At 38.1% G+C, this 48,452-nt stretch carries 41 protein-coding genes and 1 tRNA gene; 16 read left to right on the top strand and 26 right to left on the bottom strand.

Annotation, left to right across the window (positions count from 1 at the left end; all coding sequences use genetic code 11):
• Positions 1–529 precede the first annotated feature (529 nt).
• Entirely contained in the window at positions 530–823 is a 294-nt protein-coding gene (locus HY063_13680) for a hypothetical protein (GenBank protein MBI3502836.1), read from the top strand.
• Positions 771–2,333 (top strand): recombinase family protein, encoded by a 1,563-nt coding sequence (locus HY063_13675; protein ID MBI3502835.1) that lies wholly within the window; start codon positions 771–773, stop codon positions 2,331–2,333. The genes HY063_13680 and HY063_13675 overlap by 53 nt, the downstream gene beginning before the upstream one ends.
• Here the strand turns inward: HY063_13675 and HY063_13670 are convergent.
• A tRNA-Lys gene (locus HY063_13670) sits at positions 2,287–2,359 on the bottom strand. The genes HY063_13675 and HY063_13670 overlap by 47 nt on opposite strands.
• A 101-nt stretch (positions 2,360–2,460) precedes the next feature.
• Between HY063_13670 and HY063_13665 the strand changes: the two genes are divergently transcribed.
• Complete coding sequence (locus HY063_13665; protein ID MBI3502834.1) at positions 2,461–2,970, top strand: AAA family ATPase; 510 nt, start codon at positions 2,461–2,463, stop codon at positions 2,968–2,970.
• A gap of 5 nt (positions 2,971–2,975) precedes the next feature.
• On the opposite strand, the gene HY063_13660 is transcribed toward HY063_13665, so the two are convergent.
• The 9 genes from HY063_13660 to HY063_13620 all read right to left on the bottom strand — a co-directional run bounded on the left by HY063_13660 (position 2,976) and on the right by HY063_13620 (position 17,066).
• The gene (locus HY063_13660) at positions 2,976–4,355 is read right to left on the bottom strand and encodes an undecaprenyl-phosphate glucose phosphotransferase (GenBank protein ID MBI3502833.1); all 1,380 of its coding nucleotides are present in this window, start codon (positions 4,353–4,355) and stop codon (positions 2,976–2,978) included.
• A gap of 49 nt (positions 4,356–4,404) precedes the next feature.
• Positions 4,405–5,685 (bottom strand): O-antigen ligase family protein, encoded by a 1,281-nt coding sequence (locus HY063_13655; protein MBI3502832.1) that lies wholly within the window; start codon positions 5,683–5,685, stop codon positions 4,405–4,407.
• Entirely contained in the window at positions 5,682–6,785 is a 1,104-nt protein-coding gene (locus HY063_13650) for a glycosyltransferase family 4 protein (protein ID MBI3502831.1), read from the bottom strand. The genes HY063_13655 and HY063_13650 overlap by 4 nt, the downstream gene beginning before the upstream one ends.
• Positions 6,786–6,820: 35 nt before the next feature.
• Positions 6,821–10,246, bottom strand: a complete 3,426-nt coding sequence (locus tag HY063_13645) for a PKD domain-containing protein (protein MBI3502830.1) — start codon at positions 10,244–10,246, stop codon at positions 6,821–6,823.
• Between the two features lie 184 nt (positions 10,247–10,430).
• Positions 10,431–11,153 carry a glycosyltransferase family 4 protein gene (locus HY063_13640; GenBank protein MBI3502829.1) on the bottom strand — a complete coding sequence of 241 codons (723 nt, stop codon included), beginning with the start codon at positions 11,151–11,153 and terminating at the stop codon, positions 10,431–10,433.
• Positions 11,154–11,532: 379 nt separating this feature from the next.
• Positions 11,533–12,867 carry a hypothetical protein gene (locus tag HY063_13635; GenBank protein MBI3502828.1) on the bottom strand — a complete coding sequence of 445 codons (1,335 nt, stop codon included), beginning with the start codon at positions 12,865–12,867 and terminating at the stop codon, positions 11,533–11,535.
• Positions 12,864–14,723: an asparagine synthase (glutamine-hydrolyzing) gene (asnB, locus tag HY063_13630; protein ID MBI3502827.1), complete on the bottom strand. Its 1,860-nt coding sequence runs from the start codon at positions 14,721–14,723 to the stop codon at positions 12,864–12,866. Before asnB ends, HY063_13635 begins: the two co-directional genes overlap by 4 nt.
• Positions 14,723–15,547 (bottom strand): methyltransferase domain-containing protein, encoded by an 825-nt coding sequence (locus HY063_13625; GenBank protein ID MBI3502826.1) that lies wholly within the window; start codon positions 15,545–15,547, stop codon positions 14,723–14,725. Before HY063_13625 ends, asnB begins: the two co-directional genes overlap by 1 nt.
• The gene (locus tag HY063_13620) at positions 15,534–17,066 is read right to left on the bottom strand and encodes a hypothetical protein (protein ID MBI3502825.1); all 1,533 of its coding nucleotides are present in this window, start codon (positions 17,064–17,066) and stop codon (positions 15,534–15,536) included. The genes HY063_13625 and HY063_13620 overlap by 14 nt, the downstream gene beginning before the upstream one ends.
• 92 nt (positions 17,067–17,158) lie before the next feature.
• Here HY063_13620 and HY063_13615 point away from each other — a divergent pair, with 92 nt between their 5' ends.
• The 3 genes from HY063_13615 to HY063_13605 all read left to right on the top strand — a co-directional run bounded on the left by HY063_13615 (position 17,159) and on the right by HY063_13605 (position 20,983).
• A complete protein-coding gene (locus HY063_13615; protein ID MBI3502824.1) occupies positions 17,159–18,034 on the top strand; it encodes a hypothetical protein in 876 nt (291 codons plus the stop codon).
• 74 nt (positions 18,035–18,108) lie between these two features.
• Complete coding sequence (locus HY063_13610; protein MBI3502823.1) at positions 18,109–19,698, top strand: hypothetical protein; 1,590 nt, start codon at positions 18,109–18,111, stop codon at positions 19,696–19,698.
• A gap of 16 nt (positions 19,699–19,714) precedes the next feature.
• Complete coding sequence (locus HY063_13605) at positions 19,715–20,983, top strand: hypothetical protein (GenBank protein ID MBI3502822.1); 1,269 nt, start codon at positions 19,715–19,717, stop codon at positions 20,981–20,983.
• Here HY063_13605 and HY063_13600 read toward each other — a convergent pair.
• The 5 genes from HY063_13600 to rsfS form a co-directional block, all read right to left on the bottom strand.
• Positions 20,970–21,809: a phosphatidate cytidylyltransferase gene (locus HY063_13600; GenBank protein ID MBI3502821.1), complete on the bottom strand. Its 840-nt coding sequence runs from the start codon at positions 21,807–21,809 to the stop codon at positions 20,970–20,972. The two genes, HY063_13605 and HY063_13600, sit on opposite strands and share 14 nt — an antisense overlap.
• Before the next feature lie 36 nt (positions 21,810–21,845).
• Complete coding sequence (locus tag HY063_13595; protein MBI3502820.1) at positions 21,846–22,064, bottom strand: DUF2007 domain-containing protein; 219 nt, start codon at positions 22,062–22,064, stop codon at positions 21,846–21,848.
• A gap of 84 nt (positions 22,065–22,148) precedes the next feature.
• A complete protein-coding gene (locus tag HY063_13590; GenBank protein MBI3502819.1) occupies positions 22,149–22,787 on the bottom strand; it encodes an LUD domain-containing protein in 639 nt (212 codons plus the stop codon).
• The gene (gene hflB, locus HY063_13585) at positions 22,787–24,922 is read right to left on the bottom strand and encodes an ATP-dependent zinc metalloprotease FtsH (protein ID MBI3502818.1); all 2,136 of its coding nucleotides are present in this window, start codon (positions 24,920–24,922) and stop codon (positions 22,787–22,789) included. The genes HY063_13590 and hflB overlap by 1 nt, the downstream gene beginning before the upstream one ends.
• A 26-nt stretch (positions 24,923–24,948) precedes the next feature.
• The gene (rsfS, locus tag HY063_13580; GenBank protein MBI3502817.1) at positions 24,949–25,446 is read right to left on the bottom strand and encodes a ribosome silencing factor; all 498 of its coding nucleotides are present in this window, start codon (positions 25,444–25,446) and stop codon (positions 24,949–24,951) included.
• Positions 25,447–25,520: 74 nt separating this feature from the next.
• On the opposite strand from rsfS, the gene HY063_13575 reads away from it, so the two are divergent.
• A complete protein-coding gene (locus HY063_13575) occupies positions 25,521–26,303 on the top strand; it encodes a biotin--[acetyl-CoA-carboxylase] ligase (protein MBI3502816.1) in 783 nt (260 codons plus the stop codon).
• Positions 26,304–26,339: 36 nt separating this feature from the next.
• On the opposite strand, the gene HY063_13570 is transcribed toward HY063_13575, so the two are convergent.
• Both HY063_13570 and HY063_13565 read right to left on the bottom strand, forming a co-directional pair.
• On the bottom strand, positions 26,340–26,732 hold the full coding sequence (locus tag HY063_13570) for an SRPBCC family protein (protein ID MBI3502815.1): 393 nt from the start codon (positions 26,730–26,732) through the stop codon (positions 26,340–26,342).
• A gap of 110 nt (positions 26,733–26,842) precedes the next feature.
• Positions 26,843–27,520 carry an orotate phosphoribosyltransferase gene (locus HY063_13565; protein MBI3502814.1) on the bottom strand — a complete coding sequence of 226 codons (678 nt, stop codon included), beginning with the start codon at positions 27,518–27,520 and terminating at the stop codon, positions 26,843–26,845.
• A 22-nt stretch (positions 27,521–27,542) separates the two neighbouring features.
• Between HY063_13565 and HY063_13560 the strand changes: the two genes are divergently transcribed.
• Positions 27,543–28,151 (top strand): NUDIX domain-containing protein, encoded by a 609-nt coding sequence (locus tag HY063_13560; protein ID MBI3502813.1) that lies wholly within the window; start codon positions 27,543–27,545, stop codon positions 28,149–28,151.
• Here HY063_13560 and HY063_13555 read toward each other — a convergent pair.
• Genes HY063_13555 through HY063_13540 form a run of 4 tightly spaced genes read right to left on the bottom strand, consistent with a single transcriptional unit; the run spans position 28,126 to position 31,378 of the window.
• A complete protein-coding gene (locus tag HY063_13555; protein MBI3502812.1) occupies positions 28,126–29,523 on the bottom strand; it encodes a TlpA family protein disulfide reductase in 1,398 nt (465 codons plus the stop codon). The two genes, HY063_13560 and HY063_13555, sit on opposite strands and share 26 nt — an antisense overlap.
• Positions 29,524–29,530: 7 nt before the next feature.
• On the bottom strand, positions 29,531–29,998 hold the full coding sequence (gene coaD, locus HY063_13550; GenBank protein ID MBI3502811.1) for a pantetheine-phosphate adenylyltransferase: 468 nt from the start codon (positions 29,996–29,998) through the stop codon (positions 29,531–29,533).
• A 46-nt stretch (positions 29,999–30,044) separates the two neighbouring features.
• Entirely contained in the window at positions 30,045–30,575 is a 531-nt protein-coding gene (gene rsmD / locus HY063_13545; GenBank protein MBI3502810.1) for a 16S rRNA (guanine(966)-N(2))-methyltransferase RsmD, read from the bottom strand.
• A complete protein-coding gene (locus HY063_13540; protein MBI3502809.1) occupies positions 30,566–31,378 on the bottom strand; it encodes a DUF3822 family protein in 813 nt (270 codons plus the stop codon). The genes rsmD and HY063_13540 overlap by 10 nt, the downstream gene beginning before the upstream one ends.
• 105 nt (positions 31,379–31,483) lie before the next feature.
• Here HY063_13540 and HY063_13535 point away from each other — a divergent pair, with 105 nt between their 5' ends.
• On the top strand, positions 31,484–32,044 hold the full coding sequence (locus tag HY063_13535; protein MBI3502808.1) for a 1-acyl-sn-glycerol-3-phosphate acyltransferase: 561 nt from the start codon (positions 31,484–31,486) through the stop codon (positions 32,042–32,044).
• Between the two features lie 75 nt (positions 32,045–32,119).
• Here the strand turns inward: HY063_13535 and HY063_13530 are convergent, their stop codons facing one another.
• The 4 genes from HY063_13530 to HY063_13515 all read right to left on the bottom strand — a co-directional run bounded on the left by HY063_13530 (position 32,120) and on the right by HY063_13515 (position 39,059).
• Positions 32,120–33,346 carry an isocitrate dehydrogenase (NADP(+)) gene (locus tag HY063_13530; GenBank protein MBI3502807.1) on the bottom strand — a complete coding sequence of 409 codons (1,227 nt, stop codon included), beginning with the start codon at positions 33,344–33,346 and terminating at the stop codon, positions 32,120–32,122.
• Between the two features lie 25 nt (positions 33,347–33,371).
• Entirely contained in the window at positions 33,372–34,061 is a 690-nt protein-coding gene (locus HY063_13525; GenBank protein ID MBI3502806.1) for a gamma-glutamyl-gamma-aminobutyrate hydrolase family protein, read from the bottom strand.
• A 298-nt stretch (positions 34,062–34,359) separates the two neighbouring features.
• A complete protein-coding gene (locus HY063_13520; protein MBI3502805.1) occupies positions 34,360–37,290 on the bottom strand; it encodes an insulinase family protein in 2,931 nt (976 codons plus the stop codon).
• 38 nt (positions 37,291–37,328) lie between these two features.
• A complete protein-coding gene (locus HY063_13515; protein MBI3502804.1) occupies positions 37,329–39,059 on the bottom strand; it encodes a DNA polymerase III subunit gamma/tau in 1,731 nt (576 codons plus the stop codon).
• Positions 39,060–39,159: 100 nt separating this feature from the next.
• Between HY063_13515 and HY063_13510 the strand changes: the two genes are divergently transcribed.
• The 4 genes from HY063_13510 (at position 39,160) to HY063_13495 (ending at position 42,546) form a co-directional block, all read left to right on the top strand.
• Positions 39,160–40,140, top strand: coding sequence for a bifunctional phosphoglucose/phosphomannose isomerase (locus tag HY063_13510; protein ID MBI3502803.1), 981 nt, complete (start codon positions 39,160–39,162; stop codon positions 40,138–40,140).
• 45 nt (positions 40,141–40,185) lie between these two features.
• Entirely contained in the window at positions 40,186–40,545 is a 360-nt protein-coding gene (locus HY063_13505) for a four helix bundle protein (GenBank protein ID MBI3502802.1), read from the top strand.
• A 15-nt stretch (positions 40,546–40,560) separates the two neighbouring features.
• Positions 40,561–41,283: a lipoyl(octanoyl) transferase LipB gene (lipB, locus tag HY063_13500; protein ID MBI3502801.1), complete on the top strand. Its 723-nt coding sequence runs from the start codon at positions 40,561–40,563 to the stop codon at positions 41,281–41,283.
• An 81-nt stretch (positions 41,284–41,364) separates the two neighbouring features.
• A complete protein-coding gene (locus tag HY063_13495; protein ID MBI3502800.1) occupies positions 41,365–42,546 on the top strand; it encodes a serine hydrolase in 1,182 nt (393 codons plus the stop codon).
• 29 nt (positions 42,547–42,575) lie between these two features.
• Here the strand turns inward: HY063_13495 and HY063_13490 are convergent, their stop codons facing one another.
• Positions 42,576–44,078, bottom strand: coding sequence for a hypothetical protein (locus HY063_13490; protein MBI3502799.1), 1,503 nt, complete (start codon positions 44,076–44,078; stop codon positions 42,576–42,578).
• A 226-nt stretch (positions 44,079–44,304) separates the two neighbouring features.
• On the opposite strand from HY063_13490, the gene HY063_13485 reads away from it, so the two are divergent.
• The 3 genes from HY063_13485 to HY063_13475 all read left to right on the top strand — a co-directional run bounded on the left by HY063_13485 (position 44,305) and on the right by HY063_13475 (position 48,241).
• Positions 44,305–45,081, top strand: coding sequence for a hypothetical protein (locus tag HY063_13485; protein ID MBI3502798.1), 777 nt, complete (start codon positions 44,305–44,307; stop codon positions 45,079–45,081).
• 80 nt (positions 45,082–45,161) lie between these two features.
• Positions 45,162–45,476 carry a hypothetical protein gene (locus HY063_13480; GenBank protein ID MBI3502797.1) on the top strand — a complete coding sequence of 105 codons (315 nt, stop codon included), beginning with the start codon at positions 45,162–45,164 and terminating at the stop codon, positions 45,474–45,476.
• Positions 45,477–45,550: 74 nt separating this feature from the next.
• Positions 45,551–48,241, top strand: a complete 2,691-nt coding sequence (locus tag HY063_13475) for a tail fiber domain-containing protein (GenBank protein ID MBI3502796.1) — start codon at positions 45,551–45,553, stop codon at positions 48,239–48,241.
• Positions 48,242–48,452: the final 211 nt, after the last annotated feature.

Here is a 48,452-nt window from a genome sequence, read left to right as displayed (position 1 = left end):
TTCCATTTCATTGACTGCTTGCCGCATGATGTATTCCGGCTTAATGGTGGAAAAAATTCTACTTGTGGCACTTGTTATTTTTTTTTGATTTTCCATACAGTTTCTATTTTATAAACTGTATAGCTATTTTAGGGAAAGACAGTCGCCCCGTAATCGCCCCGAAGTCATCCCGTAATCTTCCCGATTCCATTCTTGCTAAAAATACATTTTACGATTAACTGAAATTTAGTCGGAATGTTTAATACTAAGTCAGAATGTTTTCGGTCAACGCAAACGAACTCAGATTAAGTCCAACCCATCATTTTTCCTATCTCTATTTTTGCTCCGTGATTTTGGAATGAATGGTTTTCAGAGGGAGAATCAAAAAAATTTACCACCCTTTCTGTATGCAACTTTTCTTTCAGATTTCCAAATCATTTTAGATAATTTTCATAGGGAAAAATACCTCTGAAAGAGCGATTGTTCATCCAAATAAGAACCTTATGTTCCCGCAAAATTTGGCAGGGAATGAGAGCGAAAAATCAGAGTTGTGAAAGCAATAAAAGACACCAGAGAAATTCTTGCCGAAACTGAAGATGGAAAAATCACAGTTGGAGAAAAATTATCATTGGAGCAAAGCAAAAAAATTCTCAACAGGAATGGGAACAACTACACCGATGAACAAATTATTATCATCCGTGATTTCATTTACACGATGGCAACGATTCAATATTTATTCATTACCGAACAATACATCAAAAACAAATCACTAACTAAAAACCAAAATCAAAATGAGAAAGAATGCATACCTCTACATCAGAGTGAGCACAGACGAGCAAGCTGACAAAGGATACAGTTTGGCTCATCAGCAGGAACGACTCACAAACTATTGCGCACTGCAAAACATTAAAGTGATTGCAATCTTCAGGGAAGACCATTCGGCAAAAACTTTTGACCGCCCCGAGTTCACCAAACTTCTCGCAACCCTGAAAAAGAAAAAAGGAATGGTTGATTTACTAATCTTTACTAAATGGGACAGGTTCTCCCGCAATGCTGGCGATGCGTATGGAATGATTAATCAGTTGAATCGTCTTGGAGTGGAACCGCAAGCGATTGAACAACCACTTGACTTAAACATTCCTGAAAATAAAATTATGCTGGCATTTTACCTTGCCGCTCCTGAAGTGGAGAATGACCGCAGAGCGTTAAATGTAATAGTTGGAATGCGCAGGGCAATGAAAGAAGGAAGATGTATGGCAATGGCTCCCAAAGGATATAAAAATATCACGAACGCAGAAAACAGAAAAGTGATTGTGCCGAGCGATGATGCAAAAATTGTGAAATGGTGTTTTGAGGAAATTGAAAAAGGGTGTCACACTGTGGTTGATATTTTTCGGATGGCGAAAGAAAAGGGATTCAAATGCAGCATAAATAATTTTTGGAATATGCTTCGCAATCCTATTTACTGCGGATTGATTTACATTCCTCCCTATAAAGATGAAGGAGAAAAAACCGTGAAAGGAATTCACGAACCGCTCATTTCAGAAAACACTTTTTATCGGGTTCAGGATTTTCTGGACGGAAGAAAACGAAATGTCCCGACAAAAAACACCCGAAGAGAGGAATTGCCCCTTCGGGGTTTTTTATTTTGCAGCAAGTGCGGAAAGAAACTTAGCGGAAGCGCATCAACCGGTGGAAGCGGAATTAAACACTTTTATTATCACTGCAAACCGGGTTGCCCTGAAAGAATAAAAGCGCCCGAAGCAAATATGGTTTTTTTAGGATGGTTGGAGCAAATAAAATTCAATGAAGTATCAGTGGATTATTTGCAGGTGGCGGTGGAGCAAATTTTCAAAGAGAACCAATTGGACAAATCGTTAAGGTCAAAAAGAATTAAAGTTGAAATTGAAAAACTCCGCACCCGCTTAAACAATGCACAAGTGTTGATGCTTGATGGAGAAATGAAAATGGATGAGTACCGAGAAATAAAAATTAAAACCGAACCGGAAATTGAACGAATGGAAAGGGAATATATGCAACTTCCTGTCGTTGATTCTGATTATGAAGTTAACATTGAGTTTGGCTTAAACACCTTTCAACACCTGACTGATTATTGGAAGTTAGGGGATGTAACCACCAAACAAGCCCTTGTCGGTTCGTTGTTTCCTGAAAAGTTGTATTTTTCAGAAATGAAATGTCGAACGGAAAAAATGAACGAAGCATTGGAGCACATCTGCCCACAAATCAAAGAGTTGTGTGTAAATAAAAATGGGACTGAGGCGTGTTTTTCGCCTCAATCCCATAAGGTGATCCCGCTGGGATTTGAACCCAGGACCCCTACATTAAAAGTGTAATGCTCTACCGGCTGAGCTACGGGATCAAAATTTATCTTTCAAAAAACGAAATTACGCAACTATATTTCGAGGGGCGCAAAGATATAAGCATTTTGGAATTAGGGAAAAACTAATTTTGCTGTTCGACATGAAAATTTTTCTCATAGGATACATGGGCAGCGGCAAGAGTACGGTTGGTAAAAAACTTTCCTGTAAATTAAACCTCGACTTTATTGATTTTGACAATTACATTGAAAACCAAACGGGCAAAACCATTTCCGAAATTTTTGAAAAAGACGGAGAAGAAAAATTCCGTTCTATGGAGCATGAATACCTAAAAGAAATTTTCAAAAAAGAGAATGCAGTTACCTCTCTTGGAGGAGGAACTCCTTGTTTCAATAATACTATTGAACTGATAAACAGAAACGGAATTTCCATTTACATCGAAATGACAGTCGATGCGCTTGTGCAGCGATTGATTAAAGCAAGAAAAAAACGTCCGCTCATCGAGGGAATGAATGAAGTGGATTTGAAATTTTTCATTGAAGCAAATTTAGAAAAACGTCTTCCCTTTTATAAGCAGGCAAAATATACAGTCGAAGCAAAAAATAAAAATTCAGATGAACTTGCAGATGAAATAAAAAAAATAGTTGCGTAATTTTTTTATACGGCTTTTTTGTCACCACGAAAAATATTCAGAATAGTCAGAAAGATTATGCGAATGTCAAGGAAAAATGACCAGTTCTCTATATAATATAAATCCGTTTTAATTCTTCGCTTCATCAAATTCGTTTCTTTAGTTTCTCCGCGCAAGCCCACCGCCTGTGAAAGCCCGGTAATTCCCGGCTTGATAAAATGCCTCAGCATATATTTTTCTATGAGTTGCGAATATTCTTCCGTATGTTTCAGCATGTGCGGGCGCGGTCCAACTATTGACATATCTCCAATAAAAACATTGATGAACTGCGGAAGTTCATCGAGATTAAATTTACGCAGCAATTTTCCCGCACTTGTTATTCGCGGGTCATCTGAAGATGCCTGCATGCTATGCGCATCTTCATTCACATGCATTGAGCGAAGTTTCAGGCACCAGAACTCGCGGTTGTTCAGGCCGGTTCTTTTTTGTTTGAAAAAGATTGGACCTTTTGAATCGAGTTTAATCACGATTGCAAGAATTGGAAGAAGCCACGAGAGCAACACCGTGCAAACGAGAAAAGAAAAAATAATATCAAATGTGCGCTTGAAAAATTTATTGAAGCCATCATCAAGCGGAATATTCCGGACAGAAATTACCGGAAGAAAATCATACAAGTCGAGTTTGAATTTCCGGTAAGGAAATTCCATCAGTCCGGGAATCATTTTCACGCGCATAAAATTATTGTCGGCAAATTCAGTGATAGCATAAACTTGTTCTGAAGACAAGCGCGGGAGTATGCAATAAATTTCATCCACTTCATTTTCCACAGTAAATTTTTCCATCTCTTTCAGGTTTCCTTTTACGCGCAGATGATTCACCTCATCGTCAAACATTCCCATGAATTTATATCCATGCTCAGGGTGCGAAACAAAAAAATCATGCAGGTCGTGCGCAGTATCATTGAAACCGGCAATCACCACTTTGCGGTAATTGTAGCCGCTCTTGCGGTAAAGCCGAAGAAGAATGTACGTAGAAAATCTCCACACGCTTATTCCTGCAGTAATAAACGCAAATGATACAAGAATCTGATGGCGTGAATAAGATAGAATGGTTGCAAGCCCGTTGAATGCAATAATAAGTATAAAATAAAAAAATATATGTCGGAAAAGATTTAACGCGATGCTCAGAAATCCTGTTACACGGTACAAATTATATACATCAAGAAAATAAACTGTTCCAACCCATGCAATGTTGTAGAACAAAATTAATCCAAGATAATGTTGCCCGAAAAAATTTTCAAACCTTCCGAACGTAAAGTAATAGGAGAATAAGAATGAAAGATTGATGACCAGAACATCACCTATAAAATGAATCGGCTTAATAAATCTGGAATACAATCCGGGCATAATGAAATACAAATATCAGATTTTTGTTGAAAGAAAAATATTTGCGCTATTATTTGTCTTTAAAAAAATGGAAAGCAAACAGTGAATTAAAAAATGAATAAAATACTACTCCATGCTGGCGGCAAAGTATTGATTCAGTAAAACAGAATGCAGTAATTAAAAAAATAAAAAAGAAGTATATAATATTTTTTCTTTTGAGCGATAAATAAAAAGATGCAAGTAAATTAAGTAATAAAATTCCTAATCCGATTACGCCTAAGCCAAGCCATGTTTGCAGAAATTGATTATGTGAATTATACTGCGGAACATAACCTTCCATAAAATTATTTTCAAGATATGTTTTCATTAATTCATCTTCATCATCTCCTGTTCCAGTTCCCAAAATCCATGTTTTTTTTCCTGTTTTAATTGTAAAAAACCATTTCGCAAAACGCATTTGAATATCATCAAGTTTTCCCGAAAGATTTTTATTTGTTTCGGGATTATTATTAAAAGAATAGGAAGAAGTAAATATTTCCGAAAAGCGTTCGTGAATTGTTGGGATAAAAATAATGGAGGAGATAAAAATCGCAATCATAACTGATGTGATAGAAATGCCTAAAAATATTTTTTTGTTTTTTAAAAAAAAATATAAAATATAGAATGCAGAAATTAAAAAAAAGGAAATGGTCATTGTTCGCGAAGAGAGAAGAAAAAGAAAAACAATTAAATATGCCAGCCAGATAAAATGTAAAATATTTTTTCTAGAAAAATAATCATGGAGTTTCAGAATATTTTTTAAAACTACAAATGCCGAAAAAGAAATGAAAGCCGAAAAATAAATCGGATGAATAAAGATTTCCGACAGGCCTTCATAAAAAAAATAATGCGTAGCATAGTTGCTCACAGGATTTATTTCATAAAAATTTCCAGATGACATTGCTCGGTAAAATGCATAGGCAAGGCATATGAGTGAAACAATTGTACAGGAGCAAGCAAAATAGTTTAATATTTTTTTTATTTCATCAAAGGAAATTTTTTTTGAAGTTCCGATGATAATTGGGAAAATCAGCAAACTCAATTTTTTTTCTAATTCAAATTTTCCATGTTCAATGTTTGAAGTCCAGAGCATGCCAATTACATGAAAAAAATATAAGCTGATGAAAAGATAAAAGAGCGGGCTGGTAATGTTGCCAAGTTTTTCTTTTAAACCATCTTTAAGAATCCAATATATAAAAAGTATAATAATGGAAATACTATTCAGCTTTAGTGAAAAAGGGAGAGAGACAATGCTTAAAGCAAGGCAGTAAAAAAAAAATTTGTCTTTATTTTTTCTGAATGCTTCAATCATGATTCTATATTAAGAACTTTCTGATTGATATGATGTATTTGCTCAACAATATTTAGCCAGTGGTGTTTCTGAAGCAGCCCTTCATAATTTTCTAAATTATCATTTAGCAGTTTGTTATTTATTCTTTGAGAAAGTTCGCTAACATCATTTGGATTAAAATACGTTTCTTCCTGAAAAGAAAAATCAAGATGAGCTGGAATTTTACTTGCAAGTATTTTGCAGTTAAAACTCAAAGCTTCAAGAAGTACATTGGGAGTTCCCTCTGAAAAGGACGGAATAACAAACAAAGAACAGTTTGCAAAAAGACAATTTAATTTTTCACGATAAAGTTTGCCGGTAAAAAGAATTCTTTTATCTGAATATTTATTTTTTAATTCTACAAAGTAATTATCATTATGTGCAGCGCCACCTGCAATTATTAAGCTTGTTTCTTTAGGATTTAAAAGAAAAAAAGAATTAATTAATGTTTCAATATTTTTTTCGGGAGTAATTCTTCCGGCAAACAGAATAAATTTTTCTTTGATATTAGGAAAATATTCTTGAAGCAATCCATTATATTTTTCTCTGCTATTTTTTTCAACTCCGTTTGGAATAAGCGTTATGTTATTTTTTCTTCCTTTGGCTTGCAGATGTTTAAGGTATGTTTTATTGTTAGTAATAATATAATCTGTCAATAAAAATTGGTGCTCAGAATTTTTTAATATTATTTTTCCAAATACATTCCATTTTTCATGTAAATAATCTTGCGAATTATACCTTGCAATAATTTTTAGTCCGAATAATTTCAAAAAGAAAATAAAAGTTCCTGAAGCGATACTGTGAATATGAATTAAATCCGGGCGTTTGAAAATGCAATAAATAGTGGATAAAAAATTATATAGCGGCCTTTCAAAAATTTTAGATGATGGAGTAGGAATATGAATAAACTTTATTCCATTCCATTCTTTATGGCTGGCATAGCGTTTAATAGAAAAAACCTGAATGCAGTATCCTTTTTCAATGAGATGAGGATATAATTTTTCCGAAAAACTTTCTATTCCTCCTTGCACATTGGGAAAACCTCTGGGTCCGATAACAACTAACCTTATCTTTTTATTCACGGAAAAAATTATTAAAAGAAAAAATCAGAATGCAGTTATTTAAGTTTTTGAAATTTTGTTTCCCACTGCTTTTCTGCTGTACGAATGTACAAATGATAAATTCCCTGAGAAGAATTTTCAATATGAATTTCTTTTTTCAATTCTCCATCATGAATCTGTTCAAAATATACCAGTTGGCCAACCGAATTATAAATCCGAAGAATTCCCGAAGCCATTTCATCATACAGTTTTAGAGTGAAATAGTTGCTAACTGGATTTGGGGAAATTTCAAAGTCATTAGTATGAGTCAATGATGGGGCAGAAGTAACAGATAAGAAAACATTTATAGTATCGGCAAAATTGCTCGCGCAGTCCGAATCAGAACTTACAGTGAGCACAATTGAATAAGTGCCCGAAGATGCATAAAGATGAGAAGGATTTTGTTGATTGCTTGTGTCACCGTCTCCAAAGTTCCAAAGCCATGAAATTATATTTCCTCCGTTACTTGTTGAGTTGTCGAAAAAGCAAACCCAATCAGCGGAACAGTTCATTTGAGTTGTGAAATATGTAGAAGGAGGAGAAGAAACCTGAACAGGATTTTGAAAAGCATTATTGAAACCGTAATTGGTTGTAACATTCAAAGTAGTAAGATAATTTCCCGAAGGGTCATACGTATGAATTGGATTCTGTATGAAACTTGTTTTTCCATCGCCAAAATTCCAATTCCAAGAAACAATGGTGTCGTCCGGTGCATGAAGTATTGAAGAGTCGAAAAATGAAACTTGTGAAGTGCATTTTCCATTGCTGTGAGCAAAAGAAACTTTAAGAGGAATTAGGACTGAGAAAGAATCATTTTTTATTTCCTGACTATGGAATCTATCCATTGCAGAAATTACAATCATTGAATTTCCGGTATCGGAAAAAGCTGGTGCTCCGGATAAAAGAATTTTATTGTCCGAAATATTTGTTTGCATCCATGCGGGCGTATTAGAAATCGAAATAGAAATCAGCGAATCTCCATAAGGCAAATCTAAATCTGAAATTAAAATAGAATCTTTGAAAGGCATTCCGGCAATTGCCATAGGAGTAATGTTGCTAATGTTGGGCGAGGAATTTTTATATGCTGAAGGCAAATAAAAGATAATTGTTTGTGATTGATTAGTTGTTGTTGAAATAAACTTCTCTGAAATTTTTCCCTTTGAGGAATCTGCCAATATGCCAAATGAAATAGATGAATCTGCAAAACCCGAAGCACTATTTCCAGAAGATGAAATCCACCAAGGGGCATAAAGAATTGTGGTTATAAAATCATCTTGATGATTTACGATTGAATATGTTGAAGGATTAACTCTAAAATAATTTAATGAAACAGGAGTATTAGTAAGCAAATACAATTTTTCCGGAAAGACAGAATCAATTTTTATTTGCGAATGTGGATAAGGCAATTCCAAAACATCTGAAGGAGAGCTTTGTTCGTCAGTTTGCGAAACAGCAATTATGCGATAGAATAATTTATTGTCGGCATTCAAGGGCAATGAGTAAAAAGTTGAAAAAGTTTTTCCAATTAAGGTAGAACTATCCGGAGAAAAACCAAGCCATTCATTGCTTCCATGAATTTCGTAATAGGCAGGATTTTCTCCTGTGTTTGGCTGCCAGGAAATTAATATGCTGTCCTTCGTTATAGTTGATGCAACATTTAAAGGAGGCATCACACCATGAGGAACAAAAGACCAAACCGGACTCCAATTCCCCCACGCTCCGCGATTGTCTTTTGCCCGAACTCTCCAGTAATATTTTGTACCATCGTTCAGCAAACCGAATTGGGGAATATTGAAAGAAGGATTAACATTGATACTATCCGTTTCACTAATATATGTTTCAAAAGTTGGGGACAAGGGAAATTTCATATCTGAACGGTCGCTCAACTGAAATTCATAATTTACAATTGCATCTCCATCCTGGTCAGAAGGTTTAGTCCAGGAAAAAGTAAATTTCAAATTATTAACAGAAGAAGTATCTTGCGGAAATAATGGTGAATTAATCTGATCTGGCGGAGTGTTTAAAGTGGATTCTTTCCAGCGAATTTCAATATTCAAATCTCTGCCATTTGAATTAGTATCTGAATATTCTATTTGATTTGAACCAAGTTTTAACTGAGGAAGGAAAAATTTGCTAACCTGAAACTGTGAACGAATTTCAAGCGAATCTATTCGAAGAGATTGAATGGAATCTTGCGAGGAAAGTAAAAATTTGAGATAATAGTTGTAAAGTGCATTGGAATTACTTCCATCAATAAAGGAAGATAAATTAAAAGTTTGGTTAAATTTTCCTGTCAGATTAACATGTGTTACTTCTTTCCAAAGTGAAGAATCTTTTGAGAAAAAAATATTAATACTGTCATTGCTATTGTAGCGTTCAAATTTTCCGGCAATTTCTCCATTGACAATTACAAAAGGAGAAGTTACCTTTATTACTATGATTCCTGGCGTTGAAACAGTTTCTAAGTAAATTCCTCCTTCGTTAGAGGAATCGACACTAAGATTAGAATAATAATCTACCAACTCAGAAAGAGGTGCATTATAAAAATTTGTTTTGAAATAAAATTCTCCATTAGCTGCAACAGAATTTTTCGCACTGTTTGTTTGAGGATTATTATTCAGCAATAAAGTGCTGATTGCATCTTGATGAGAGGAAAGTGAATAAGGAGAATTGTAAATAATTTTTTGAGTATTGGAAATAAAATTATCGTTGTGTATTTGCAAAGGCATTGTCCAGTCATAGAGTATTGATTCTCCCGGGCGTAAATTAAAATCTAATTTGTGATAGGAATTTTCCGCCATATAACCAAAATAATAAGCCGAATCGTTTTTATAATATAAACTAGCCACGTAATTATTTATGTCTGGTTTAAAATTATTTTCTATTCCATAATGCTTGGTTCTGCGAATAAGAGTTCTATCACTAAAAATTTCTTTTGAGTTGGCAAGAGTAGTATTATCATTTTTCAGGTAAAAGGTTTCTATATCGCTATCAATATACTCATAGCGGCTTCCAAAGTTTAATTCCGAAACATAGTGCAACCCCTGAGGCGCATAACCTTTATAGGGGAAGGCACTATAAGTTTGAGCAAGAAAACACATTGAATAATTTGTGTTGTAACATAACCCGTATCCATATACTCCCAAAAGCTTTACAGGATCACTGATATTGTCAGTCATGTCAGGACCTAAGTCATGTACTCGGTTATCCCTGAAAAATTTCCAGAGAGAAAGGGCTTTATCTTTTTCTGTAACTGCTCCAGCAAAACATTCATTGCGCATATCGTCAATAGTAAACCATCTTTTGCGGTTATTGAACACTAATCTTGGAGTATATATTTTTTTATTTCCATTGTTTGTCATTTTTATTTGAAGCATCGGCTCAAAAACTTTCGTATAAGGATTTCTTGTCAGAGTATTTTCTCCATCAAGAAAACCATTCATGTTAAATGAAAAATTTGCAGAAGGTGTGATAAGCTGAATATTTGTATCACGAATAATTTCCTGGGCAGAATTTTGAATACAAATGCAAAAAAACAATAAAAAAAGTAAAAAATGGGAAATGTTTTTCATAAGGGATCCAGAATCTGCACTTGCGCTATCCTTACGCAGTTTTTGGAAAAAGGTTTCAGAATGTTATCCTCTTTTCGCTAAGAATTTGAAACTCTTTATCAAAACACGTATAGGCAGAGTACATTTTTAAGGCATAATCGTATTGGTGAGAAAAATGATTTTGAGTAGCAAAGATAAGTTTATTACATAAATCGATTGGGTTTTTGGTTTCGAAAAGAAAATATTCTGAGTTGCTTTCTTTTAATACATGGTTATTCCCGGGAACATTTGATGCAATGCACTTGCATCTGGAAGCCATTGCTTCCACAAGAGCTTTAGGATGGCCTTCCATATTTATTGTGGGTAAAACAAAAATCTCAGATTCGCTGAAAATTTTTGCCACTTTATTATTAGAAAGAGCACCGGTAAAAAAAATATTTTTATTGCTTATTGTTGACTGTTTTAATCTTTTTTCTTCTTCACCAATTCCAAGAATCAATAGTTTGTAATCATCTTTTATTTTAGAAAACCTTTTAAAGGCATTAATTAAAATATCTATCCCTTTTGACCAGTGCAATCTTCCGGCAAATACAATTTGTTTTTTCTTTTCAGCAGAGGGTTTGAAAATTTCTGTATTGACATAATTTGGAATTATAGTAATATTTTTTTTCCCGTATCTCGTTTTTGCAATGTCTGCCAGCCATTGAGTGGTGCAAATAAGATGGTCGGCAGAATTAATTACCCATCTTTGTACAAAGGCAGAAACGAGTGGCTTTATTCCCTTATAATCTTTTTTCATTCCGTATGTCCAGTCAAACTGGTAGCTGATTATAAAATATTTTTTTGAAATGCATTTTAATAAGGGAATTACGGGAACATTCACACCAATAATTCTCACTACACAATTATGTTTTCTCCACTTGAAAGAACTGAGTAGTAAAAAAAAATAATATAAAATATGCCGAATGCCAAATACGGAAGAAGTTATTTCCCGCTTTTTATGAAGCACACCTTCAGGCATTATTGATTGAAAATTTTTTGAATCGCAGGTGTAATAGTAAACTAAAAACTTTTTTGCATATTGCTTTAAAGTAAATTCCTGCCGGGACCAAATTCCTTTACTAAGATGTTCCTGAATAGGGGAGTCGGTGGATTGAATAAGAATCAGAATTGGCCTCTCAATGCTCATAAACTATTCTTGTGGTTGAAAGATTTTCATTGTACAAAATTGAAAATATAAAAACGATATATGTGAAAGTAATAATAGGATATTCCCAGAAATTCAAATAAAACAAATTTGTAAAATAGAATAATGTAACGTAAAGAACAAATTTCTTCAAGTTTAAAAATTCATTACTATAATGTTTGATTTTATTATTTCTGTAAATAAAATAAAAAAGCAGAATGAAAATAAAAATTCCAGCCAGGCCAAGTTCAACCGATACAGAAATTATTGTTGTTTGTGGCGAAGCAAAATTTCCATATTGCTCTCTTGTTTTTCTCCAATTGGCATAAATGGGGGAAATATATTTTTTAAAAAGTTCGCTTTTGAAATAGGGAAGTTCAATGGGAAATTCATTTACTCGTTCATCGGGCATGCGCATAACGGAACTACGACTGGTGAAAGTAGCCGGTCCTGAACCGAGCAGCCAATTTGTTTGACTGTAAAGTTCACCGCTAAAAAGATTTTTATAAATCTTGACTTTTGATAAATATGGATTTTTTTCTATCTCGGTTTTTTGAAGTTTAACAACAGCATCTTCCAGCCGTTCATATACATACGTTTTGGAAACAAAAAAAATTATGCAAATAGAAATTAAAATAAAAAGGACTATTCTGAAAAAATTTACATAACGTAAAAGATATTCATTGAAAAAAATAAATCCGATTATTATTATCATGAATCCAAGATTTGCAGTTGATTCAGGAATAAGCAACACAACAAGAAAATATAATATTTCTGCAAACGAAGAAAAATTTTTAGTGAAAGAAATTTTTCCTTGTTTTGATAAAATAATTATCCGGACTATTTCATACAAAAGTACAACACAAATATGAAAGGCAACCCAATTAGCGTCACCCACTGTGCCTTTGGCCGGGTCGCCTACAATAAATTTATGATTTTGAATTGCAGAAATAATCAGTAAGAAAGATTGAAAATAAACCAACCATTTATAAAATTTATACGCATTGAAAAAATCTATTCTCTCTGCGCATGAAATAATGATCCACATTAATATGATTGGCGGCAGATATGAAAAAATCCAGAATAAAAACGTATAACCATCGGCACTTTCATTAATGTAATTATAGATATAAGAAATAAAAGCAACTAAAATAAGCAGGACAGGAATAAAAAGAAAAATATTTTTTTTAATTACAGGTTGTTGCGTAAAAAGAAAAATCAGAATGAAAATAAACAAAGCAGAATATTGAATAATGAAACTACCCTGAAAGAGCGAAAGAATTAATAAATAAATTCCAATGTGAAGGAAAGAAAATTTCAGTTTCATGATTTTTCAATCCATTTCTTATAAATAAAAAGCATCCACAACAAATTTCCTAAATCTTCTTTACCGCTTGCATTTTGGGAAACTAATTCTTTTATAAGAGAAGAAGATAATCCAAAATCGGAATTATAAAGCGACTGAAGTTTTTGTTCAAATGCTTTATCCTTGAACCATTCACGGAGAGGAATACTGAATCCTCGCTTGGGTGCGCGAAGAAGAGAAGAGGGGAGTTGCTTTCCGATTGTATTTCTTAAAACACTTTTTCTTTCATAGCCGTTCATTTTTACATCGCGGTGAACATGCATCATAAATTCAATCAAGCGATAATCTAAAAAAGGAACACGTGTTTCAAGAGAGTAAGCCATGCTCATGCGGTCAACTTTCGTAAGAAAATCATCGGGCAGCAAAACTTTAAACTGAAAATACATTAATTGATAGAAAGGATTTTTTACAGGATATTTTTCAAAAAGATTGTGAATAAAATCAGAAAGCTTAATCTGTTTTTCAGAATGCTGAATTAATTTTTCTGCCAATTCAGGTTTGCACCATGATTTTGCCATAAGGCGTTCATCAAAAGTTTTATTTGAAAATGATAGTGCCTTTGAAATGCGATTCAACTTATACCGGATGTTTCCGGAAAAAAAATTGCTCAGCACAGAAACTGCACCGGGCATGGCTCTTCGTATGATGTGTGGCAAATGTTGATATTGCTCTGCAAATTTCTCTACTCTGTTTGATTCGTACCCGGATAATACTTCATCGCCACCATCGCCTGTCAAGACCATTTTAACTTTTTGTGCTGCAATTTTTGAAACGTATCCTGTAGGAATTGCGGAAGAATCTCCAAAGGGTTCATCAAACCGGCTGATGATTTTTTTTAACTCATCATCGAACACTTCGGGCTCAACAGCAAACTCTTCATGATTGGTTTTAAATTTTTCAGCAACTTCCTTTGCAAGATTTCTTTCGTCAAAAGATTTTTCCTTGAAACCAATTGTAAATGTGCGGACAGGCGAACTTGTCAATTTACTCATAAGCGCAACTACGCTTGCAGAGTCAAGCCCTCCGCTGAGAAAAGCGCCATAAGGAACATCGCTTCGCATCCTTATTTGCACAGAATCATTGAGGAGAGTTGAATAGGTTTCATAAACATTTTTTTTATCCGAAATCATTTTGCGCTCGTCAATCATAGGCATATCCCAGTATTTTTTTTCTGTAATAGAATTATTTGAAACAACAAGGTAATGTCCGGCTTGTAACTTAAAAATATTTTTATAAAAAGTATATGGTGCCGGAATGTAACCAAGACTTAAATAAAGTTCTGTCAACTCAAGATTAGGAGTTGCAGGACATCCATACATTAAAAGTGATTTTATTTCAGAACCAAAAATGAATGAATTATCGAAAGTTGAATAGTAAAGAGGTTTTTCTCCCAAACGGTCACGTGATAAAAAAAGTTGTTTCTTTTTATTATCCCAAAGCGAAAAAGCCCACATGCCATTTAGTTTATTCTGGCAGTCAAATCCCCACTGCTCGTATGCGCGAATAATTACTTCAGTATCTGAATTTGTTTTGAACTTATGACTTAACTTTTTTAATTCATCTCGAAGTTCAATGTAGTTGTAAATTTCCCCGTTAAAAATTATTGTAATGCTTTTCTCATTGTTGAACATAGGTTGGTCTCCGGTAGATAAATCAATAATGGAAAGACGTCTGTGTGCAAGACCAATATTTTGCGAGCAATAATAATTTTCTCCATCAGGTCCTCGATGCGCAATGGAATCAGACATGCGTTTAAGTAATGACTTGTCTGCATTTCTGCTTTCATCGAAATGAAATATACCTGCAATGCCGCACATTATAATACTCGTTTAAATACAAACTGATTGCATCCCAAACCTTTTGTTATAATCATATTTGTTGTGATGAATCCTTTTTCTTCAAAATATTTTTTTAGTGTTTCTGGCTTTGCAACTTCAAAAGGTAATCCTCCAAGCCAGTCAATCCAATCATGATATACAGACATCCCCCTGTTTTTTTTATAGACATTAAAATATTTTATAGGATTTCCATATTTTAATAAACCAATAACGGAAAATTTTATAGTGTAATAGGGGATAAATACTGAAAGCACAAATGTTCTTCCCAAGAATCCTGAACAGTAAGTTCGCTTTATAAGTTTCCAAAACCGGGAAATAATTCCTTGGTCATTATAAATTGCAATGCAAAGAAGACCGCCTTTCTTTACTTTGCTTAAAATATTTTCAAATGACAATTTCATATTTCCAGTATGATGCAATACACCCCAAGAGTAAACAATATCAAACTGTGGAATTGTTTTTAAATAATTAGTATCTAGTACAGAACCTAATTCTATTTTCCAATTTAAATCTTCAGGAAATTTTTTTTTTTTCATTTCCAATGTACATTGAACAGATAATTCATCATAATCAAATGAATGGATAAAAGAAGAACCAAGTTTTTTAGCAGCTAAACTAAATAATCCATTACCAGAGCCAACATCTAAAAATGTTTTATCTTTTAAATTTTCAAGCATTAATAATTTTTGAAGCGATGATAAGGACTCATTTACTCGTTCCTCATTAACTATTTGTAAAAATTCTGACCAGTTTTTTCCAAATGAAAACCTTTTTCCTTGTTGAATCTCTTCACTTGCTCTCATGTCTGATTTTTTTTCTTAAAAATTTTATAGTGTATTTTGCAATATCATCATTTACTTTTAAAAAATAATTTATCAAAAGCAGCAATATAAAATATATACTTACGCCACTAATTAAATTTAATAAAGAAGAAATAAAAAATAAATTTTTTAGCCAATAAATAAACCACCCGATTAACCCATTTAGAACAATAAGTTCTACTATATAAGCAAATATTTCTATGTATCTAATGAAAGGAAAAACAAAATTCATCCACGCGTAATAAGAAAGAATACTGAATGTATACACTGCAAGAAATGCAAACGGAAAACCGGCCACTCCAAAATATTTTATTCCAATAATTGTTAGGATGATGATAAGTAAATTTAGCAGGAGTTGGTTGTAAAATGCCTCTTTTAATTTTTGCCCTGCCATAAATAATCGGGCAACCACAGTATTAACTCCGTATAATGGCAATAAAAATCCAAACAGTTTAAAGACTTTTGACGACAATTCCGCAGATTCTGCGCTGAAAGCGCCATGACGAAAAAGAAGCGAAATAATTTCATCGCTGAATAAAAACATAATTGCGCTGAAGGGCGTGCAAACGAACAAAAGAAATTTAACAGAGGAAAGAAATATTTTATTTAAAGAATCGTAGTCGTGCTTTGCATAAAGTTCATTAAATTTTATTCCAAGTACTGATGAAAATTGAACCGTTCCCTGGTTGGGCGCTTCTGCAGTTTTTTGTCCAAAGTTTACTGAAGCAATAACTCCAGCACCAAATCCGCTCAAAGCATAAATGGGAAGTATGCTTGACAACAAAGACAAAGCATTTCCACCTTGCGCAAAGAAAATATTATTAATAATTCTTTTCTCAAGTTTTTGGAGCTTAAAAGAAAAACTCCATTGAAGTTTTTTTCTCATCAGGTAAATCAGCAAAAAGAGATTGAGAGAGTAGGAAATCAACAGGCCGATGTATAAACTTGTTACGTTAAATAAATTGTGAAACAAAAGTAGAAAAAGTATTGCAAAAATATTATTTACAGAGGAAACTATTGTGGGCACAGTAAAATATTTATAAGACGCCATGATGTTTCCTAAAAATCCGGTAAGAATAATTAACGTGAGAAGCGGTATGGAAAAAAGAAGCATTTGGTTGTTTTGTGTTAAAACAGTTAAATCAAATTTTGACAGAAGTAAAAATATTTTTACCGGCTCAAGAAAAAAAACTACACTTAACAATGTTCCTAATAAAAGATAGAAATAAAAAAATAAATTCAGGAATTTCATTGACTCATTTTTCCCCTTTTGTTCCGAAAGGCGCATGGATTCGGGAATAAGCACAGAAGAATCAAGTGTATTTATAAAATAGGCAATTAGAGTGATGAACGAAATAGAATAGAAATATACATCGGTTTTTGATTGAGCTCCAAAATAATAAGCAACCATAATTCCCTGTAAGAAAAATAAAAATTTGGAAATAAAATTACCTATTGAAGAATAAATAATTCCTTTCCTGTATGATTCCGTTCTTAGCATATTAAAAATAATCCTGAAGAAAAACCCGTAGAATTTGCGAAACAAATTTACTATTAAAGTAACTTGAATAAAAAATAGTAAGTTTGCCCTCTGTGAGCCAATCATCTGACGAAATAAATCTTTTCACAGCGGCAAAGATTTTTTTTTCTTTCCTGAAAAAATCCATATCCGGTTTTTTCCTTTTTTCTTTCAGAAATCTTCTGATGCTGTTTATTTTTCTTTTGATAGGAATGGCTGGCGGCTTTGCTTTCTTCAAACTGAAAAAGCCCGTGTATGCTGCTGATATTATTCTCAGTTCAAACTATCTTCCCAATGATATGTGCGCGCAGATGGTAAATGATTTGGAAGAATACGTGGACGATGATATGCCCATAGTGCTTGCGCAGCGGCTCGGCATCAGCGCGGAGGCAGCAGATAAAATTGTAAAAATCCGTTTTAGTAATTTTGATGAGAAGTTGGCGGAGCGTTACAAGAATAAAGACACGGTTGTTCTCGGACTGCCTTTCAGAATAGAAGTTTTTGTAAAAGATTTTAAACTGTTTGATTCGCTGAAGCCCGTTCTTCTGAATTACTTTGAAAAAAATCCTGCTGCCATGTTTGAAAAAAACATTCGCCAGCAAACACTTGCTTCGGTGAATTCAAAAATTGAACGGCAGTTGGTGGAACTTGACACGCTGAAAAAAGTTATCGCCAATCATCTTGTTCCGCGCGGAACTCCTGCCGGTTTTGTTTTCGGGCAGCCGCTTGACCCGCTCAGTTCTTACCGCGAGGTGCTTACCTTATATAAGGAAGAATTAGAGAACAACAACCTGCTGCTTCGCGGAGAAAAAGCCATTCGCATAATCCGCGATTTTGAAGTGCGCCATAAACCTTACAGCCCCAAAGTTTCGTGGTCGCTGCTCATTGGCGGGCTGGCGGGAATTATTCTCGGCTATGGTTTTATCCTCCTAAGAAAAAATAAGGTATAAATTTTTTTCTGGAATCTATAAAGTTTTTCTTTCTCGCTATTTGTTCTACCTTTGGGCTGCTAAAATTTTCAGTCATGTTTCTGCATAGAAAAAAGTTTTATTTCTTACTTCTTACCTCTTACCTGTTACTTGTTTTTTCGTCCTGCCGCAAAGGCACGCCTTCGTGGGATGCTGATTTTGTGCTGCCGCTCATCAACTCTTCGCTCACCATTGATAATATTATTCCCGAGACGCTGCTGCACACCAAGCCCGATAACTCGCTTGAGTTGGTTTACAACACAAAACTTTATTCGTACAGCACCGTTACCATTCCTGACACTACGGTAGATACGGTTTATTTTTCTCCCACCATTTTGGTGGTGTATCCCTGCACGCAAATTATTCCGCCCAACCCCAATGACAATTATTTTGATGCCGGCTCGGTTCAACTTTCTGAATTAATTATTCATTCGGGCAAACTGCAAATAGCGCTGGAGAATAAAACACGGAAAATGCTGGATGTGGAATACCTGATTCCGAAAGCGAAGGATAAAAGCGGAATTGCTTTCGATAAAGTGATAACTGTTCCGGCAAAATCCGGAACAACTCCGGGAAAGATTACTTCCGTTTTTGATTTGAGTGGCTACAACTTTGACCTGCGCGGGCAGAGCGGAACAAAATACAATTCCATGGTTACGGAAACCAGCGTGAAAGTGAATTGCAGTGATGCGGGGAAGGACACGATTTTCCCAGGCGATAACATAAAAGTATCAAGCGGTTTCATAGGCATGGTGCCCGAATACGCCAAAGGATATTTCGGAAGTTCGGTTACAACAATTACTGACAGCACAAGTTTTTCTTTATTCAAACACATTATTGATGGAACGCTCAAACTTCAGGACATTGATATTGACTTCAACATTGAAAACAATGTGGGCGTAGATGCGCGGCTCACCATTAATAATCTTTCTTCGGTGAACTCGCGCACAAAAACCACTGTGGCGCTTCAGCATTCTATCATCAACTCGCCCATTAATGTTACCCGCGCACTCGACAATAACGGAACGGTTACCGCCTCGAACTATACATACGCCATCACGCCTTCCAATTCAAACATACTTCCGTTTGTAAACAACATGCCCGATGAACTCAGTTATAAAATGCAGTTGGAAATTAATCCGCTCGGAAATAATTCGGGCAGCAATGATTTTATTTACCGCAATAAGTTAATCAAAACGGAAATGAACATGACCATTCCGCTTTCGCTCATTGCCAATAATCTTACGATGGCAGACACGGTGAATTTTAATCTGGGAAAAGAAGCAGGCAATGTGAATCATGGAAATCTTTATCTCTATGCCGACAATGGTTTTCCTTTTTCCGCAGAAGCGCAGTTATATTTGCTGAATGATAAAATGCAAATTGTTGATTCGCTCATCAGCGCGCCAAATGTTATTCTTGCTCCTTCGCTCGATGCAAATTACATCTGCATCGGCAAAAAGAAAACCAAACTTACCATTCCTGTTGACGAAAACAAAATGGCGCTGCTGCAGTCCACAAAAAAAATGTATTTGAAAATAAAATTTAACACCAGCGGACAACCCAACTATGTAAAAATTTATTCCTTCTATGCCATGAACGTGAAATTAGTGGGCGATTTTAATTATACATTCGGGAAAAAATAAATCATCGAAAACCGAAATGGCACGAAAAATACGAAGTAACATTTTTTTAATTTTTCTTTTCGCCAACTGCCAACTGCCGACTGCCAATTGTTTTTCTCAGGATTCGATTCCTGTGGTAAAAAAATCCGAACAGTCGCTCGAATTTATTTTCGATGGCTATGTCAACTCCAATGCCATTACGAATGAATTTATCAAGTCATATTACACCGGGAAATTTCTCACCAATGAAATCAAGAGCCAGGTTTCCGATAATTTAAGTTTTGAAAACCGCCTCGGTGGCGAAATGAAAACCGGATTCACGTACACTTTTCATTCTCTCGAAGGAAAAAATAAGCCGGCATTTTCATTTTCTTTTTTCGACAGGAAATATCTCAGTGCAAGTTTCTCCAGGGACTTGTTCGATGTGATTTTTTACGGCAACAAAATATTTGAAGGCGATACTGCCAAACTCTGGAACTCCCGCGTAAATTCTTTACACTATCAGCAGTTTCGTTTCGGCTGGAAATGGGATGGCGATGCAGCGCACGGCTCGTATGGTTTTGCTTTTTCCCTTTTGAGCGGTGACCAGAATTTATTTATTGACGGAAACACGCAGGGGCTTTTCACTGCCGATGACGGCACTTACCTCACCCTTCCGCTGCGAATGGATGTTTACCAGAGCGACACGGCAAAGACAAAATTTTTTTCCCAGAACGGTATGGGTTTGTCCACCGATTTTTTCTATGAACTTCCTTACACCTTCATGCGAAAGCCCGGACGAATAACTTTTGCGGTAAACGATTTGGGTTTCATCCGATGGAACAACAACTCGCTTCATTACGCGGTGGATTCATTTTATTATTTCAGCGGCTTAACGGTGAAAGACCTTGTGCATCTGGACAGCAACGCGTTTTCATCTTCCAACACCAATCATCTCATGAACCGCAATGCAAAAATTCAGAGGGGATTTTATTCAAGATATATTCCCGCCACGCTCGACATTCACACAAAAACTTCTTACGGAAAAACTTTTGCGGTGGAAAAAGGATTCAAATATTATTTCAACACTTCCGCGTATCCGTATTTCTATTTAAAGTTTCATTTCAATTTCGGACGAAAACAAAATTTTCATGTCGCTTACATTACGGGCTATGGCGGCTTTGGAAAATTTCATGCAGGGTTGGAAACTTATTTCGACTTAGGTAAAAAATATTCCGTTCATCTTGCCGATAATTATCTTTTTTCGGGAATTGCGCAAACCTCCTATGGAATGGGCGCGTATGCAAAACTTGTCAGGAAGTTTTAGTGAACATCTCAATATAAGTTACCACAAAAGGCGCAGAGAGAAACACTCCGTCAAACCTGTCGAGAATTCCTCCGTGCCCGGGCAAAATGTTTCCGGAATCTTTCACGCCTAAACTCCGCTTGAACATGCTTTCCACCAAATCTCCCAGCGTTCCAAAAACGGAAACCATAAATCCGATAATCATCCAATCCATCAAATAAAATTCGGTGAACCATGTGGAAAGTAAATATGCAATTCCCTGCGTACAGAGAATTCCGCCAATGGTTCCTTCCCATGTTTTCTTCGGAGAGATCCTCTCAAACAATTTTCTTTTTCCGATGGCTCTGCCAACGAGGTAAGCAAACGTATCGTTCGCCCAGAGGAGAAAAAAATACCCGAGAACGGGATGCGGTTTGAATTCCCATGAAGAAAATATTCCGCCTGACGAAGAAATAAGTATCAGCAATCCGAAGGGAAGAACAATATAAAATATTCCGCACACTGCGAAAGAAATATTTGCAAAAGGATTTTCGGACTGGCGGAATAATTCAACTGCAAAAAGCAAAAAGAAAATCCCCAGCGCAGCAATTGATGACCATGAAATATATTCATCGCGCAATTTTCCCAGTGAAACAAAAAAAAGCATGACTGAAATTCCGAGAAGGATGCCAAGAATTTTTGGCGGATGAATATTTTTTACTTCTGCCAGCGAATAAAATTCCCACAATCCTAAAAAAATGATTAGAAAAAATAAACCGGCAAGCGACCAGTAATTCCACCAGATGCAGCCAATCATTACCGCCACAAACACGGCACCTGTAATAGTTCTTGTCCAGAAATTATTCATGATTACCAATTACGAATCTTTTACGAATGTAACGAATTATGAATTTGAGCCCTCACCTTCAGAGCTGGTTTGGGAGAGGCAGAACTTTGCTTTCACCACATCATCGCGGTTCACATACACTTCGTACTCGCCAAACTTGTAAAAAGAATCCTGCTTGCTCACCACCACGCTGTTAATTTCATTATGGGTAAGCAATGCTTTTATCATTTCAGCATTCTGCGGTTTCGAGGAGGTATAAATGCAAACCCAATCCATGTTCGGATAACTAATTGCAGCGAATCTACAAATGTATGACTATTGAATGACAGCGAAGCGAATGACAATGAATGACGGCTGCTGCTATTCATCCACTAAAAAAACATAAATCTCTTTTGGTCCGTGTGCGCCTTGCACAAGAGTTTTTTCAATATCGGCTGTGCGGGAAGGTCCGGCAATATTTACAAACATGGAAGGAAAATTATTTCCGTACTTCTTTTTAATCGCGTTCAGCGATTCTTTAATAGTGTAAACTAACTGGTGAGTATACGCAATGACAATATGATAATTCGAAAATGCCGCCAGCTTTCTTCCTGCAGTTTGCTTCGAAGAAATGAGAATGCTTCCTGTGCGCGCGGAAAGCGATTCGCAAAAAGTAACTCCAGCGTTTGTGTGCTTCACATCCTTTTCATTTTCTGAAAAAGAAATTTTTGCTTTCTTCAGAATTTCTTTTGCTTGTTTCTCATAGCAGAAAACGCCTGTCCATTTATTTTCTGAAATCAAATCAGAAAGTTGAGCGCAGAGTTCATTTTCATTTTCGCAATAACAAAATTTTCCGTTGAGTTTGGTGAACTGCTGTGCAAAAAGAATTTCAAGCGGCTCTTCGGCTTTTGAAAAAATATCTTTTTCGAAATCTACATTGGAACTTTTGGCGGATTTTTCTATCAGCGCCTTCCTGACTTTCTTGAGAATTTTTTCGCGGGTGGTGCTTTCTTCGTACATCAAGCAGAATTTTTTTCTTCTTTGCTCTCGGAAGTTTTTGTTTCACTTCCGTTCGAATTGGTTTCAACTTTTATTTCTGCGCTGCGCCCGTTCTCAATCGGGTTTGCTGATTTTTTTATTTCCTGTTTTTCCTCTGCGGTTTGCCACGGGCGTTTGCCGAAAATTGTTTCAAGGTCTTCTTTGAAAATAACTTCTTTCTCCAGCAACTGCGTGGCAAGTTTTGTCAAACCTTCTTTATGCGCAGATAAAATTTCTTTCGCGCGCTTGTAGGCGCTTTCAACTATTTCGCTTACCTGTATATCAATCCGCTCGGCAGTTTTTTCGCTGAAGGGTTTCTGAAAAGAAGATTCATACGCTCCGGTTGAATCATAAAAACTGATGTTGCCGATTTTTTCATTCAGTCCGAAATACATCACCATGGCGTAGGATTGCTTGGTAACTTTTTCCAAATCGCTCAGCGCTCCGGTAGAAATTCTTCCGAACACAACTTCCTCAGCCGCTCTTCCGCCCAGCGCAGCGCAAAGTTCATCGAGGATTTGTTCCTTGGTAGTGATTTGTCTTTCTTCGGGAAGATACCATGCGGCTCCAAGCGATTTTCCGCGAGGCACAATAGTAACCTTCACCAACGGATGTGCGTGTTCGAGCAGCCAACTTACAGAAGCATGCCCTGCTTCGTGAAAAGCAATTACTTTTTTCTCTTCTGTTGAAACAATTTTATTTTTCTTTTCAAGTCCGCCAATCACGCGGTCAACTGCATCCAGAAAATCCTGGCGGTTGACTTCTTTTTTATTTTTCCTGGCGGCAATCAGCGCGGCTTCGTTGCAGATGTTTGCAATATCGGCTCCGGAAAATCCGGGAGTTTGTCGCGCCAAAAAATCCAGTTGCACATCGTTGCCGAGTTTGATTGGCTTAATGTGAACTTTGAAAATTGCTTCGCGCTCGTGCAAATCGGGCAGGTCAACATAAATTTGCCTGTCGAAACGTCCGGGACGAAGAAGCGCTCTGTCTAAAATATCTGCGCGATTAGTTGCCGCAAGAAGAATCACACCGCTGTTTGTTCCGAAGCCATCCATCTCGGTGAGCAATTGGTTGAGCGTGCTTTCGCGTTCATCGTTTGCACCCTGAATCATTCCTCTTCCGCGCGCGCGCCCGATGCCGTCAATTTCATCTATGAAAACAATGCAAGGCGCTTTTTCTTTCGCCTGCCGGAACAAATCGCGCACACGCGAAGCGCCCACGCCCACAAACATCTCCACAAAATCAGAACCGGATAGCGAGAAGAAAGGAACTTTCGCTTCGCCTGCCACTGCTTTTGCAATCAAAGTTTTTCCTGTGCCCGGAGGACCAACGAGCAATGCGCCTTTCGGAATTTTCGCTCCGAGTTCGGTATATTTTTTCGGCTGCTTGAGAAAATCTACTATCTCTTTTATTTCAACTTTTGCTTCTTCCAATCCGGCAACATCGTTGAACGTAACATTCACTTGCGTATCCTTATCATAAAGTGCCGCGCGCGATTTTCCTATATTGAAAATTCCTCCGGGACCACCGCTTCCTCCACCGCCTGTCATTCTGCGCATGAGCATAAACCAAACTACTGTGATGAGCAAAATGGGAATTATCCAGCCCATGTATTCCGAAATTCCAGTACGGTTTTCACTACTGGGGAGAACACGATCTTTTGGGTCTAAATCTTTTTGAATTTCATCCAACTGGCGTGTGAAAGATTCTTTTTCCACTTTCATTACGAAGTGCGGACCGGGATTTATTTCTTTGGTGAACGGACGTTCGCGCACTTTGTCATATTTTGGATTTTTAAGGCGGTCGGGTTTTACATAAATTTCTGCTGACTGGTCATTCACGATTACAATCTTTCGAACATCGCCTGGCTTCAAAACATTCTCCACAAAATCAGGCCACTCAATTTTCTGCATGTTGTCCGTAAAATTCGGAAACCACATCAGCGCAAGGCCAATGAGAATCACAATATATATCCAGTAAAAATTAAAATTGCCTCCGCCTTTGGGAAGTTTGTCCTTTATTTTTTTCAACTGCTCCTTCGGGTCAAGTTCTTTTTTACTTCCTTTCTTGCGGGGAGTTTTTGCAGCTTCGTCTTTTATATTTTGTTCTTCAGCCATTATTTTCTTTTCGTGATTACACTGATTTACTTTTTGCGTTTTACTTTTTTCTTTATTGTTTTCGTTTTCGCTTTTACTTTTTTCTTCGAAGTTTTCTTTTTTACTTTTGCTTTTGTCACCCTGAGCGAAGTCGAAGCGTCTCCATTTATTTTTTTTATCTCCGCATCCGCCCACATATTTTCCAGGTTGTAGTGGCTTCGCGCTTCGGGCTGAAACACGTGCACCGCCACATCCACGTAATCGAGCAGCACCCATTCCCCATTTTCCATTCCTTCCACGTGCCAGGGACGAGTGCCCGTATTTTTTTCCACGAACTCTTCCACGCTTCCCGCGATTGCCTGAACCTGCGTTCTCGAATTTCCTTCGCAGATTAAAAAATAATCGCAGGCATTGTTTGGAATTTTTTTGAGATTAATGCAGACGATTTCGTTTCCTTTTTTTTCTTCAATGCCTTTTACGGCATAGCGCACTAAACTTGAGGCAGTCGTTTGTTTTTTATTGGTTTTCTTCAGTGTTGCAATCATATTTTATAAGGATAGCAAAGATAATCTTTTTCTTCCAGAATACTTGCCATCTTTGTCCCATACTGGCTTCTATTATGAAGACGATTTTCATCGGAAAAAATTGTATCAAGCTGGAAAAAATTCATTCCACGAACAGTTATTTGTCAGATTTAACCGCTGAAAAGAATTTGCCCGAAGGAACAGCAGTTATTGCAGATGAACAAGAGCAGGGCAGAGGTCAGCGAGGAACGAATTGGCAAAGCGAAGCAGGAAAAAATCTTACGCTAAGCATTTTGCTGAAGCCAACTTTTTTGAAGCCTGATGAACAATTTATTTTAAGCAAAACAATTTCATTGGGAGTTTTGGATTTTATTTTTTCCATCAACCATCAACCATTAACCATCAACCATCTCAAGATAAAATGGCCCAACGATATTTATATAGGTAACAAAAAAGTTGCAGGCATATTAATTGAAAACTCTGTAAGCGGAAATTATTTGAGCCATTCTATAGTTGGAATCGGAATCAATGTGAACCAGGGAAAATTTTTGGCTGAACTTCCAAATCCTACATCGCTGAAATTAATTTCAGGAAAAAATTTTGATTTAGAAAATTGTTTGGTAGAACTTTATTCGTGCGTTGAGAAAAGATATTTACAACTTCGACCTCACCCCCAGCCCCTCTCCCATAGGAGAGGGGAGATTGATTCCGATTACCTGAAAAATCTTTACCGCTTGAATGAATGGGCGGATTATAATTATAAAGGAGAAACCATTATGGCAAAAATCACAGGCATATCTAAAATCGGAAAACTAATTTTGGAAACAGAGAATAAAAATTTGGAATGTGATTTTAAGGAGGTGGAATTTGTTTTGTGATTTTGCCAACTGCCTATTGCCAACTGCAACTTGTATTTATACTTCCTTCATCTTCCCCGCCAGCACATTAAAAAAATTCCGCAATGGTTTTTCAACCATCATTGCCATCATCGGGTTGAGGTCTGATTCAAAAATTAGTTGCCCGGTAGTTTGTGTGGCGCTGGTTTCGGTGAGAGGAATATCAAGCGTGAATTCAAACGGAACTTTTCCTGCAGAAGAAATTTTTATTCTCGAGTTCGGAGTTTTCTCCACGATTTTCATTCCTATGCTCGCCATTCCGCTGATGGTGAATGAACATTCATCGGCAGTGCTTTTCCAGTTGGTTACCTGCGGAGGCATCAGCTTCTGAAAATTATTGAAGTCAGTCAGGAAAGAAAAAACTTCAGAAGAAGGTTTATTGATTTCGGATTTGTCGCTCTCTATTTTCATATATATCTACTAATTTACGAATTGGTACTAATGTACTAATTAAATCCGAAAGAAAATAAAATGGCTGCTATTAGTAAATTAGTAGCGATTGGTACATTAGTAGATTAAGTTCAAGCCAACCTTCCTAAAGGAGAAACCGGAGCACCATCTTGTCCCCATTTATCGGGAGCTTCGCGCCACGATTTCAAAAGAGCGAGTTCTTCTTTGGTAATTGTTTTTTTCTTCAGCGATTCTTTCATCAGCGTTTCGTAATCGCAGAGATGAAACACAGGGCATTTTTCTTTTTTGAAAGCATCGGCCGCCACTTTGAAATTATAGGTGAAAATGGAAATCATTCCCTGCACGGTGCAACCGGCATTGCGCAGCGAAGTAACCGCTTTCAGAGAACTTTTCCCTGTGGAAATTAAATCTTCAATGATGACAACTTTTTGTCCCGCGCCCACAACGCCTTCAATTAAATTTGTGAGCCCGTGCACTTTTGCTTCCGCGCGCACATAGCAGAACGGCAGGTTCATCGCATCGGCAATCATCATTCCGTGCGCAATTCCTCCTGTGGCAACTCCGCAAATCACATCCACCTTTCCCATTTTGTCGCTGATGACTTTGATGAACTGGTCGCGAAGAAAATTTCTGATTTTCGGATAAGAAAGTGTGCGTCTGTTGTCGCAATAAATCGGGGCTTTCCAGCCGCTCGCCCACACAAAAGGTTTGTGCGGTTGTAATTTTATTGCTTTAATTTGCAACAGGTAATCCGCGATTTTTATTGCGGTGTCCTGGCTTACAATCATAAAATAAATTTTAGTTTAACAAATGTACAAGATTTTTTCAGGCGAGAAGTGTATTATAATTTCTTCTGCGGAAGCGAAAAATAGTGAGAAGAATGCAAAGACGATTTCATTTTTATCTGCGGAAGCTCTTCACAGAGAATTGAAATTATTTTCAAAATCGAAACTGAAAAAATTATTTATCACAGGAGACGAAGAAAGAATCTGGAAAGTGTTTCGCTCTCTGTTTGTTTATATTGAATCATCTGGCGGAGTAGTGAAAAATGAAAAGGGAAATTTGCTGATGATTTACCGCAACCGACATTGGGATTTGCCGAAGGGAAAACTAGAAAAAGGAGAATCACCGGGGATGGCTGCCATTCGAGAAGTGGAAGAGGAATGCGGAGTGAAACATTTGAGAATTGTAAAACAATTTCCTTCTTCTCATCATATTTTTTATGTGAACAAGGTTCAGCATTTGAAACGCACATACTGGTATGAAATGCTCTGTAGAGATTCTGCAAAACCAAAACCTCAGGCGGAAGAAGGAATTAAAATTGCGAAATGGATGAGAAAGGAAGAAGTAAAAAAAGTTTCGAATAAAATTTATTCTTCGCTGCGCGAAATTCTCATTGCTGCTTCTTTTTTATCCTGATAAATGTGGGCTCAATGTCCTGCGGCTTATCAGCAGGAGATTTAAAAACATTTCCTTTCGGGTCGAGCATATAATAAGTAGGAACTGTGAGTACCTTGAATTCTTCTTTTGCTTTTTTATAATCGTTACAATAGAGAAAAGTCCAGTCCATTTTTGGATTCTTCTTCAGGAAATTTTTCATCGCGTCAATATTTTTATCCACCGAAATGCTGACGAAGGTGATTTTATTTCCGTATATTTTTTTTAATTCAGGAATCAGCATCATTTCCTGTGTGCAGCTCGCGCACCACGAAGCCCAGAAATTTATATAGACAAATTTTCCCAGGCAATCCGCCAGCGAAACTTCTTTTCCATTTATATTTTGAAAATAAAAAACAGGAGCGGGCTTTCCTATATTCATCACCGATAATTTTTTACGAAGATTCTCTGCGGCTTTTTTATTTTCCGGTGATTTGCATTCTTTTTCTGCCTGCTCGAGAATTGAAAGAGTAGAATTTATTTTTATTGCCGGATAATTTTTTGTCATCGCCAATGATTTCAACACTACAGCTTCTCTTATTGTATCATTCGAAAGAAATTTATTTTGCTTATAATATTCGAGCATTGAAGAAAAATTTCCTTTAGCAATTTCATTTTGTGTTGCGGGTTTGCTTATCATGCCTTCCGCTGTGCCGGAAAAAAACTGGTTGAAGAAACTCATATAATCATAATTGGAACGTTGAATCGGTTTTCCCTGAATATAATTTTTAAAAACCTTTTCATCACCTTTAAGCGAAATGCTTTCTTCCAGCGAAGCAAAAGTGTATTCAATGTAATTGTTCAGGTAAGAATTATTGTAAGCTGAATATTTTTTCTTTGAAAGAGTTTTCATTGTGTCAATCTTTCCGAAAATGCGGCTGTCTTTTTTCGCAATCATTCCGCGATGGTTTTCGAGAAAAGATTCATACCGGCTTGTAAAATCAGCTATGAGAAAATTTAATTCTGTTTCATTTGAGTTTTTAAATTCTATTTCCACCGGAACTGGAATGCTCAGCGTGTTTACTGCATTTGAATCCTTTTTCAGAAAATTTATTTCATATGTTTTATTTGACTCAACCACCATTTCGGCTTTTGCATTTCCAACCATTAGAAAAATGTAAGTTGTATTTGCAATAGGGAAACTCAGATTGAAATTCCCTTTTTCATCCAGTTTGTCGGACGAAAGTTCTTTGTCTTTGTAGGAAATAAAATCATCATAAGTATAAGCGTAAATAGTTTTCTCTTCCGCGAGATAACTTGAATCAACTTTTCCCTTAATAGTTACGCTTTGGCAATTACAAATTATAAATTGAAAGTTGAAGATTAAAAAAAATATGAATGAAAAATTTCGCACGGGAAAATTATTTCAGTTCCTTTCTGATTGCAGATGGAACAAACTGGCTTGCATCACCGTCATTGCGAATTATATCGCGTACAACTGTTGAGGCAATTGCTGAAAGTTCAGGAGTAGAAAGAATAAAAACGGTTTCAATTTTTTCTTCCATCGCGCGGTTCATCTGGGCAATCACGTGCTCGAATTCAAAATCGGCAGAAGTACGCAGCCCGCGAAGAATATAATTTGAGCGAACTGATTTACAGAAATTAACTGTAAGTCCTTTATAAGTTTTTACTTCAATTTTTTTTTCTCCTTTAAAAACTTTTTCAATCCAGAGTTTTCTTTTTTCAATTGGAAAATAACTTTCTTTAGTGGAATTGATTCCTATTGCAATAATAATTTTATCAAAGAGTGGAAGAGCGCGCTGAATAATTGATTCGTGACCGAGTGTAATCGGGTCGAACGAACCTGGAAATACTGCTGTGCGAGACATTTAAGTTTTTATTTATAAATCTTCGTAAAGTTTCGTTTTTCGTTGATTAACCGAAGATAGAAAAATTCACTGTGCCGTATTCTCTTATTTCTTTCAATTCTTTTATTCCTGCAAAATTTACATCGCTTGGATGTTCTACTATAAGCATTCCGTTTTCATTCAGCAATTTTTTCTCAAACACTAACGCAGGAATGCGTGCAATATTTTCCAATTTGAAAGGCGGGTCGGCAAAAATTATATCGAAAGTATCCGCGTACATTTTCAGAAAACCGAAAACATCCATTTTAATTACTTTAATGTTTAGAAATTTAAATTCTCTCGCTGTCTTTTTTATAAACTCAGCGCTCTTCAGATTTTTTTCAATTGTAATAATTTCAGCAGCGCCACGCGAAGCAAATTCATAGCTGATGCTTCCGCTCCCGCCAAATAAATCCAGAACTTTTTTTCCTTCGAAATCAATTCTGTTACTGAGAATATTGAATAACGCTTCCTTCGCGAAATCAGTCGTGGGGCGAATTCCCAAATGGTCGGGAACGTGAAACTGCCTGCTGCGATGTGTTCCGCCAACTATGCGCACAGGTATTGTGTGAAGAGCGAAAAATATTTATGCGAAGGAATTTCTTCAAACTTATAACTGTATTTAAATCCATCCGGCCGCGAAGCGAATTTCATATTTCTTATATAGGTATAAAGAAGCGAATATTCTTTTGCCGGCTTTTCAATTTCTCCCGATAAAATAAGTTCAATGGTTTCGGGATTCAGATTTAATTGCTCATAGATAAAAAGAATGTAATAAGCAATATCTTCGGGAGTTTGAAAGTTAAAAGCGTTGCTGAATAATAATTCTTTTCCTTCGAGAATTACAATTTCAAAATGCGAAGAATAAAAATTTACAAAAACTTTTTTGCCCGAATTATTTTTATACTGAACCAGCAATCCTTCTATGAAAGCGGTGGACGAATGGATAAAATTTATATTCGAAAATTTATTTCTGATTTCTGAAACTAAGTTTTTTGAAACGGCAAAAATATTTTTTGCATCAAGATTATGAAGTGCATTTACAAAAACTTCTTCGTCCTTTTTTATTTCGTGATTAAAGCCGAGCAGCGATTCCTTTTTTTCTTCTTCAAATAAGGCGGAGGGAATCAGCGTGAATTTATTATGAGCAATTACACAAGAAACAGATTTGAAATTTAGTTTAGGAAATTTTTTTTCCGATTGAAGCGAAAGATATTTATTCGAGTTTGTATCAAGAATGGAAAAAATAAACTTGTCTCCGTTTGTGAGAATAGAAAGATGATATTGATTTGCTTTTGCTTCATCAAAAGATTCGTCAACGAAATTTATTTCAGATGCAGTTATTGTTTTTGCCTCAGCCATTTAGCTACTAATTTACCAATCTTTACTAATGTACTAATAACTACCGAACAGTTACTAATTGGATTTGATTAGTACATTAGTACTCATTCGTAAATTAGTAGATGGATGTATAAACTTATTGCAAAATTATTTTTCAAACTCACCGGCTGGAAAGTCAGAGGAGGAATTCCTGCAGGAATAAAAAAATGCGTGCTCGTTGCCGCGCCTCACACCAGCAGCTGGGATTTTATCTATGGAAGTTTCGCCTGGACTCTTTTCGGATTGAAAGTAAATTACCTCATTAAAAAAGAATGGTTCAAATTCCCTATGGGAATTTTTTTTCGTTCACTTGGCGGATTGCCGGTTGAACGCAGCAAGCATACTAACTTTGTAGATGCAATGGTAGAACTGGTAAACAGCAAAAAAGAAATCATCGTGCTCATCACTCCCGAAGGCACGCGCAAAAAGGTAGAGAAATGGAAAACCGGTTTTTATTATCTCGCGCTGAAAGCAAATATTCCCATCGTGCTTGGAAAAATAAATTACGGAACTAAAACCGCGTTCATTGGACATTCATTTATGCCGAGCGGAAACATTGAAAAAGATTTTGAAGGCATACGGGAATTTTTCAGAGATGTGATTCCCAAAAATCCTGAAAACTTTTCGCTGGAAGCGATTAAGCCGTAAAGGAATTGTCATTCTGAGCAAAGCGAAGAATCTCCTTATTGAGATTCCTCACTACGTTTGGAATGACATTTTGTGTCATTTCAACTTCGACTTTAAATTATTATCCAGCGCATCCAAAAATTCTTCTGTATATAAATAATCTTTTCCATGTTCCACTTTATTTCCGGAAACGCAAACTGCCAAGTCCTTGGTCATTTTTCCTGACTCCACAGTTTCCACACAAACTTTTTCAAGCGCATCGCAGAAATTAATCAGCGCGGAATTATTATCCAGTTTCCCTCTGAACGCAAGCCCGCGCGTCCATGCAAAAATGGATGCAATCGGATTTGTTGAGGTCGGTTTTCCTTTCTGATGTTCGCGAAAATGTCTTGTTACGGTTCCGTGCGCGGCTTCTGCTTCCATTGTTTTTCCATCTGGAGTAACAAGAACAGATGTCATCAATCCCAGCGAGCCAAATCCCTGCGCAACCGTATCGCTCTGCACATCGCCATCGTAATTTTTGCATGCCCACACAAATGCTCCGTTCCATTTCAGAGCGGATGCAACCATATCGTCAATCAGGCGGTGCTCGTAGGTAATTCCTGCTGCTTCATATTTCGACTTAAATTCTTTTTCGTACACTTCCTGGAAAATATCTTTGAAGCGCCCGTCATATTTTTTCAGGATGGTGTTTTTCGAAGAAAGATACAGCGGCCATTTTTTATCGAGCGCAACATTGAAGCACGATTGTGCGAATCCGCGGATGGATTCATCGGTGTTATACATAGCCAGCGCAACTCCATCGCCTTTGAAATTATAAACTTCAAACGATTGTGCAGTTCCTCCTTCAGGAGTAAAAGTGATTGTCAGCTTTCCTTTTCCTTTCGTTACGAAATCTGTAGCGCGGTATTGGTCTCCGAATGCGTGACGGCCAATGCAAATCGGTTTCGTCCAGTTGGGCACAAGGCGCGGAACATTTTTGCAGACAATCGGCTCGCGGAAAACTGTTCCGTCTAAAATATTCCGTATCGTTCCGTTCGGAGATTTCCACATTTGTTTCAGCGAAAATTCTTTTACGCGCGCTTCATCGGGAGTAATGGTAGCGCATTTGATGCCGACATTATATTTTTTAATCGCCTCTGCGGATTCAACAGTTACTTTGTCATCCGTCTTGTCGCGGTTCTCAATTCCCAAATCAAAATATTTTATTTCTACATCTAAGTAAGGAAGAATTAATTTATCCTTAATATATTTCCAGATGATGCGGGTCATTTCATCTCCATCGAGTTCAACAACGGGATTTGCGACTTTTATTTTTGACATAGAAAATTTTTTTGTGAATGCAAATTTATCTTTTTCGGATTTCGTCTAAGAATTTTTCTTTGATATTTTTCGCCAGCGTATTTTCCTGCTGCTTCATCCGCTCAGGATGCCACTGCACCAGCAAAAGAAAAGGTTTGTTCTTTGGATTTTTATATTCGATGGCTTCTACAATTCCTTCCGAATCAGTTGCAGTTGCTTTTAATCCTCTTCCGATTTTTTCCGCAGATTGGTGATGCGCGCTGTTTACGATTCCACTTTCAGAATTAATAATTGCACTCAAACAAGACCCTTCTTCCACTTTCACTTCGTGTGTTTGGTCGTATCCTTCATTCTTTGAATGACGGATTTTTGTTTTTTCCTTCAAGTCAGGAATAAGAGTTCCTCCGAAATAAACATTTGCAATCTGAAGCCCGCGGCAAATTCCCAGAATCGGTTTTTTATTTTTCACTGCTTTGTCAATCACTTTCAATTCAAATTTATCGCGCTCTTCGTTCACATCTAATTTTAATTCATCTTTCTTTTTCATATACGATGGCTTGCCGTAATATTTCGGATGCACATCTTCTCCGCCTGATAAAACAATACCATCGCACTTTTCCACATCCGGTAAATTATTTTCCTTGTAAGAAAGTTTTTTCACTTTCACATTTTCGGAAGCGAACCAGTTGTGGTAATTTTTCCATTTAGAACAATCTGTAATTCCAATAGTAATCATGATTATTTTTTTTCAGAAAGTATTTTTCGTAGTAAAAGAGAAAGCAAAATAAAAAGAACAGAATAAGCAGTAACCAAAAAACTTCCCATGAAATAATATGCAAATCTGTCCCATCCCCCTGCCTGATTAACTATAAAATAAAATATTATTATTACAAAAAAGTATAAAACAAATCCAAACCAAAAAATAATTTTCCCTCTTTTCATTTTCTTCAAAAGAGCAAATGAAATCAGCCATAACAATGGAGTTGCGAAGGCAATCCCAATTACGATGTAATAAATAAAATCTTCTCCAAACATTAGTATCCGAAAACTTCTTCCAGTGTCAGCCATTTTACCGGGCCGTACTTTTCCAAAACTTTCTGGTCAATGAGTTTTTTATTTCCGAGTACAATAATATTATAACGCTTGTTGCTGAGATGTTCCGAGTGAAATCTTTTCACGGCATCTAATTTCATATTCTGAACTTGCTCGTAAACATCTTTTCGAACGTCATGGTCGAGCCCGAGTTTTTTCGCGTGCTCGTAGTCAAAAAGAATTTGTGTTTTTGTAATTCTTGAACTGCGGATATTTTCTAAAACATTTTTCTTTGCAGCATTGAATACCACTTCCGATTCCGGCATGCTCTTCATTAAATCCATCAAACCTGCGAGCGCTTCTGGAAGTTTATCCGCCTGCGCGCCAATATACGCTTCGATGTAATTATTTTTGTCAATGCGATTTGCTTCGAGATAATTTGCATAGGTGGAATATGCCAGCGCTTTTGATTCGCGCAATTCCTGAAAAACAATCGAAGACATTCCATCGCCAAAATACTCATTGAACAAACGCATGGCAGGCGTGAGTTCCTTATAATATAATTCCGATTTCGACACGAGAAGAATTTCTGCCTGCGCCATATCGTAATCAATCGCGAAAACTTTATTCATAGTTGTGGGCAGTTCCTCGAATTTATTTTCCGGTGGAATTATTTTTACAACTTCAGGCGTGTTGTGCAATTTTTCCAGCGAAGCGGAAACTTCTTCCGGCTTCATCGAACCGTAATACAAAATTCTATGCTGGTAACTTGTGAGCGATTTGATGACAGAAATTAAATCTTCGGGCTTGAGCGCTTTCAATTCTTTTTCGCTGAGAATATTTGTGAAGGGCGATTGCGAACCGTACTTTCCATAATTATACATTGCCTCAAGAATCGAAAACTTATCCAGCTTCGCATCAGCGCGTTTTTTCAGAATATCAGAAACTAAATTTGTGAGCGCTTCGGGATTCGGTTTTGCATCGGCAAGAAGATTTTCAAAGAGCGCAGTTGCCTTCTCAAAATTTTCTGAAAGTCCGCTCAGGTAAACGTAGCATTGGTCTTCCGAATTGAAAACTCCGAAACTGCAGGCGAGTTTGTAAAACTCCTGCTGCAATTGTTCGGGAGAATATTTTGAAGTGCCGAGATACGGAAGATACTCGATTGCCACCGGAAGTTTTTTGTTGTGATTGCTTCCCATGTCGAGAATGTAATACATCGTGAATGTTTTGCTTTCGGTGTTGGGCGTGTAGAGCAAAGGAATATTTTTTCGAACAGTTAACTTCTGAATGTCTTTATCATAATCAATAAACTTTGGTTCAATTTCATCTGCCGGAGTGTTGATACTATTTTTTACAAACGGACTCATCTCATTTCGGTTGGTTTCCACCGGATGAATTTCGGGCTTCTCCACTTTTTGCGCAGTGGAATCGGTTCCCGTTCGTTTGTAAACGACCACATAATTATTTCCGTAATATTTATTCGCGAAGTCAATAATTTCCTGCTTGGAAATTTTTGAAAGCCGCTCAATATACTTCACGCTGTTTTCCCACGGCTGATTATCTATAAAAGAAGATACATACGAACCCACTCTTCCGAAATTATTTTCATAGGTTTTAGTTTCTTTCAATTTCATATTGCTGATGATGGAAGTTAAAAGCCAGTCCGGAAAATCTCCGCGCTTGAGTTTTTCAATTTCTCCGAGCAGAAGTTGGGTGAGGTCTTCTAATTTCTGTCCTGCTTTCGGTTCTGCTGAAAAAATTTCTGCGGAATAATCTTTCAGTATGAGCGGCTCGCAGCTTGCGCTCAAAACTTTTTGCTTCTGCACCAAATCCAAATCAATCAATCCGGCTTTTCCGTTGGATAAAATTTCTTTCGTGAGTTTGAGCAGGTCGGCTTCTTTTGTTCCAGCGCCAGCAAAGCGAAACGCCATAGACATATTTTCAGGATACGGACCCACAACATTTTTTATTACAGGAGAAGAAATCGGATTTTCCACAGGAGGATTAAATACCGGAACTGGTTTTGAAATCCACGCACTCGTTGCCTGGTCAATCCATTTTACAGTTGAATCCGGATTTAAATCTCCTGCCAGACAAATCGCCATATTGTTCGGAACATAATACGTGTGGAGATAATCTTTTATTTTTTTCAGCGAAGGATTTTTCAAATGCTCAATTGTTCCGATTGTAGTTTGTGTTCCATACGAATGTTTTTGCCAGAGTCCAGCAAAGAGCGCGTCTTCCGCTTTATCGTAATCATCATCGAGCGAGCGATTTTTTTCTTCGTACACCGCTTCAAGTTCCGTGTGAAACAAACGCATGACAGGATTCCGGTAACGTTCGCCTTCAATCGTCAGCCATTTGTGAAGTTGATTCGTGGGAATATCATTTACATAAACCGTTTGCTCCATCCACGTATAAGCATTCGTTCCTTTCGCGCCAATGTTCGAGAGCATTTTATCATATTCATTCGCGATGGAATATTTGGAAGCAATATTTGAAACGCTGTCAATCACGTGATAAATTTTTTTTCGTTGCGCGGCATCCGAAGTTTTTCCATACACGTCATAGAGCGAATCAATTTTTCTTAGTTCGATTTGTTCTTTCGAAAAATCTTTTGTTCCGTATTTATCGGTGCCTTTGAAAAGCATATGTTCGAGATAATGCGCAAGTCCGGTTGCATCACCCGGATCATTTTTACTCCCTGCGCGAACCGCAATGGAAGTATAAACACGCGGAGCATTTTTGTAAACGCTCAGATAAACTTTCAAGCCGTTATCAAGCGTGTAAATTCTTGTATGAATCGGATCATTGGGAACAGAATCATAGGCGTAATGTTTTTCAAAAAGAGGAAGTTTAGCCGGAGATTTTTCTTGTGCAGAAGAATTCTGAATTGTATAAAATATTCCGAAGAGAAAAAGAAATTGTTTCATGTGATTCAGTAAAATGAGATGTGAATATACTTTCTTTTTCAGAAATCAATTTCAAGTCCAAACTGCTGCCTTAATTTATTCAGCGCAGGATTTTTTTCAGCGAGCCGCTGGTATTTTTCTTCGCCTGTGTAGGGCTTGCGTTCGTTTTTGGTTTCGTCAACAATTATTTTTAATTGAAGAGAATTATTCTTTAACGCGCTTCTCAAATGAAAAAGCAAATCTGTTTTCACTGCGTTAATTTCATCTTCCTGCACTTGATTTAAAACGCTGAATGAAATTGTTGATTCATCTTCGTGCACGGGCTTGCGTGCCTTCAGCGTACTCGAAAGATTTATTTTATTTTTTTTCTTTAATGATTCTGCAAAAGAAGTCCAGGCAGATTCAAGAGAAGTTTCCTCTTTAATTTCTTCCGAAGAAACTTTTGTTCCGTTGCCGTTGGATTTAGGAACATTTCCATTTGTCAATCCTGAAATGGAAAGCATTCCGCCTTTTAACGGAGATTTTGTGGAAGGCAAAGAAGAAATTTTTTGCGCGGGCGACTCGGCAACAGTTTTTGACTGAGAAGCGACAGGTTGAGGATAAGGAGAAATATTTTTTGTTTCAGGAATTTTATTTTCTCCCTTTTGTGTTGCGGGAGCGGGCGCAATGCTTATGACTTCACTTTTTTTTTCTACGCTTGTTCCGATTGAACAAAGTTGAAGCAATGCGAGTTCAACAAGCAGTCGCTGGTTACGGCTGGATTTGTATTGGAAATCTGCCTTGCTGAGAATTTCTAAACCCTTCAGAAGAAAAGCGGGTTCAGTTTTTTTGCTTTGCGTTTTATAGCGCTCGCGAATGCTGGCGCTTACTTCTAAAAGTTGCAGTGTGATTTCATCTCTGCATACCAAAAGATTTCTCAGATGTTCCGCAAGACCGTTAATGAAATGATGCCCGTCAAAACCTTTGCTGAGAATTTCATTGAACAGGAGAAGCGATGAAGAAGTATTTCGCTCGAGCAACGCGTCCGCCACTTTAAAATAATAATCGTAATCGAGAATGCTGAGGTTGTCAATAACAGTTTTATAAGTGATGTTATCTCCCGAAAGCGAAACCATCTGGTCGAAAATGCTGAGCGCATCGCGCATGGCGCCATCCGATTTCTGCGCGATGATGTGCAGCGCATCTTCTTCGGCTTTCACTTTTTCTTTCCTGGAAATTTCCGCGAGATGATTTACAATATCTTCAATTCTGATTCGGTTGAAATCAAAAATCTGGCAGCGCGAAAGAATGGTGGGAATTATTTTATGTTTCTCCGTTGTTGCTAAAATAAAAATCGCGTGCATGGGCGGTTCTTCCAGCGTTTTCAGAAAAGCATTGAATGCCGCCTGTGAAAGCATGTGCACTTCGTCAATAATATAAACTTTTTTTGTGCCAATCTGCGGAGCGAAACTCACCTGGTTAATCAGATTGCGAATGTCTTCCACCGAATTATTCGAAGCCGCATCCAGTTCGTAAATATTCAGCGAATGGCCGCTGTTGAATGACAAGCACGATTCACACTTATCACACGCTTCAATATTTTTTGTCGGGTTGAAACAGTTGATGGTCTTAGCCAGAATTCTTGCGCAGGTTGTTTTTCCCACTCCGCGCGGACCGCAAAACAAATACGCCTGCGATACATGATTGCTGCGAATTGCATTCTTCAGCGTGGAAGTAATATGCACTTGCCCGACAACCGTGTCAAAAGTTTGCGGGCGGTACTTGCGGGCGGAGACGATGAAGTTTTCCATCGGTGCAATTTACAAAGAATTGATTATAGCATTTGATTTGTTAATTAGTTTTTATTGCTCTTTTTTCTTATTCGTATATTCGCCAGCCAATTTATCCTACATGAAAAATTTGATTGAGAATTTTCCCAGCCAACTTCGCGAAGCCATTCAAATCGGAGCGCGGGTAAAATTTTCCAAGCCGAAAAAAATTTCGAATGTGCTGATTTCAGGTCTTGGCGGTTCGGGAATCGGGGGAACAATTGTGAATGAACTCACGGCAATGGAAGCCACTGTTCCCATCACCGTGAGCAAGGGATATTTCATTCCTAAATTTATAAATCAGAATTCTCTGGTGATTATTTCTTCTTACAGCGGGAATACGGAAGAGACCATCAATTGTTTGAACATTGCGTTGAAAAGAAAAGCGAAAATTGTTTGCGTAACTTCAGGAGGAAAAGTTGCAGAAGTTGCCAAGAAGAAAAACCTCGGTTTGATTTTAATTCCCGGAGGAAATCCACCGCGCGCTTGTTTGAGTTATTCGCTCACACAGTTGTTTTTTATTCTATCGCAGTATAAAATTATCGGCAATAAATTTAAATCGCAACTGAAATCTTCTGTTGAGTTAATTGAAAAAGAAAAAGCAACTATTATTTCACTGGCGAAAGAAGTTGCCGGAAAACTAAACGGAAAAACTCCCATCATTTATGCCACCACTTATTTTGAAGGCATTGCAGTTCGTTTCCGCCAGCAGTTGAACGAGAATGCAAAAATTCTTTGCGGTCATCACGCCATTCCCGAAATGAATCACAACGAACTGGTGGGCTGGGCGAGCGGCAGCGATAAAATTTCTGTAGTGTTCCTGCGCGACCAGGATGAATACGAACGCAACAACGCGCGCATTGAAATCAACAAAGAAGTGATTTCAAAATACACTCCGCACATCACCGAAATATGGAGCAAGGGAAAATCGCAACTTGAAAAAGCAATTTATTTTATTCATCTTGTTGACTGGGCTTCTTATTTTCTCTCCGGGTTGCGCAATGTGGACGCAACCGAGGTGAAAGTGATTGATATGCTGAAAGGAGAACTTGCAAAAATCTAAAAGAGGACAAAGGGCAAGGGACAGGGGACAAGGGAGAAAATACAAATGGAGAAAGATAAAATTTTTGAAATACATTTTTATGTTCTGTCGGTTGAGCTTTGGGATGAATGCTGGGCAGATACTGAAATTTTAATGAAAGATATTCGCGGAAAAGAAATTGCAAGACAGTTGATTCGCTCCGCAGGTTCAATCAGCGCAAATATTGAAGAAGGATTTGGAAGAGGTTTTGGAAAAGAGTATCCGCATTTTTTAAGAATTGCAAGAGGTTCGGCAAGGGAAACAAGAGGATGGTATATGCGTTCTAAATTTCTTTTGCCGCCCGATGTTATTTCTGCGCGCGATAAAAAACTTGCTTCCATCATTGCTATGCTTACAAAGTCCATTCAAACACTGGAAAAAAAATAACCTGTCCCTTGCCCTATGTCCCCTGTCCCATCTGTATTTTTCCGCGATTTAGGATTGATTGATTACAAAGAGTGCTGGGATTACCAGGAAAAACTTTTTGAAGCGAGCGCATCCGAAAAAATTCTTGCCCGAACCGAAAACCGAAAACCGAAAACCGAAAACCATTTGCTCTTCTGCGAGCATCCGCACGTGTACACACTTGGCAAAAGCGGGGATGAAAAAAATTTATTGCTGAATGAAAATTCCCTCAGGGAAAAAAATGCTTCTTACTATAAAATAAACAGGGGAGGAGATATTACCTATCACGGTCCCGGGCAGATGGTGGGCTATCCCATTCTGGACCTGGATAATTTTTTTACCGACATTCACAAATACCTGCGCTGCCTCGAAGAAATAATTATTCTCACGCTCAATGATTACGGAATTGAAGCCGGAAGAATAGAAGGGCTCACCGGAGTTTGGCTCGATTGGACAAACAAACTGAAAGCAAGAAAAATCTGTGCGCTCGGTGTGCGCACATCGCGCTGGGTAACCATGCACGGCTTTGCGTTCAATGTAAATTCTGATTTGAGTTACTTCAACAATATTATTCCCTGCGGAATTTCAGATAAAGCGGTTACTTCTATGGAAAAAGAATTGGGAAGAGAAATGAATATGGAAGAAGTGAAAAGCAAAGTGAAAAAATATTTCGCGCTGGTGTTTGAGTGTACTATTGTCGATTCCCTGGTAACGAAGTAACGAATTTCATAACGAATGTTACGAATAAAAGTAAGAATGATTCGTTACTTCGTTACCAGAAATTCCTTTTACATTTGATATATGAAAACATTTTTTAAAATCCTCAAAACATTTTTCAAGTGGCTGCTCATCCTGCTTGTGGTGCTGAACATTCTCATTCTTGTTTCGGGGAAAACATATTTATATAAAGGTTTCGCAAACACTTACCTGAAAGGGCGCGTGACTGCCGATATTGACGAGTACAGGATTTTTGAAAACCGCATTGTGAAAACAGGCGCACCGAAAGAGTGGGCAATCGGCAAGGACTACAACACGAAAAAAATTCCTTCGCAATACCTTGGCGACATGGAGCGCATGAATACGGTGGCGTACCTTATTATTAAAGACGATTCCATCCGCCACGAAGAATACTGGGATGGCTACACAGACACTTCGCACACCAGTTCTTTCTCCATGGCAAAAACCATTGTGAGCATTCTCACAGGCATTGCGGTGGAAGAAGGAAAAATAAAATCCATTTACGAGCCCGTCTGTGATTTTCTTCCCGAATGCAGGGAAGGAAAGAAAAGTTCTATCACGTTCCGCCATTTGCTTACGATGAGTTCGGGGTTTGATTTTGACGAAAGTTATATCAACCCCATCGGCTTTGCCGCAGAAGCATACTATGGAAATGATTTGCGCAAGTTGGTTTTCAAATACAATGTGCTGGGCGAGCCGGGAAAGAAATTTGAATACCGCAGCGGCAACACGCAGTTGCTGGGCTTCGCGCTGAGCAAAGCGGTGGGAATGAGTTTGAGCGATTACGCTTCTGAAAAATTATGGAAGCCCCTTGAAGCCAACCACGATGCGTTCTGGAGTTTAGACCATGCGAACGGAGATGAAAAAGCATATTGCTGTTTCAATTCCAACGCGCGCGATTTTGCGCGGCTCGGAAAACTTTATTCAGACAGCGGGCGGTGGAACGGCAAACAACTTGTTCCCGAAAAATATGTGCTCGAATCCATTCAGCCCGCGCCCGTCACCGATAACGATGAACCCAACAAACGCTACGGCTACTCGTGGTGGATTCTTCCGCAGTATAAAGGGCATTTTATTTTTTACGCGCGCGGAGTGCTGGGGCAATACATTATTGTGATTCCCGATTCTCAACTACTCATTGTGCGCCTGGGAAAGAAGCGCGAACTTTCCAACATCAACGGGCATCCCACCGATTTCTACTGGTACGTTGATGCGGCTTTGGAGATGGAAGGCATTAATCGTTAATTGTTTGTAATAAGGGTATAAGCGATAACTCATTTTCTCATTTTTTTATGTTCCGCCCATTCGTGGAAGGGAATGATTTCGGGAGTGAAGAATTCCCATCTCGCTTCAGGTTTTAAAGTTTGATGTTTAAAGTTAAAGGCGCGGAAATCAAAATCGCGGGTGGCGAGTTGCCTCAGCCACGCGAGAATGGCTTTATTGCGGGGAGACAGGGGTATTTTTTTCTTTTCAAGATAGTCGAAATATTTGCGCAGGGCTTCAGTTTGTTTGCCCGCTTCTTCCTGCATTTCAAGTTCAATGCAAAGCATGATTCTGAAAATGCGTAAGCCCGTTTCCCATTCCGTATTGTTTTTTGCATCGTGCCATTTTTCCGGCAGCATATTCAGCGCTTCTTTGAATTTTCCCTGCACGAAAAGCGCATGGGCGTGCAGGTAAATATATTTCGCCTTATGCAGTTCGCCCAGTTCTTTATGTGAAGGAGTGCGCAGCATTTCAGAAGCAATTTTTTCCGCTTCGGCAAATTTTTTGCCGTAAAACAGCGCGTAAAATTCCTGCTCCTGCGAAATGCTGAAATCAAAGGAAGCGGGAGAAAAAATTTTTTGCGCCCCCGCTGCATATTCTCTTGCTTTTTCAAAATTACCGAGCAATAACTCGCAGCGCGAAAACTGGTCGTAAGTTATGCCGATTCGGTGTTTTCTTTTTACGGAGGGATTATTAAAAATTAATGCGAGCATTTCAGAGCAGGTTTGAGATGCCGCCTTATAATCCTTATTCCTGAAATTTATTTCCAGTTCAAAATATTTCAGGTAGTATTTTATCTTATTCGATTTGGTTTTTTCCGCAAGCAGGGCGAGTTCTCTGACGGCTTTTTTCAGAAATGATTTTACTTTTTGTTCATTCCCCGCATTTTTTTCTGAAACAAAAATCAGTTTATAATAATAATTAGTTGCTTTTGCATTTGCGCGGTGACATTCTCTGTAAAATCCGGCTTCAGAAACAATTTTATCAAACTCCTTTTCTCCTTCTTTAAAATTATATATCCAATTCTTAGTATCAAGATGCTCTGCCAGTGTTTCATAAAATTCAAACTTTTTGCTTTCAGAAATAATTTCTTCAATGAGTTGGCGCGCAATTTCCGAAGCGTTGTTATGAAAAAAAAGCAACCTGCTTATAGCCGCTTTCTTCCTCACCCTGAAAGCCGCCCAGTCCATTTCATCGAGCATTTCTTTTTTCTCATAGTTCAATTCGGTGCAAAGGCAGTCAAAAATTTTTTGCTTCAGCCGCCAGCAGAGTTTGCGGAACTTGCCCTGTTTATTGCGCCCGCTGCCGTAAATAAAAAGGCAGGCATCGGCAGCGGTGGCGGTTTTCCGTTTATGCAGCAGGTAATTGAAAAGTTTCAGCGGCAGCGTGGCTTCGTGGCGGTTTTCATCCGTAAAAAGCAGGAGGTATTTTTTCATTACTTCTGTGTCTTTGGGCGGCAAATTTTGTATCAACTGTTCGAGCGCAAGCATGCGGCAGGCATTTATGTTTTTCAAAAATAGGAAACAATCAGGGGTTCCGGCAACAAATTCTCCAACTGAATTTCATAGGGAAATGTCCCCGACCTGTCTTTTTTCTCCAAATCATTTTCAAAACTTTATTATTCCTTTGTCAATAAAACAAAGCAATGCGGCTTATTCAAACTGAAAAAATATTTTATACAATCCAAAATCACCGAATACAAAAAAATCCTGAACATTAATCTTTAAACCCAACTATTTTATGAAACTCAGCATCCGCAAAGCAAAAGTATCGTTCGAGTTCAAAGAAATGAGCGCTGATGCGCTCGCCACCTTTGGCGATGGCACCGTGCAGGGGCTTACCGGCAACAGTAATTTTCCAAGCCCGCCCATTGCCCTGTTGCCGGCTACCACCGCGGGAACTGTTTCCAACCTGATTGCCAACCTGCGCGCCACGCTCACAAAAATTGCTTCGGGCGACCGCGCCACCGCCACCACAAAACTGGAGCACGAGCAAGCCACCGCCCTCATGCTCGCCCTCACTTCCAACGGGCATTATGTGGAAGACCACGCAAACGACCTGGGAGCAGGCGATGTAAACAAAGCCGAACAATTAATTCTTACCACGGGCTATAAACTAAAAAAGAAACCCGAACTGCACCCGCGCGATTTTGAACTGGTGGACAGCGGACCCGGCTGGGAGCATTACCGCGTGAAAAAAGCCCGCAAAGGAAATGAAGGGCATATCTGGCGCTACGGCACCACCCCGCAAAAAGGCACACCGCCCGCAACGGTTATTCTCCGCTTTACCCTCGAAGCCGATATTATTATTTCCGACCTTGCCGCAGGCACCATCGTGGGCATTCAGCACACCAGCATTCTGCCCGTTTCGCATACCAAAAAAACCAGCGCGGCAACTACGCAAACCAGCAAAGCCGCCTCTTCCGTTCCGGCAAACAAGGCGAAGCATCCGGTTTACAGCCACACCAATGCAGACCCCTACCTATGGACGGATTTTCTTTATACGGGAGTTATGTAGCAGGTGCAGGGAAATAAGGATACAGGGTATAAGGATATAAGGAAATAATCGGAATTTGAAGAAAAAGCAAGGTTTTCGCAATGAATGCTCAACAGACCTACAGAGGAAACAAGCAGACCTGCAGGGGAAATGCTCCGAACAGCAGGAATCAAGCCGGGTATTGGAGGGAAAATGATTTTTCCTTGAGCAATAATGAACATGCCTGCGGAGGAAATGATTTTTCCTCGGGTGAAAACAAAGATTCCCGCAGGAGAAATGAAGATTCCTGCAGAGAAAAATTTTTTCTTGCCTCAAAAAACAACATTCCTGCAGGAATAATAAACAGACCTTCAGAGGAACTATTTTTCCCTATGAGGAAAACCAATTTTCCTGCAGGAGTTGGCGTGATTCCCTGAGGTGTGACGGCAATGCGTAAAATGAAAAATAATAACCAGCCCTGATTCTTATCGGGGCATAAAACCAAACAACAATGAAAACAATTACACAATTCAAAACAATTACTGCAATTATTTTTGCAGCAACAATTTTCTTTTGCGCGTACAACGCACAGGGGCAAACGCACGGCAGCGGCACCATTAGTAATAGTGCCGGATGCAGCAATGCAAATGACGGTGGAACTATCGGCAACACCTCTGTCGGATGCAATTCAGGAAAAGCAGGAATGACAGGAGGAAAAAATACAGCCATAGGAGAAAATGCAGGCAATTCACTCACTACTGGCTCAAACAATACTTTTGTGGGGGATAGTTGCGGCTTCAATACCAATTTTACTAATGCAAGTGGTGCTGGCAGCCGCAATACAGCGGTAGGCGGCTCGGCTTTATTTACCAGCGAGAAAGTTTCTGCTAACGGGCTTGAGCACGATAACACGGCTGTTGGATATACAGCCATGTATTTATCTGATGGTGCTTATGAAAATACGGCTGTAGGTTCTCAGGCAATGTATAGAAATGTGTATGGACTCGAAAATACAGCCATTGGATTTCAGGCATTATATAATTGCATAGGGTCAAACGGCTCTCCTTACGATGGGTGGGAAAATACCGCTGTTGGAAGGCATGCCTTGCTGCAAACTACCACGGGTAAGCGAAATACGGCAGTGGGAGACGATGCGCAAATTAACAACACCACAGGCAGCAGCAACATAGCCATGGGAAGCGAAGCGCTGGGAAATAACAAAACAGGAGCAAATAATACAGTAGCCGGATATCAAGCAGGCGAGGGAGTAAACAGCCAGAGTGATATCAGCAACAATTCTCTTTTTGGATATAAGGCAGGCACTGCTCTTTTAACCGGAGGCGATGCCAATGTAGCAGTGGGCAGTTCCGCGCTGCTGAACACCACCACCGGCACTGACAACGTAACCGTTGGGGCATATTCATTGCTGACAAATGCTACCGGCACCGTCAATGTTGTAGTAGGCGATTCTGCTGCGTATTATGCTACAGGCAGCAGCAATGCTATTCTGGGTCATGCAGCGGGTTTGGGAGCAACGGGCAGCAGCAGCTATATCAATAATACTATTGTTGGATTCATGGCGGGCTATCATCATACTACGGCAAGAGACGGCACTTTTTTGGGTTATCTTTCAGGATACAATACAACCTCCGGCACGGATAATGTTTTTCTTGGCAGCAGCGCTGGATACACCACCTCTACCGGGGGAAACAATGTTTTTATCGGCTACCAGTGTGGCTACAAGAATACTACCAACGGGGCAAATGTTTTTGCAGGGTATCAGGCGGGCTATAACAATACGGGGGCAAGCAACACTTTTATCGGGCAAAACAGCGGGTTTAGCAACACCACCGGAGCAAATAATGTGGCGATGGGGCTTGCGGCAATGTATACCAGTGCAACAGGAAGCAACAATACCTGTGTGGGTTATGGCGCGGGTGATGGTTCTGCCGGAAGCAGTTACAGCAACAATTCTTTCTTTGGTTTTAAAGCCGGTTTCACTAATTCAACAGGCGCTTCTAACACTGCAGTTGGCTATCAGGCGGGCTATACAAATGCAACATCAAGTTTCAATGTGTTTGTGGGCAGGGAAGCCGGTTTTCTTACCACAGCGGGAGCCAACTCATTCCTTGGCTACCATGCGGGATACAGCAATGCAGGCGGAGCAGACAATACTTTTTTAGGTTACAGCGCTGCAAACAGCAACACTTCGGGTGGTGATAATGTTGCGGTGGGTTATCTGACAGGTTCTGCAATGACAACGGGCAGCGCAAATACTTTTGTAGGTGAAATCGCGGGGGCAACTGTTACAACCGGCACTAACAACACCTGCGTGGGGTATGGTGCGGATGTTTGCGGAACTTGCAGCGGCTTAACCGATGCTTCTGCAATTGGATATAATGCAATTGTAAGCAACAGCCATGAAGTTCATTTAGGAGCAACTACTGTTACTAGTGTCTGCGGCACTGTAGCATATACTGTTTGTTCAGATGCCCGCTTTAAATTTAATGTTAAGGAAGATGTAAAAGGTTTGGAGTTTATCAATAAACTTCGACCTGTTACGTATCAAATGGACACGAAAAAACTAGATGATTTCCTGATTCAAAATATGCCAGATAGTTTGAAAACTAAACATCAGTTAGGAATGGATTTTTCACCGTCTCAAAAAATTGTTCATGCTGGATTTATTGCTCAGGAAGTAGAAAAAGCGGGAAAAGATTGCGGTTTTAATTCTTCAATTGTAGAAGTGCCTGACGATATAAGCCATGAACACTACGCTTTATCATATGAGGAAATTGTTGTTCCTTTAGTTAAAGCAGTTCAGGAGTTAAATAATAGAATTGATAGTTTGACAAACTCGAAAAATGAGCGCACTAATAATAGTGGAGGAGATAAGAACACCGGTAATTCTGTAACTACTATTAATGTTCAACTTGCTAACAATTGTGTACTTTATCAGAATGAGCCAAATCCAATGAATGAGTCAACAACGATTCGTTATTTCATTCCTGAAAATGTAACAGGCGCTTACATTGTATTCTATGACTTTTACGGAAAGGAAATAAAGAGGGTGGAAATTAAAGAAACAGGAAATGGAAAAGTTGAAGCCGATACACAAAATTTAATGGGGGGCATGTATTCTTACTCTCTTATAGTGAATGGGAAAGTAATTGATACAAAGAAGATGGAGAAAAATCAGTAACAAATCATTCTTTTAGGACTTTCGCAACAAAGGTAAAAAACATTCGGAATAAACAAGCAGATGTTGAAAAGATAAAATCAGGCAGAGAGATAGCAAGGGCAAAATAAATCATCATAGCGGTTCACCAAAACGAACTTCTATGAAAACAACATTGCAACTTTATGGACAGTATTTAATGACCACACCGATTAATTACACCTGCACCAATCTG

The organism is Bacteroidota bacterium, assembly GCA_016195025.1.
Lineage (GTDB): Bacteria > Bacteroidota > Bacteroidia > Palsa-948 > Palsa-948 > Palsa-948.
This window is presented reverse-complemented; position numbering and strand designations above follow the sequence as displayed.

What these genes read in the sequence shown, in the direction of transcription:
- HY063_13600 (MBI3502821.1), bottom strand. Translation starts at nt 21,809, where the DNA reads ATGAATAATTTCTGGACAAGAACTATTACAGGTGCCGTGTTTGTGGCG.
- HY063_13590 (MBI3502819.1), bottom strand. Translation starts at nt 22,787, where the DNA reads ATGTACGAAGAAAGCACCACCCGCGAAAAAATTCTCAAGAAAGTCAGG.
- HY063_13475 (MBI3502796.1), top strand. Translation starts at nt 45,551, where the DNA reads ATGAAAACAATTACACAATTCAAAACAATTACTGCAATTATTTTTGCA.
- HY063_13610 (MBI3502823.1), top strand. Translation starts at nt 18,109, where the DNA reads ATGTTTCTGCATAGAAAAAAGTTTTATTTCTTACTTCTTACCTCTTAC.
- coaD (MBI3502811.1), bottom strand. Translation starts at nt 29,998, where the DNA reads ATGTCTCGCACAGCAGTATTTCCAGGTTCGTTCGACCCGATTACACTC.
- HY063_13560 (MBI3502813.1), top strand. Translation starts at nt 27,543, where the DNA reads ATGTACAAGATTTTTTCAGGCGAGAAGTGTATTATAATTTCTTCTGCG.
- HY063_13635 (MBI3502828.1), bottom strand. Translation starts at nt 12,867, where the DNA reads ATGAAACTGAAATTTTCTTTCCTTCACATTGGAATTTATTTATTAATT.
- HY063_13530 (MBI3502807.1), bottom strand. Translation starts at nt 33,346, where the DNA reads ATGTCAAAAATAAAAGTCGCAAATCCCGTTGTTGAACTCGATGGAGAT.
- HY063_13605 (MBI3502822.1), top strand. Translation starts at nt 19,715, where the DNA reads ATGGCACGAAAAATACGAAGTAACATTTTTTTAATTTTTCTTTTCGCC.
- HY063_13505 (MBI3502802.1), top strand. Translation starts at nt 40,186, where the DNA reads ATGGAGAAAGATAAAATTTTTGAAATACATTTTTATGTTCTGTCGGTT.
- HY063_13645 (MBI3502830.1), bottom strand. Translation starts at nt 10,246, where the DNA reads ATGAATGGTTTTCTTGATGGAGAAAATACTCTGACAAGAAATCCTTAT.
- HY063_13520 (MBI3502805.1), bottom strand. Translation starts at nt 37,290, where the DNA reads ATGAAACAATTTCTTTTTCTCTTCGGAATATTTTATACAATTCAGAAT.
- lipB (MBI3502801.1), top strand. Translation starts at nt 40,561, where the DNA reads ATGTCCCCTGTCCCATCTGTATTTTTCCGCGATTTAGGATTGATTGAT.
- HY063_13640 (MBI3502829.1), bottom strand. Translation starts at nt 11,153, where the DNA reads ATGAAAAAAGATTATAAGGGAATAAAGCCACTCGTTTCTGCCTTTGTA.
- HY063_13515 (MBI3502804.1), bottom strand. Translation starts at nt 39,059, where the DNA reads ATGGAAAACTTCATCGTCTCCGCCCGCAAGTACCGCCCGCAAACTTTT.
- HY063_13570 (MBI3502815.1), bottom strand. Translation starts at nt 26,732, where the DNA reads ATGAAAATAGAGAGCGACAAATCCGAAATCAATAAACCTTCTTCTGAA.
- HY063_13535 (MBI3502808.1), top strand. Translation starts at nt 31,484, where the DNA reads ATGTATAAACTTATTGCAAAATTATTTTTCAAACTCACCGGCTGGAAA.
- HY063_13575 (MBI3502816.1), top strand. Translation starts at nt 25,521, where the DNA reads ATGAAGACGATTTTCATCGGAAAAAATTGTATCAAGCTGGAAAAAATT.
- HY063_13655 (MBI3502832.1), bottom strand. Translation starts at nt 5,685, where the DNA reads ATGATTGAAGCATTCAGAAAAAATAAAGACAAATTTTTTTTTTACTGC.
- HY063_13675 (MBI3502835.1), top strand. Translation starts at nt 771, where the DNA reads ATGAGAAAGAATGCATACCTCTACATCAGAGTGAGCACAGACGAGCAA.
- HY063_13665 (MBI3502834.1), top strand. Translation starts at nt 2,461, where the DNA reads ATGAAAATTTTTCTCATAGGATACATGGGCAGCGGCAAGAGTACGGTT.
- asnB (MBI3502827.1), bottom strand. Translation starts at nt 14,723, where the DNA reads ATGTGCGGCATTGCAGGTATATTTCATTTCGATGAAAGCAGAAATGCA.
- HY063_13540 (MBI3502809.1), bottom strand. Translation starts at nt 31,378, where the DNA reads ATGGCTGAGGCAAAAACAATAACTGCATCTGAAATAAATTTCGTTGAC.
- rsfS (MBI3502817.1), bottom strand. Translation starts at nt 25,446, where the DNA reads ATGATTGCAACACTGAAGAAAACCAATAAAAAACAAACGACTGCCTCA.
- hflB (MBI3502818.1), bottom strand. Translation starts at nt 24,922, where the DNA reads ATGGCTGAAGAACAAAATATAAAAGACGAAGCTGCAAAAACTCCCCGC.
- HY063_13510 (MBI3502803.1), top strand. Translation starts at nt 39,160, where the DNA reads ATGAAAAATTTGATTGAGAATTTTCCCAGCCAACTTCGCGAAGCCATT.
- HY063_13480 (MBI3502797.1), top strand. Translation starts at nt 45,162, where the DNA reads ATGAATGCTCAACAGACCTACAGAGGAAACAAGCAGACCTGCAGGGGA.
- HY063_13595 (MBI3502820.1), bottom strand. Translation starts at nt 22,064, where the DNA reads ATGGATTGGGTTTGCATTTATACCTCCTCGAAACCGCAGAATGCTGAA.
- HY063_13495 (MBI3502800.1), top strand. Translation starts at nt 41,365, where the DNA reads ATGAAAACATTTTTTAAAATCCTCAAAACATTTTTCAAGTGGCTGCTC.
- HY063_13485 (MBI3502798.1), top strand. Translation starts at nt 44,305, where the DNA reads ATGAAACTCAGCATCCGCAAAGCAAAAGTATCGTTCGAGTTCAAAGAA.
- HY063_13660 (MBI3502833.1), bottom strand. Translation starts at nt 4,355, where the DNA reads ATGCCCGGATTGTATTCCAGATTTATTAAGCCGATTCATTTTATAGGT.
- HY063_13565 (MBI3502814.1), bottom strand. Translation starts at nt 27,520, where the DNA reads ATGATTGTAAGCCAGGACACCGCAATAAAAATCGCGGATTACCTGTTG.
- HY063_13525 (MBI3502806.1), bottom strand. Translation starts at nt 34,061, where the DNA reads ATGATTACTATTGGAATTACAGATTGTTCTAAATGGAAAAATTACCAC.
- HY063_13625 (MBI3502826.1), bottom strand. Translation starts at nt 15,547, where the DNA reads ATGAGAGCAAGTGAAGAGATTCAACAAGGAAAAAGGTTTTCATTTGGA.
- HY063_13620 (MBI3502825.1), bottom strand. Translation starts at nt 17,066, where the DNA reads ATGCTAAGAACGGAATCATACAGGAAAGGAATTATTTATTCTTCAATA.